Consider the following 55,013-nt stretch of genomic DNA (forward strand, 5'->3'; position numbering starts at 1 on the left):
GTGTGTCAGTCTGCGTAATTATTGACTGACACACCGCCTTCGCGAGCAAGCCCGCTCCCACAGGGGTCGTGTGCTGTTCAGACTATTTACGATTCAACATCACCGGCAACTGCGCCACCGGTTAGATGCGACCCTAGCAGATCTGCTAGTAGACAAATTAGCGTTGTTAACCAAAACTGAATTTCCTGGATCAAAAGCCTTCAGGAGTTCAGTTTATGTCTAACCCTGATAATGATGATGTCCAATGTCGGTATCACTACGATCCGTTAGACCGAATGATCGGCACGACACCTTCGAGGAGTGGCGGAGTTCAGCGGTTCTATAATAAGAGTCGGTTGACCACGGAATTTCAAGGCGCGATGCGACGGTCAATTGTCCAACACAATGACCAACTTTTAGCTCAGCAAACCAAACAGGACGATTCCGTCGAGATTTCGCTACTCGCGACAGATCAAATGCGCTCGTTATTGCAGTTGATCAAAGTCAGTCGTTCAGCCCCCATTAACTATTCGCCTTATGGATATCATCAGGCAGGAAGCCATTTATTAAGTTCACTGGGGTTTAACGGCGAATGGCGGGATCCAACGACAGAAAATTATTTGCTAGGTAACGGATATCGAGCGTTTAGTCCGTTGTTGATGCAGTTTAATAATTCGGATAATTTAAGTCCATTCGGGAAAGGTGGATTAAATTCGTATGCGTACTGTTTGGGAGATCCGGTTAATCGGGAGGATCCGACTGGCAAATTTTCTTGGTTGAGGGGGATTGACTCAATGTTGGGTATAATCGATAAGGGCACCAGGAATTTTCTTAATTCTGCAAAAAAAGTTAATTTAAAAAGTACGAAAGGGACGCTTTCAGGTAGCAGGGCTAGTGGAAGAGCGACTCAAGATATTCTGGAAAATAAGTTGTCAGCATTTATCAGAAGCGAATATAGAGAGTTTGATCAGTTTCAAAATGAAATGAATAAAAGCCTAGCTAAAACTATTTCCTCGCAAAAAGATTTAAATTCGCTTGTAAAAAATTATAATTACAAATTCGTGTTTACCGATGAGCGCCAGCTAGTTGTCGGAGGTTCTCCCGGCACGAAGCATTATCACTATCTGAGTCATCCGGTGTTGAGCCAGTATTCAAAAAGCCAAAGAATCGTTAGTGCAGGTTACGTGACCAACCGCGGCAATAATGTTTTTGAGCTTGATCACCGTACTGGTCATTATGGAGCCCCCTTTGAAACATTGCTTCCTGTGAGAGCCTATTTGCGGGGGCTGGGAGCGGAAATTACTTTGATACGTTTGTTTTAGTTGATTTTTATATAAGCTAGCTTTCTTTAAGCAAAAACAAGGTTTGCAAAATATATAGAGAGGACCGAACACAGATTAATTGTCATCTTGCCACCTATTTTCTTTAGGGCTCATCATTCCAAGTCTTCCGTTCTATTAAGCCCCAAAGGTTGAGACCTCAGTTACGGTTAAGCATCACCGGCAACTGCGCCACCAACTTCACGTTATTCAACGGCGCCCGAATAAACCCGCGTTGCGTCCCGTCCGGGCCGATCACCGCGAGGTTGCCGCTGTGATCGACCGTGTAGTTGGGCTTGCTGGTATCGGCCGGGATGAACGGGATGCTCACGGCGTTGGCGACTTTCTGCAGCTCTTCCACCGACGTCGGCGTCAGGCCGATGAACTGTGGGTCGAAGTAACCCAGGTACTGCTTGAGCTGCTTGGGCGTGTCGCGGTTAGGGTCGACGCTCACCAGGATGATCTGCAGTTTATCCACAGCCTCTTTGGGCAGTTCACTCTTGATCTGGCGCAGTTGCGCGAGGGTGGTCGGGCAGATGTCCGGGCAGAAGGTGTAGCCGAAGAACAGCAGGCTCCATTTGCCCTTGAGCTCGTTGACCTGCACCGGTTTGCCGTCCTGATCGGTCATGCTCACGTCCGGCAGATTGCGGCTTTGCGGCAGCAGGATGATGCCGGCATCGATCAGCGCTGTCGGGTCGCCCTGGCCTTTGCCGGAGAGCACTTTATTGATGGTCAGGCCCAGGACCAGCGCGATCAGGGCGACAAGGATGAAGACGGTTTTCTGGGTTCGAGTCATAGGTTCAACAATAAGTAGTGGTCTACGAGCAGGGCGATAAACAGCAGGAACAAGTAGTAGATAGAGTACTTGAACGTATTGATCGCCGCGTGCGGCCGAGTGCCACGGTACAGCACCACAGCCCATTGCAGGAACCGCGCGCCCAGGCCGATGGCGCAGATCAGGTAGAGCAGGCCGCTCATGTGGATCACGTAGGGCATCAGGCTCACGGCCAGCAGCGCCCCGGTATAAAGCAGGATATGCACCTTGGTGTAATGCTCGCCGTGGGTCACCGGCAGCATCGGGATGTCGGCCTTGGCGTATTCCTCTTTGCGATGGATCGCCAAGGCCCAGAAGTGCGGCGGGGTCCAGGCGAAGATGATCAGCACCAGCAACAGCGGTTCGGCGCTGACGTGGCCCGTGGCGGCGGTCCAGCCGAGCAGCGGCGGGGCAGCGCCGGCGAGGCCGCCGATGACGATGTTCTGCGGCGTCGCGCGCTTGAGAAACCCGGTGTAGACCACCGCATAGCCGAGCAGCGAAGCGAGGGTCAGCCACGCCGTCAGCGGGTTGGTGAATGCCAGCAGCAGGGCCTGGCCGAGCAGCGCCAGCACCAGGGCAAAGGTCAGCGCGGCGGCCGGTGAGACTCGCCCTTCGGCCAAGGGACGTTTATGGGTGCGGGCCATTACCGCGTCGATCCGCCGGTCCACCACATGATTGACCGCCGCCGCGCCGCCGGCACACAAGGCGATGCCCAGGTTGCCGAACACCAGCACCGTCCACGGCACCCCGGCGCGAGTCGCCAGGAACATCCCCACCAGCGAAGTGATGAGCATCAGCACCACCACCTTGGGCTTGGTCAGTTCCAGGTAGTCGCGCCAGATCGCCTGGCTGGGACGTTCGCCGATCAGAATCGCCATGGCATCTCTCCTTTTATTGTTATGGGCCCGGCTGAATGTTTACGCGGGCTGAAGCGCCAGCGCGTCGGCTGTTTGACCCGGACCAGGCTGGTTCGCGCGTGATAGTTGACCAGCACCATAGTCAGCAACAGTGCGGCGCCACCGGCGTTGTGCGCCACGGCCACCGGCAGCGGCAGGTGAAACAGCACGTTGCTGATGCCCAGGGTGATTTGCGCGGCGAGGGCCACCAGCACCAGGCCGGCGAGCCGGGTCATGCCGACCCCCTTCAGTTGCCAGGCCAGGCCGAGCAACACCAGCGTCACCAGCAGCGCGCCGATGCGATGGGTCAGGTGAATCGCGGTGCGCGCGTCACTGTCCAACTGCCCGCCGAGGTAGTTCGGGCCGATGTGTTGGGTCAGGTGAAAGCCGTTGGCGAAGTCGGCGGCGGGCAGCCATTGGCCGTGGCAGGTCGGGAAATCGATGCAGGCCACGGCGGCATAGTTGGAGCTGACCCAGCCGCCCAGGGCGATTTGCAGGATCACCAGCAGCAACCCGGCGGTCGCCCAATGCTGCAAGCGACGGGGCACGGTCAGTGCCGGCAGCACGCCGGACAGCCGCAATGTCAGCAGAAACAACAGGCTCAACGTAGCAAAGCCACCGAGCAAATGCCCGGTCACCACCTGCGGCCAGAGCTTGAGCGTGACCGTCCACATGCCAAAGGCCGCCTGGGCGAACACCACCCCCAGCAGGAACAGCGGCAGCTTGACCGGTTGCCCGGGATGACGCCGATGCAGCCAGGCCCGCGCGGCCAACAGCGAAATCAGCACCGCCAGGGTGCCGGCGAAATACCGATGGATCATCTCGTTCCAGCCCTTGTGGGCCTCGACCGGGGTGTCCGGAAAATGCAATTCGGCATGGGCCAGTTGGGCTTCGCTTTTCGGCACGCTGATAAAGCCATAGCAGCCGGGCCAGTCGGGGCAGCCGAGGCCGGCGTGGGTCAGACGGGTATAGGCACCGAGCAACACCACAATCAGTGCCAGCAGGGTGGCAAACAGCGCGAGGCGAAATCCAGGTTTGGCCATGACGATGCCCTTATCCGATGTTCGACAGTTTCAACAGGTGCTGCATGTCCTTGAGCAGGTCCTTGCCGTTGACCGACGGGTCGTAGCGCAGCACCAGATTGCCGTGGGGATCGATGATCCACAGTTGCGGCGCCGCAGGGTCTGCAGCGGTTTTGCTGAAACTGCCGAGGTCCAGCGGGTAGCGCTGCAACTGCGGATATTCGCGGGTCAGTTTGGCGTCGTAATCGGCGCTCAGCGGCTGCGCCGTGGCGATGGCGTGACTGGCCCGGCCGGCCTCGCGGCCCAGGCCGATCTGGATCTGTCGCGCCAGGTAGACCAGTTGCTGACAGTCTGCGGCGCACGCTTTGGGCGCGGTCACCAGCAACTGCCAGCGTTGCTCGTCGGCCTGCACGCCGAGATCGGCGCGGGTCTGTCCGTTGCCGATCAGCTCGCCGTGATAGCTGCGACCGTCCGGTACCCAGAACTGCAATTTGTACATGCCGGTGGCGAGGATCATCGGGCCGATCACCCCCAGCAGGATCAGCAGCAGTTGAATGCGTCCCTTGCGCCGCGTCGCGGGTGTTTTGGCCTCAGACATGCTGGGTGGATTCATGGCCGCTCCCATGGTGTTTCTCCTTTGCGTTGTGCCAGCCGAGGTAGAGATAGAGGCCGAGCAGGGCGAGCGACATGGCAAACCACTGCACGGCGTAGGCGATGTGTTTTTCCGGGCCCATGGCAACCACCGGCCAATAGGCCTGGTAGGTCGCGGTGCCCGGTTCTGCGCGTAATTCGTAGGCGAAGCCCTCGCGGTCCAGGGCGGTCCAGAGGGCGTTCGGGTCGATGGCCGTCAGCAGTTTTGGCCAGGTGCTGGTGCTGGGGTCGGCGTGCAACTGGAAGGCTGCGCCGGGGGACACATAGACCCAGGCGTCTATGTTCAGCACTTCGCTGGGCGTCGCGAATTGTGGCGGCGTGCGGCGATCCGGCCACGGCAACCAGCCGCGATTGACCAGCAGCCACAGCCCTGTCGCCTGATCCTCAAAGGGTTGCAGCAACTCGACGCCGACCTTGCCGCCGCGCTGACGGTTATCCAGCAACAGGCTGTGGGCGGCATCGAACCGACCTTTTAGATGGACCCGGCGAAAGGCTGGATCTGCCGTGTGCAGCAATTCGGTGCTGGCCATCGGCTCGGCGGCCCGGCGTTCGGCGTAGGTGTGCAGCAGCGCGTTTTTCTCCGCGCCTCGGCTCAACTGCCAGAACCCGAGGGACACCAGCAGCGGTAGCAAGAGTGCGACCACCAGCGTCGGTACAACGCCCGGCCGAAAGCGCTTCATGGCGCGGCCAGAAAGTCGGTCAGTGCGATAGCTATACTCAAGTGCATCGCTTGTCCCCCCGGAGTTCCACCATGCTCAAAGCAGCCATCGTCCTGATGCTGATTGCCACGGTTGTCAGCCTGTTCAGCGGCCTGTTTTTTCTGGTCAAGGACGACAGCCGTTCAAACCGCGTCGTCATTGCCTTGAGTGTCCGTGTCGCCTTGGCCGCCGTGACCGTGGGCTTGATTGCCTGGGGTTTCTTCAGCGGCCAGTTGGTGTCGCATGCGCCCTGGTAAGCGTTAGAGCACGTAGACGAAAACGAACAACCCGATCCACACCACGTCCACGAAGTGCCAATACCAACTCGCTGCCTCGAAGCCGAATTGATGGTCGTTGTCGAAGTGCCCGCGCATGATCCGCATCAGCATCACGAACAGGATGATGGTGCCGATGGTCACGTGGGCCCCGTGGAACCCGGTGAGCATGAAAAACGTCGCGCCGTAGATACCCGAGCCCAGGGTCAGGCCCAGTTCGTGGTAGGCGTGCATGTACTCTTCGGCCTGAAAGCCGAGGAACGCGCAGCCCAGCAGCACGGTGATCGCCAGCCACAGTTTCAAGGCGCCGCGATGGCCCTTCTTCAAGGCGTGGTGAGCGATGGTCACGGTGACGCTGGAGCTCACCAGCAGCACGGTGTTGAGCAGCGGCAGGCCCCAGGGGCTGATGACCTCCTTGGGCGGCGGGAACAGTTTCGAGTCCGGGTTGTTCAGCAACGGCCAGACGAATTCGAAGTTCGGCCAGAGCATGTGCGCGATGCCTTTCGGGCCTTCGCCACCGAGGGCCGGACCGGACACGTGGCGTACGTAAAACAGCGCGCCGAAGAAGGCGATGAAGAACATCACCTCCGAGAAAATGAACCAGCTCATGCCCCAGCGGAACGAGCGATCCATCTGCGCGCTGTAGAGCCCGGCGCGACCTTCCTTGATCACGGTGCCGAACCAGCCGAACAGCATGTAGGCCAGCAACAGGCCACCGACGAAAAAGATCAGCGGGCCGTGGGATTCGGGCCGCGCCGCCTTCAGGTCGTTGAACCAGGTGGCCAGGCCGAACACCGTGACGAACATCCCGATCGTGGCGATGATCGGCCATTTGCTCTGGGCCGGGACGTAATAATGTTCATGAGTTGCCATTTATTGTTCTCCTTATCGGGCACGCTCAACCGCCAGTGTTTACGGCTACCGGTGGATGTCGGGCGGTGATATCGAACAGCGTGTAGGACAGCGTCAGGTGCTTCACATCCTTGGGCATGTCCCGGTCGACAATGAAACGCACCGGCATTTCTATTCGTTCACCGGGCTGCAGCACTTGCTGGGTAAAGCAGAAACATTCGGTCTTGTGGAAATACGCCGCCGCGGTGCTGGGCGCGATGCTCGGCACGGCCTGGGCACTCATCGGCCGGTCCGTGGGGTTGTGCGCCACGAAAATCATTTCGTTCACTGCTCCCGGATTGGCCGTCAGCTCGGCGCCCTTGGGGTAGAAATCCCAAGGCATGTCAGCGGTGTTGGTCGACAGAAACTGCACGCGCACCTGGCGCGAGGTGTCGACCGTCTGCTCGCCTTCGTACTGCCCGGCGGTCTTGCCGTTGATGCCGAACGCCTTGCACATCACGTCGTAGATCGGCACCAGGGCAAACCCGAAGACAAACATCGCCACCACCACCAGCAGCAGGCGGGTGACGAGTTTCTTCATTGAAATCGAGTCAGCCATGATTACTGCCCTCCACCGATTCCCCTTGTGGGAGCGGGCTTGCTCGCGAATGCATCCGGTCAGTCAACTTTTCCGTTGAATGATGAAGCGCTTTCGCGAGCAAGCCCGCTCCCACAGGGAATGGCGTATTCATTTCACTTCCGGCGGCGTGGTGAAGGTGTGATACGGCGCCGGTGACGGGATGCTCCACTCCAGGCCTTCGGCCCCATCCCATGGCTTGGCTGGTGCTGGCGGGCCGCCGCGGATGGTCTTGATCACGATGAACAGGAAGAACAGCTGCGTGGTACCAAACATGAACGCGCCGATCGACGACACCATGTTGAAGTCGGCGAACTGCAGGTTGTAGTCCGGAATCCGCCGCGGCATGCCCGCCAGCCCCACGAAGTGCATCGGGAAGAAGGCCATGTTCATGCCGATGAACGACAGCCAGAAATGCAGCTTGCCGAGGGTTTCGTCGTACATGTGGCCGGTCCACTTCGGCATCCAGTAGTAGGCCGAGGCGAAGATCCCGAAGATCGCCCCCGGCACCAGCACGTAGTGGAAGTGCGCGACCACGAAGTAGGTGTCCTGGTACTGGAAGTCCGCCGGGGCGATGGCCAGCATCAACCCGGAGAAACCGCCGATGGAGAACAGGATCACGAACGCCACCGCGAACAGCATCGGCGTCTCGAAGGTCAGTGAGCCTTGCCACATGGTGCTGGCCCAGTTGAACACCTTCACACCGGTCGGAACGGCGATCAGCAGCGTGGCGTACATGAAGAACAGTTCGCCCACCAACGGAATGCCCACTACGAACATATGGTGCGCCCAGACGATGAACGACAGGAACGCGATGCTCGCCGTGGCGTAGACCATCGAGGTGTAGCCGAACAGTGGCTTGCGCGAGAAGGTCGGGATGATCGAGCTGACCGCGCCGAAGGCCGGCAGGATCATGATGTACACCTCGGGGTGGCCGAAGAACCAGAACACGTGCTGGAACAGGACCGGGTCCCCGCCACCGGCGGCACTGAAGAAACTGGTGCCGAAGTGGATGTCCATCAGCATCATCGTCACGCACCCGGCCAGCACCGGCATCACCGCGATCAGCAGGAACGCGGTGATCAGCCAGGTCCAGACGAACAGCGGCATTTTCATCAGGGTCATGCCGGGGGCGCGCAGGTTGAGGATGGTGGCGATCACGTTGATCGCACCCATGATCGAACTGATCCCCATCAAGTGAATGGCGAAGATGAAGAAGGTCACGCTTTGCGGCGCATAAGTGGTCGACAGCGGGGCGTAGAACGTCCAGCCAAAGTTCGGACCGCCACCGGGCATGAACAGCGTCGACACCAGCAGCAAAAACGCCGCCGGCAACAGCCAGAAGCTGAAGTTGTTCATGCGCGGCAGGGCCATGTCCGGCGCGCCGATCATCAGCGGCACCATCCAGTTGGCCAGGCCGACGAAGGCCGGCATCACTGCACCGAAGACCATCACCAGGCCGTGCATGGTGGTCATCTGGTTGAAGAATTCCGGCTGGACGATTTGCAGCCCCGGCTGGAACAGCTCGGCGCGAATCACCATCGCGAACGAGCCGCCGAGCAGGAACATGGAGAACGCGAACCACAGGTACAGCGTGCCGATGTCCTTGTGGTTGGTGGTCAGTACCCAGCGCATCAGGCCTTTGGCGGGGCCGTGGGCGTGGTCGGCATGACCGTGGTCATCGATGACGGCGCTCATGGCTTGTCTCCTGTCAACGGATGGGCTGGGCGGGTCGAGGCGCCTTGCCTCGACCGGTTGCTGGTGTACGCAATAGACCGGGTCATTTGCTTTCCGCCTGTTTCAGCTCCAGCACTTCTTTGGGAGTGACCATGTCGCCCTTGTTGTTGCCCCAGGCGTTGCGTTCGTAGGTCACGACCGCCGCGATATCGACTTCCGACAGCTGCTTGCCGAACGCCGCCATGGCGGTGCCGGGCTTGCCGTGGAAGACAATGCTCAGGTGGCCCTCTTTCGGTCCGGTGGCGATTTTCGAGCCCTTGAGGGCCGGGAACATCGGCGGCAGGCCCTGCCCTTCAGCCTGGTGACAGGCCACGCAGGTGGTGTGATAGATCTTGTCGCCGCGCTCCTTGAGCTCGTCCAGCGTCCATTCCTTGCTGGTCAGCTCTTTGAGTTGCGCTGCTTCAGCCTTGCGATCGGCCAGCCACTTGTCGTAATCGGCCTTTTCCTTGACGTCGACCACGATCGGCATGAACCCGTGATCCTTGCCGCACAGCTCGGCGCACTGGCCACGGTACAGGCCGGGTTTTTCGATGCGGGTCCAGGCTTCGTTGACGAACCCCGGGATCGCATCGCGCTTGACCGCAAAGGCCGGCACCCACCAGGAATGGATCACGTCCGCCGAGGTCACCAGGAAGCGAACCTTGGCGCCAACGGGCAGCACCAGCGGCTTGTCGACCTCGAGCAAGTAGTGCTCGCCCTTGGTTTCCTTGTTGTGGATCTGATCGGCGGGGGTGGCCAGGTTGCTGAAGAACTCGACGTCCTGGCCCAGGTATTTGTAGTGCCACTTCCACTGATAGCCGGTGACCTGGATATCGATGTCCGGCTCACTGGCGTCGTACATCTTGATCAGGGTCGCCGTCGCCGGAACCGCCATGGCCACCAGGATCAGGAAGGGCACGATGGTCCAGAGGATTTCGACGGTGGTGCTTTCATGAAATTTTGCGGCGACCTGCCCGGTCGAGCGGCGATGCAGAATCATCGACCAGAACATGGCGCCGAAGACGATGATGCCGATCACTACACAGATCCAGAAAATGGTCATGTGCAGGTCAAAAACAGCGTGACTGATTTCAGTCGCTCCAGGCGCCATATTCACAGTCCAGGCAGCGTGCGCCGGGCTGAAAATCGACCACAACAGGAGGCCCATCCAGACATGTGGATGTCGCATCATTGCGGGTTCCCCTTATCGTTCTTTTTATCCCGCCGGCTTTCACCTGCGGCAAGGGAGCGGCTGCATCAGACTACGAACTTGAATTGCCGGGCCTTGCTGCGTGTGCAGTCGGGCGTCATCAGCTAACTCCATTCATGAGCGAGTATAGACAGCGACTCTCACCTCGCAATGTGAAGGCGTAAATCATGTGAAACAGCATTAACTTGCGTTGCAGGTCACGAATGGAGAAGGATGCAGACGAGTGGTGGCAAACCGATATAACGCCGGCGTCTCAAGGATGAAACAATTATGACAAATGCGTCTTAGCATTTTTCGCAAGCCAGCTAAGTTATGTCTTCCCTATTTCATTGCCTTGTTTCCTGGAGTTTTCATGAACACCGCCGCATTGCGCGAGCAGATCCAAAAAGCCCAACAACACGAAGCCGAGACGGGCCTGTTGACCCGTCAGCTGGAAAGCAAACTGCCTCATCTACACCCGGCCATCCAATTGCCGGAAGCGGACGCCAACGGTGTGCTGACACGTTTTGTCGCCGCCTACATCGACGAAGTACCGGATCTGCTGGAAGCAGCCAATGAAGTCGCCAGGGAAGCGGGCATCGAGTCACAGATCAAACCGGTGCTGAAAATCGCCGAGCAGTATTTCCTTCAGCCGCCGGCGATCATGGCCGGGCACGTCGGGCTCGACAGCCTGCTGGACGAAGCGTATCTGGCGCACCGATTCGTCGAAGAGGTCAACGATTTGTACATCAAGCATTTCGGCCAGCCACTGATCCCTTTGGACATGACGGTCGCCAATCTGATTGCTCACCAGTTGATCGGTGAGGAATTTGCCAACCAATTGGACGAGGCGGTGCATCACGCCGTGGACGAAATGCTCAACGACGACAGCTTTGCGCTGGAGTCGGTGGAAGCCTACCGCGAGAAACTCAGCAGCCCGGACACCGGCGCCGCGTGGAAACGCTGGCCGTGCATGTCCCGGCGCTTGGGTGTGGGCCTGGAACTGGATCAGACCGTGGCCTGATCCAAAGGACAACCCCGTCCAAATGTGGGAGCGGGCTTGCTCGCGAAGGCGTCATGTCAGTCGACATCAACGTTGATGACACACCGCTTTCGCGAGCAAGCCCGCTCCCACAGGGGGGGCTCAGCCAGCCGCGCCTATGCCGGTATTGGTCCGCACCCGCCCCTCCAGCCTGCGCTTCAACCCCCGGGACTCGATCAACAGCTTCGAACCCTTGGCCGCGTTCGCCCGACCCCATTCCTCCAGCAACTCCAGACACGAGTGATCGATGTAGCTCAGGTGATTGAGCGGCACATGCACCGTCGTGCCCGGGGCAATGCTGCCCAGTACCCGGGTCAGCGCCGGGACTTTCAGAAACGTCGCCGCCCCCACCAGGCGCAACTCCATTTCACCGTCCCGGGGCAGGTCGATCAGGCTGATTTTCAAGCGTGAGGCCTTCAGCGCCAGCTTCACCAGGGTCAAGCCGAAACCAACCAATACACCGGTCAGCAAGTCAGTGAAGATGATCGCCAGGGCTGTTGCCGCGTAGGTGAACATCGGCATCCGGCCGTAGCGGCCCAAGCCGCGAAAGGCCTTGAGGTCTACCAGTTTGAAACCGGTGTAGACCAGCACGCCAGCCAGGCTCGCCACCGGAATGCGTTGCAGCACGCTCGACAGCAGCAACACGAATCCCAGCAGCCAGAGGCCGTGGAAAATCGTCGAATAGCGGGTAGTGGCGCCGGCCTGGACGTTCGCCGAACTGCGCACGATCACCCCGGTCATCGGCAGTGCACCGAGCACCCCGCAGAGCATGTTGCCGACCCCTTGCGCCGACAGCTCACGGTCGAAGTCCGAACGCTGGCCGCTGTGCATGCGGTCCACGGCGGCGGCGGATAGCAGTGTTTCAGCACTGGCGATGAACGCCACGGCGAACGCGGCGATCAGCAGCGTGGGGTCGGCGAGGTTGAGCAGGTCGGCCGGTTTCAGCCAGTCGATCGCCTCTGCCAGATTCGCCGGGACCTCCACGCGCTTGACCGGCAACGCCAGCAACAGACTGGCGACGGTCGCCAGACCCACCCCCAGCAAGGCGCCGGGAACGAAGCGCAGCGACTGGGGGCGAAATTTCTCCCACAGCCACATCACCGCGATGGTCGAAAGCCCCAGCAGGCCCGCCTGCCAGCCAAACGAAGGCAGCGCCTGGGCCACCGCACCAGGGAACGCCGTGAGGTTATCCAGGCCCGAAGGTTTGGGGGCGGCGTCGAGCATCACATGCACTTGTGAGAGCACGATCAGCACGCCAATCCCGGCGAGCATGCCGTACACCACCGCCGGGGCCGTGACCCGAAACCAGCAGCCGAGTTTGAAGCGCCCGGCCAGCAGTTGCAGAAACCCCGCCAGCAGCAGGATCGGCCCGAGCATGGCCACGCCGTGCTGGCGCACCAGTTCGAACACCAGCACGGCCAGGCCTGCAGCAGGGCCGCTGACTTGCAATGGCGAACCCGCCAGCCAGCCCACGATCAAGCCTCCGACGATCCCGGTAATCAAGCCTTTGGCAGGCGGCAGCCCCGAGGCGATGGCAATGCCCATGCACAAGGGCAGGGCGACCAGAAACACAACCACCGAAGCCAGCAGCTCCCGTGGCAATACAGCTTTGAGTCGAGCGGCACGCATGGTGATTCTCCCGAAGTTTTCTCCAGGCGTGGCGAGGCCGGACCGCTGAAACAGCGGCCGGCGTCAAACCAGGCAGATTTTTAGGAGGATTTAGAAGCGCGCTTTAGGCGTCGCCACCGGAATCGGCAGGCTGCCGTCGAGCGGCAGGAAACGACCCTGGTCCGCGTCGTAGGCTTTGATTGCGCTGGTTTCGATGTCGTAGACCCAGCCATGGATGAACAAATGACCGTTGGCCATGCGCGAGGCCACCGAAGGATGGGTGCGCAGGTGCTGCAATTGAGCGATGACATTTTCCTCGGTGAGGATATGCATGGTCTCGTTTTCGTCGGCGCAATGGCAGTTTTCATGCACCATGGTCTTGGCCACTTCGGCGTGGCGCAACCAGGCTTTGACCGTGGGCATTTTTTCCAGGCTGTCGGGGTTGAGCACCGCACGCATCGCGCCGCAATCGGAATGGCCGCAGATGATGATGTGCTGCACGCCCAGCGCCAGCACCGCGTACTCGATGGCGGTGGAAACACCGCCGTTCATTTGACCGTAGGGCGGTACGACGTTGCCGACGTTGCGGGTCACGAACAGGTCGCCAGGGGAGCTGTGGGTGATGAGTTCGGGCACGATGCGCGAGTCGGCGCAGGTAATGAACATCGCTCGCGGCTGTTGCGCCGTGGCGAGTTTCTTGAAGAGTTCTTCCTGCTGCGGAAAGACCTCATGATGAAAATGCAAAAAGCCGTCGACGATATGCTTCAACGCTGCATCGGCGGATTCCGCTACAGGTTGTGCGCAAGCCGACGCAGCCAACGGCTGTTTATCCTTGTCACTCATGATTCATCCTCTTTGGCGGGCTCAGGGTGTTGTCCCGTATTGTCCGGTGTGAAGCCAGTGGCTGGTTAAAAAACATCCAGGTCATGAGGCTCGACCCGTCAGTCACTCGATGAACAAGGTAGCGGCCGAATCTTAACTCAAACTGAATGGAAGGCTCTAGAACGTGTGTTCCAGGTCACAAAAAACGTGACCGGCCTACTGGTGACGCTGCTTTCCCAGTACTCAACCATAGGTCAATTGTCCTCAAATCAACGACATTTGGCGACCCGGCGGACAGAAGGCGTCGCAGTCCAGGTTGAAGCCCTCCCGGCGATTGAGCCCCAGGCGCTTGATGGTCTTGGCAAAGCGCTGCGCCAGCAGGTCGGCAAACGGGCCTTCGCCGCGCATCCGTGCGCCGAAGCGACTGTCGTATAGTTCACCGCCGCGGCTCTGGCGCATCAGGCTCAGCACATGGGCGGCCCGTTGCGGATAATGGGCGGCCAGCCATTCTTCGAACAGCGGTGCCACTTCCAACGGCAGGCGCAACATCATGTAGGCCGCGCTTTGCGCACCGGCGGCGTGGGCTTCGGTGAGCAGGCTTTCAAGCTCGCTGTCGTTGATCATCGGAATCATCGGAGAACACAGTACGCCCACCGGTATGCCGGCGTCGCGCATGACCCTGATCGCCCGCAAGCGAGCCTTGGGGGCTGCCGCGCGGGGTTCGAGAATACGTTTGAGTTCGTCGTCCAGGCTGGTCAGGCTGATCATCACCGCCACCAGCCGCTGTTGGGCCAGTTCGGTGAGCAGGTCCAGATCACGCAGGATCAGCGAACCCTTGGTAACGATGGTTACCGGGTGGCGATAACGCAGCAGCACTTCCAGGGTTTGCCGGGTGAGTTTGTATTCACGTTCGATGGGCTGATAGGGATCGGTATTGGAGCCCAGATTGATCGGCGCACATTGATAACCGCGCTTGGACAGCTGTTGTTCCAGCACGTCCACGGCGTTGGTCTTGGCGATCAGCCGGGTTTCGAAATCCAGCCCTGGCGACATGTCCCAGTAGGCGTGGCTGGGGCGCGCATAACAATAGATGCAGCCATGTTCGCAACCGCGGTATGGGTTGATCGAGCGATCGAAGGGCAGGTCCGGCGAGTTGTTGCGGGTGATGATGGTCTTGGCAGTCTCGATTTGCACCTCGGTGCCCTGAGTCATCGGCACTTCCTGGTACCAGCCGTCGTCCTCGGCCACCGAGCGATGGGGGGCGAAGCGGTTGTGCGGATTGGTCGCGGTGCCGCGACCGCGAGGGGGCAGTGGGGTTGACATCGGCGCAATCCTTAAGCTGTATATGCATACAGTATCCGAGGTTCGGCCGCTCGACCAGTGCCGTTCGGCTGAAGGATTCAACTGCTGGCAATGGCCGAACTTCGCGGGCTGTTCCGAAGTATGGATGTCATGGCGAGAAACATATGGTTCGTCGTGTTATCCCATCTCATCAGTAACATTGCTGGCACACGAAAGTGTCGTGTATTCATTATTAAAAGGATTTAAATAATGTCGACTTACAATCAACGTGGGGTGTTTCTTCAACTAATGCGCCCGACCATGGTTAATCCAAAAGAAGTCAGGGTTTGCATGCAGTTCGCACTCAAGGAAGAAGGTTACGATCCAGTAAACCGCGATGTCACCTGTTCCTTGCTCGACTCCACGGCCCTTGAGGCCGTATCCAATGACGGCGGCGCCACCTTCACGATCAGGGCGAGTGTGGATGCGGACGGTGATGGCGATATTGATCTGCAAGACAAGGCGATATTGATCGGACTGGCAAAAGCTTATTCAAAGATAATCAATCCCTGATGGGTAAACCTATCATCAGGTCTTGTTCCGGCTGATATGAAAAAACGGCGCGATCATTCGCGCCGTTTTGCATTTCCCCAATTCACGATTCTTTGACGGACACCTCACAGGCCTTTAACCATCGAGCGGCGAAACTGGGCTTCATTCATTCACGCTTCCAAATGGTTGTTCCAGCATGCGCGTGCCTCGTCTTTCATTTGCGACTTTACTGTTGTCACTGTTCGCCATGTTCAACCTGTCGCTGGTCCACGCCGACGATGGCTCACCGGCCCGACCGGCGGAGTGGGCGCAGCCGGTCAACGTTCACTACAACCTGTTCCAGATGACGCCGACGCTGTTCCGTAGCGCGCTGCCCGACACGACTGCCGTGCCGTTGCTGGAAAAGCTCAAGGTCGCCACGGTGATCAACTTTCTTCCCGAACCGGATTCGCGCTGGTTGACCACTCAGGACATCGCTCAGGTGCAATTGCCGTATCGCACCAACCATGTCGATGACGCGGATGTGCTCAAGGCGTTGCGCGCCATCAAGGAGGCTGAAGCCAAGGGCCCGGTGCTGATGCACTGTGAGCACGGTTCCGATCGCACCGGTCTGATGGCAGCCATGTACCGGGTGGTGGTGCAGGGCTGGTCCAAAGAAGAAGCCTTGGGCGAAATGACCCAGGGCGGCTTTGGTGACAGCAAGCACTTCAAGGACGGCGTGCGTTACATGATGCGGGCTGATGTGGACAAACTTCGCACTGCGTTGGCCAATGGTGACTGCAGTACCAGCCTGTTTGCAGCATGCTCGATGAAAAGCTGGTTCCAGTCGGCCCATGTGCAATAGCCGCTGCACCCTCCACCGCCTTGCACGGTAGAGGGTGATTGCTGTGACTCAGTGCTGCTCGTCGGGCTTTTTCTTCAACTTTGGATTCGGGAAAAACTGCACAGCCTGAACCTTGGTGTCCGCCGGCTTCACGGCAGGTGTATTGACCCGCGTACCCAGCTCCTTGGGAACGGACAGCCCCTGTTCGTTCAACGTGTCGGAGTAACCGCAGGCCACGCACTCGCGATGAGGCACGCTGTCTTCACTCCACATCATCAACTTGTCCGGCTCGCTGCAGGCCGGGCACACGGCGCCGGCGATAAAGCGTCGTTTGGTAATCACGGTTGCCTCACTCATGCTGCGGCGCCTTCAGTCAGGCCGCTGTGGCGCAGCAGTGCGTCAATCGACGGCTCGCGGCCACGGAAATCGACGAACAACACCATCGGTTCCTGGGAGCCGCCCCGCGCCAGGATCGCTTCGCGGAAAGCGCGACCGGTCTGGGCATTGAGCACACCTTCTTCCTCGAATTTGGAGAACGCATCCGCCGACAGTACTTCGGCCCATTTGTAGCTGTAGTAACCGGCAGCATAACCGCCGGCGAAAATGTGCGCGAAGCTGTTGGGGAAACGGTTGTAGACCGGCGGCCGCATCACCGATACCTCGTCACGCACGCCTTCGAGCACCTGCGAGACGCTGCGACCGTCGCCGTGGGTGGCGTGCAGTTCGAAGTCGAACAACGAGAACTCCAGCTGACGCACCATCATCAGACCGGACTGGAAGTTTTTCGCCGCGAGCATTTTTTCCAGCAGGTCCTGAGGCAGTGGCTCACCGGTTTCGTAGTGACCGGAAATCAGCGCCAGGCCCTCTGGCTCCCAGCACCAGTTTTCCATGAACTGGCTCGGCAACTCGACCGCATCCCAGGCCACGCCGTTGATGCCGGAGACGCCGGCGTGTTCCACGCGGGTCAGCAGGTGATGCAGGCCATGGCCGAACTCGTGGAACAGGGTGGTGACCTCATCGTGGGTCAGCAGCGCAGGCTTGCCGCTGTCGGCCGGGGTGAAGTTGCACACCAGGTTGGCCACGGGGCTTTGCAGCACGCCTTCGGCGGTGCGGCGACGGTCGCGGGCGCCGTCCATCCAGGCACCGCCACGCTTGTTGGCGCGGGCATACAGGTCGAAGAAGAAGCGCCCGACGTGCTGGCCGTTTTCCTTGATTTCGAACAGGCGAACGTCCGGGTGCCAGGTGTCGAAACCTTTTTGCTCGGTGATCTCGATGCCATACAGGCGTTGCACGATGGCGAACAGGCCGCCCAGTACCTTGTCGATCGGGAAGTAGGCACGCAGGGCTTCCTGGGCAACGCTGTAACGCTGCTCGCGGAGTTTTTCACCGTAGAACCCGCTGTCCCAGCTTTGCAGGTCCGGGCAGCCTTGTTCGGCGGCGTAGGCCTTGAGCTGTTGCAGGTCCTGGGCGGCGAACGGCTTGCTGCGCTTGGCCAGGTCGCGCAGGAAACTGAGCACTTGGTCGCTGGATTCGGCCATTTTGGTGGCCAGGCTCAACTCGGAGAAGCTGGCGAAGCCCAGCAGTTTGGCCAGTTCCTGACGCAGGTCCAGGATCTGTTCCATGACCGGGCCGTTGTCGTTCTGGCCGGCATTCGGGCCTTGGTCCGAGGCGCGGGTGCAGTAGGCGGCGTAGACTTCTTCGCGCAGGGCACGGTCCTGGGCGTAGGTCATCACCGCGTAATAGCTTGGGAACTCCAAGGTGATCAGCCAACCTTCGAGTCCTTTGGCCTGGGCAGCGGCAGCCATTTGCGCCTTGGCCGAATCGGTCAGGCCGGCAAGGGCGGCTTCGTCGGTAACGTGCTTGGTCCAGGCCTGGGTTGCGTCCAGCAACTGGTTGGAGAAACGGCTGCCCAGCTCCGAGAGCTTGCTCTGCACTTCGGCGTAACGTTTCTGTTCGGCTTCCGGCAGGTCGATACCCGACAGGCGGAAGTCGCGCAGTGCGTGTTCGAGAATGGTTTTTTGCGCCACGTCGAAACCGGCGGCTTGCGGGCTGTTGGCCAAGGCTTCATAAGCCTGGAACAGTTCGCGGTTCTGGCCCATTTCGGTGGAGTAGGCGCTCAAGGCCGGCAGGCACGACTCGTAGGCTTCACGCAGTTCGGCGCTGTTGCACACGGCATTCAAGTGACTGACCGGGCTCCAGGCGGCGCCCAGGCGGTCGTTGAGTTCGTCCATCGCCAGCACCAGGCCGGCCCAGGTCGGCTGTTTGCCTTGGGTCTTGAGGATCTCGATAATGGCGGCGCGGTTGTCAGCCAGGATCTGTTCAATGGCCGGTTGCACGTGTTCGGCACGGATCGCGGAGAACGGCGGCAGGTCGTAGGACTGCAAAAGAGGGTTGTTCACGCTCACGGTTGACACCTTGGCTGGAAGAAACATGCAGCCATCTTAATTACAATCGACGCTCACCGCAGCTATCGGCGACAGAGAGAAACCCTATCGTGAACCTTCGCAAGTATCAGAACCACACGCCGCTGCTTTGCAAGGGCGCTTTTGTCGACCGTTCGGCGGTGGTGATCGGCGACGTCGAAGTCGGCGAGGACAGCTCGGTCTGGCCATTGACGGTGATCCGCGGCGACATGCACCGCATCCGCATTGGCGCGCGCACCAGCGTGCAGGACGGCTGCGTACTGCACATCACCCACGCCGGACCGTTCAATCCCGAAGGTTTCCCACTGCTGATCGGTGACGACGTGACCATCGCCCATAAAGTCATGCTGCACGGCTGCACCGTGGGTAGCCGGGTGTTGATCGGCATGGGCAGCATCGTCATGGACGGTGCGGTGGTGGCCGACGATGTGATCATCGGCGCCGGCAGCCTGGTGCCCCCGGGCAAGCGCCTGGAAAGCGGGTTCTTGTATGTGGGCAGTCCGGTGAAACAGATCCGGCCGCTGACGGACAAGGAGCGCGCCTTTTTCACCTACAGCGCGGCCAACTACGTGAAGCTCAAGGACCTGCATCTGGCCGAAGGCTACGACCAGCTCTGACCTGTCTCACCTTTGCCCAGGAATTTCCATGCATTACCAAACGATTCTGTTCGACCTCGACGGCACCCTGACCGACCCACGTGAAGGCATCACCCGTTCGATTCAGTTCGCCCTGGGCAAGCTCGGCATTGACGAACCCGACCTGACCAGACTCGAACATTTCATCGGCCCGCCGTTGTTGCAGGCCTTCATGCAGTTCTATGACTTCGACGAAGCCAAGGCCTGGGAAGCGGTGAATTTCTACCGCGAACGCTTCAAAGTCACCGGTTTGTACGAAAACCGCGTCTTCGACGGCGTCATGCCGCTGCTGGAAACCCTGGGCGGTCAAGGTCGACAGCTCTATATCGCGACCTCCAAGCCATGGGTCTTCGCCCGGGAAATCGCCCGGCACTTCGACTTCGCCAAGCACTTCAAAGTGATCTACGGCAGCGAACTGGACGGCACCCGCACCAACAAGGTCGAGCTGATCGCCCACCTGATGACCGAAGAAAACCTGGACCCGGCCCACACCCTGATGATCGGTGACCGCAAGCACGACCTGATCGGTGCTCGCAGTAACGGCTTGGACGCAGCGGCGGTGGGGTACGGATTCGGCAGCCGAGAAGAGCTCAGCGCAGAAGCGCCGACCTACCATTTTGAGACGCTGGACGAGATGCACCGGGCGTTTTTGCGGCGCTAACCAGGTTGCCTCCGCGGGCAAGCCCGCTGCCACGGGAGCGGGGCGATGGCCAGTCTGTCTGCTGACCTTGAAGTCAATAAAACCGGGGCTTTGCGCCGCATGACAGTTGGTCGAAACAGGGGCTGTTTATCTGTCGTATTGCGGTATACTGCGCGGCCTTCGGCCGGTTCGCCCGGCCATAATTCCGTACAACAAGCCACGCATTTTGCGTGGCTTGTTGTTTTTTGACGCGCCTGCGGGCGCCCAGAGAGAAGAGGCACGACGATGAGTGCACTGGTTGGCGTGATCATGGGCTCCAAGTCCGATTGGTCCACCCTTAGCCACACCGCCGATATGCTGGAAAAGCTCGGCATTCCTTACGAGGTGAAAGTGGTTTCTGCCCACCGCACCCCGGACCTGCTGTTCCAGTACGCTGAAGAAGCCGAGTCGCGTGGCATCGAAGTGATCATCGCCGGTGCCGGGGGCGCGGCCCACCTGCCTGGCATGTGTGCAGCCAAGACTCACCTGCCGGTGCTGGGTGTACCGGTGCAGTCATCGATGCTCTCGGGTGTCGATTCGCTGCTGTCCATCGTGCAGATGCCTGCCGGCATTCCGGTTGCCACACTGGCCATCGGCAAGGCCGGTGCGATCAACGCCGCGCTGCTGTCGGCGAGTATCCTTGGCGCCAAGCACCCACAGTTCCATGATGTGCTCAAAACCTTCCGTGCTGAACAGACAGACAGCGTCCTGGACAATCCAGACCCACGCATCGCCTGAGGTTGTTGACGATGAAGATCGGTGTAATCGGTGGCGGCCAGTTGGGCCGCATGTTGGCGCTGGCGGGCACTCCGCTGGGCATGAACTTCGCTTTCCTGGACCCGGCGCCGGACGCGTGCGCGGCCGCTTTGGGCGAACACCTGCAGGCCGATTACGGCGATCAGGATCACCTGCGTCAGTTGGCCGATGAAGTCGATCTGGTGACTTTCGAGTTCGAAAGCGTCCCAGCGGAAACCGTGGCGTTCCTGTCGCAGTTCGTGCCGGTCTATCCGAGCGCCGAAGCCCTGCGCATTGCCCGTGACCGCTGGTTCGAAAAGAGCATGTTCAAGGAGCTGGGCATTCCGACCCCGGCGTTCGCCGACATCCAGTCCCAGGCTGACCTGGACGCTGCCGTAGCGTCCATCGGCCTGCCGGCGGTACTCAAGACTCGTACCCTGGGGTATGACGGCAAGGGCCAGAAAGTGCTGCGCACCCCTGAGGACGTCGTCGGCACCTTCGCCGAGCTGGGCAGCGTGGCGTGCCTGCTGGAAGGCTTCGTGCCGTTTACCGGTGAGGTCTCGCTGATCGCCGTACGTGCCCGCGATGGTGAAACCCGCTTCTATCCGCTGGTCCACAACACCCACGACAGCGGCATCCTCAAGCTGTCCGTGGCCAGCACTGATCATCCACTGCAAGCCCTGGCTGAAGACTATTCCAGCCGCGTGCTCAAGCAGTTGGATTACGTGGGTGTGATGGCGTTCGAGTTCTTCGAAGTCGACGGTGGCCTCAAGGCCAACGAAATTGCTCCGCGGGTGCACAACTCCGGGCACTGGACCACCGAAGGCGCCGAGTGCAGCCAGTTCGAAAACCACCTGCGGGCGGTGGCCGGTCTGCCGCTGGGTTCGACGGCCAAGGTCGGCGAAAGCGCGATGCTCAATTTCATTGGCAAAGTGCCCGAGACCGAGAAGGTCCTGGCCATCGCCGATTGCCATCTGCACCATTACGGCAAGGCGTTCAAGGTCGGCCGCAAGGTCGGCCACGCCAACCTGCGTTGCGCCGATCGCCAGACGCTGGCCGCGCAGATCCTCAAGGTCGAAGCGCTCATCGCTGAATAATCCGGGTTCCTGTGGCAGCGGCGGAACCATTCCGGGGTCGCCGTTCTCTCATGGCAGGATGCCAAAGTCTGACTAGGCTTTGGCCTATCTACCAAATCAGAGGGAAATGCCATGGGAATTATCGGAACCATCTTTATCGGCTTGATCGTCGGCCTGCTGGCGCGGTTCCTCAAACCGGGCGATGACAGCATGGGCTGGATCATGACCATCCTGCTCGGTATCGGCGGTTCGCTGGCAGCCACTTACGGCGGCCAGGCCTTGGGCATTTATCAGGCAGGCCAAGGCGCCGGCTTCATTGGTGCACTGGTCGGCGCGGTGGTATTGCTGGTGATCTACGGCCTGATCAAAAAGAACTGATTCAAGCGACAAAGTCCTCTCGGCTGCGCAGTCCGGGAGGACTAGAATGCTCGGCGATTGTTTGTCCTTCCTTCACCGAGCACCCTCATGCGCCGTCTTCTTTTAACACTTGTTTTGCTGGGCACGGGTTTGGCCCACGCCGGTGAACTGCCGGAAACCGACTGGCTGGAACTGATGCCCAAGTCGGACCAGAAAGCCCTCGAAGCCATGCCCGAGATCGACCACAACTCCCCCGAAGCCACTGGCACCTTTACTGAAAAGGGTGGCATGAAGCAGAGCAAAGGCCTGCCGGCGGTGATGTATTCGACCAAGACCGTGGCATCGATGAACGACAAGAACATCCGTCTGGGGGGCTATCCGGTACCCCTGGAAACCGACGCCAAGGGCCACAGCACGCTGTTCTTCCTCGTGCCCTATCCGGGCGCCTGCATCCATGTTCCGCCACCGCCACCCAATCAATTGGTGCTGGTGCGGTACCCGAAGGGGTTGAAGCTGAACGACATTTATACGCCGCTGTGGGTGACCGGCACGCTGAAGATCGAGAAAGTCAGCAATGATCTGGCGGATGCGGCGTATGCGCTGGATGCCGCGAAGGTGCGCGTGGTGAAGGAATCGGATTTGTAACGCGGCCATCCACAAAACCAATGTGGGAGCGGGCTTGCTCGCGAAGAGGACCTAACATTCAACATCACCGTTGACGGTTAAACCGCTTTCGCGAGCAAGCCCGCTCCCACAGTTGGTTTGTGTCGTTAAAGAGGGGTGCTGGTGATGCTCACGCCCAGCGTATGGCTCGCCCCAGGCGCCAGCGCCACCACATCGTCCATCACATTCGCCGTCTCGATGCACAGCATGCGCTGCCAGCCATCGTCAGCCATGTCGCTGAACGCCGCTGCGCGATCGATCCATGGATTCCAGATCACTGCCGCACGCGATCCGGTACTGGTCAGCTCGATGCGCCGCTCCCAGGCCGGGTCGACGATGCTCAGCTTGGTTGGAGGATTGAGGTAGATGCGGTCGGTCTCGCCGGTAAATCGCAAATCGCCGCTCTGGGATTTGGTTGCCCAATCTTCCAACGTCTCGATGTAGCTCAAGCCATCCACGCCTTCGACGCTCACCTCACGTACATCACTGACCGCGAAATAACTGTGCAGCGCCTGGCTGATGGTGACCGTCTCGGCGCTCTGGTTTTGGCTGGTGAGGCTGATATGCAGTTGCTCATCCAGACGGATGCTCAGCTTCAGATCGACCTGATGTGGCCAGCCTGGCAGGCCGCCTTCAGGGTAGGGCAGGAGGAATTCGACCTTCAAACTGTCGCCCTCGGCCTCGATGCCGCCCAACGCCCAATCCATTGCCCGCACCAGGCCGTGGGCAGGTGCCGGGTCCTGGCTGACGCGCATGGCTTTGACGCTTTGCGGGTTGCGCTCGAAGTTACCGAACCACGGCCAGCACACCGGCACGCCGGCGCGGATGCTCTTGCCGGTCTTGAACACCGCCTCGTCGTTCAGCCAGATCACCGGCGGTTGCCCGGCCACCTGATAACTGAGGATGTGCGCGCCTTGCTGAGCCACCAGCAATTCGGCCTGACCGTGGCGAATGCGCCAGCAATTCAGTTCATCCAGTTTCACGGCTTCAACGTTGGGCGTGCTCATGGGACAGCTCTCGATCAATAACAGGACTGCAATGGACCGCAAAACGGTCGCCGGGTTTTGCGAGCTCTTTACCAGCGAGCCCGATATCAACGAGCTCTGGGCGGAACCGAGCGGGTGCGACCGCTGCCATCGATGGCAACGAACACGAACACCGCTTCAGTCACCTTGCGCCATTCGCTGGACAGCGGATCGTCACTCCAGACTTCGACCATCATCTTGATCGAGCTGCGGCCGATTTCCAGGGCCTGGGTGTAGAAGGAGAGCTGAGCGCCCACCGCCACCGGCACCAGAAACGCCATGCGGTCGATGGCCACTGTTGCCACGCGGCCACCGGCGACCTTGCTGGCCATCGCGGTGCCGGCCAAATCCATCTGCGCCACCAGCCAGCCGCCGAAAATATCGCCAAAGCCGTTGGTTTCGCGAGGGAGCGCGGTGATTTGCAGGGCCAGGTCGCCTTGCGGGATCGGATCTTCTTGTTCGAGCTCTATCATGCCGGGGGTGCCTCTGACCCGTGACTCTTCATTAGTACTTCAAGGTGAATAGCCGTCTTCGGAAAAACGATTCAGCACCGAACATACTACGTTCGTCACGTTTTCCATAAAGGCGCCTAAAGGGAAACTCTGCGAAATCGCCTATGAACCTGACAGGCGTTTTCGCACAGCAACCCTTAGCGATTGCACAGCAGCGAGTATATCGGTCGATAGACTCCGATACGACCGTCCGGTTCTCATTTTGACCGCCAAATGCCTGCCTCTATGTGCTTTTTCGAACAATTTGCTATGGTGCCGGTCCTGCCCGAGCCCTTGCCAGCGTTGTTGGGGCGGCAGACCTGACCATGAGAGAAGCCTTTGCCATGAACCCAGCGCCCTCGAGTATCGCGCAGCCTTCCCAATCCGCACGTCCGCTGACCCGTAACGACTACAAGACGCTGTCGCTCTCGGCACTGGGTGGCGCGCTCGAGTTTTACGACTTCATCATCTTCGTGTTCTTCGCCACGGTAGTGGGCAAGCTGTTCTTCCCGGCCGACATGCCTGAATGGCTGCGCCTGATGCAGACCTTCGGCATTTTCGCCGCCGGCTATCTGGCTCGGCCGCTGGGCGGCATCGTCATGGCGCACTTTGGCGACCTGCTGGGGCGCAAGAAGATGTTCACCCTGAGCATTTTCATGATGGCGGTGCCGACCCTGATCATGGGCCTGTTGCCGACCTACGCGCAGATCGGCCTGTGGGCGCCGATCCTGCTGCTGTTGATGCGGGTGATCCAGGGCGCGGCGATTGGCGGTGAAGTGCCCGGCGCCTGGGTCTTCGTTTCCGAACACGTGCCGCAGCGCCATGTCGGTTATGCCTGCGGCACCCTGACCAGCGGCCTGACGGCGGGCATCCTGCTGGGCTCGCTGGTCGCCACGGCGATCAACAGTATCTACACCCCGGTGGAGGTTTCGGATTACGCCTGGCGCATTCCGTTCCTGCTGGGCGGCGTGTTTGGCCTGTTCTCGGTGTACCTGCGTCGCTGGCTGCACGAGACCCCGGTGTTTGCCGAGCTGCAACAGCGCAAGGCCCTGGCCGAAGAAGTACCGCTGCGTGCGGTGCTGCGGGATCATCGCGGGGCGATTGCCATTTCCATGCTGCTGACCTGGCTGCTGTCGGCCGGTATCGTGGTGCTGATCCTGATGACGCCGACCGTGCTGCAGACGGTCTACCACTTCTCGCCCACCACGGCCCTGCAGTCCAACAGCGTGGCGATCGTGTGCCTGAGCTTTGGCTGCATCATTTCCGGTGCCTTGGCCGATCGCTTCGGCGCAGGCCGAGTCTTTGTCTTCGGCTGTGCGGCATTGCTGGCCAGTTCCTGGACCTTCTATCACAGCCTGGCCGACCATCCAGACTGGCTGTTCCCGATGTATGCATTGACCGGGTTGCTGGTCGGCACCATCGGAGCGGTGCCGTACGTGATGGTCAAGGCGTTCCCGCCGGTGGTGCGGTTCAGCGGCCTGTCGTTCTCTTACAACGTTGCCTACGCGATCTTTGGCGGCCTGACGCCGATGATCGTCAGCCTGCTGCTCAAGGAAAGCCCGATGGGGCCTGCTTATTATGTGGCGGTGTTGTGCGGGGTTGGGATTGTGGTGGGTGCGTATCTCTGGAAGAAAGGGCGCTGATCCAAAACGTGCGTTGACTGACCTGACGCCTTCGCGAGCAAGCCCGCTCCCACATTTTGACCGAGATCTCTAAGAGGGCTGCGGTTGAAGGTGGGAGCGGGCTTGCTCGCGAAGAACGATAACGCGGTCTTACCTGGAATCACCGAATACTGGCCTTTCATCCAATTGTCATATTTCAGCCATAGAGTGTTCACACGGCCTGCTGATACTTGGCCCCGACTTAACACACCCTATCTGCTAGGAGTAAGGCATGAAACTGAAGCGTTTGATGGCGGCAATGACTTTTGTCGCTGCTGGCGTTGCGACTGCCAACGCGGTTGCCGCTGTTGACCCGTCGATCCCGAGCTACACCAAGACCACTGGTGTGTCGGGCAACCTGTCCAGCGTTGGTTCCGACACCCTGGCCAACCTCATGACCCTCTGGGCTGAGAACTACAAAAAAGAATACCCGAACGTAAACATCCAGATTCAGGCCGCTGGTTCCGCCACCGCGCCACCTGCGCTGACTGAAGGCACCTCCAACCTGGGCCCGATGAGCCGCAAGATGAAGGACACCGAACTGGCTGCCTTCGAGCAGAAGTACGGCTACAAGCCCACCGCTATCCCGGTGGCCGTGGACGCCCTGGCGGTATTCGTGCACAAGGACAACCCGATCCAGCACCTGACCATGGAACAGGTCGATGCGATCTTCTCGTCCACCCGTCTGTGCGGCGCCAAGACCGACGTCAAGACCTGGGGTGACCTGGGTGTGACCGGCGACCTGGCCAACAAGCCAGTTCAACTGTTCGGCCGTAACTCGGTATCCGGCACCTACGGCTACTTCAAGGAAGAAGCCCTGTGCAAAGGCGACTACAAGGCTAACGTGAACGAGCAGCCAGGTTCGGCGTCGGTCGTGCAGTCCATCAGCTCCTCGCTGAACGGCATCGGCTACTCGGGCATCGGTTACAAGACCGCCAGCGTGAAAACCGTTGCTCTGTCGAAGAAAGGCAGCACCGACTACATCGAAGACACCGAAGAAAACGCCCTGAACGGCAAGTACCCGCTGTCGCGCTTCCTGTACGTATACGTCAACAAAGCCCCGAACAAGCCTCTGGCCCCGCTGGAAGCCGAGTTCGTGAAGCTGGTTCTGTCCAAACAGGGCCAGGAAGTCGTAGTAAAAGACGGCTACATCCCACTGCCGGCCAAGGTTGCTGCAAAAGCACTGGCTGACCTGGGTCTGCAGGAAGGCGGCGCTGAAGTCGCAAAAAAGTAACAAATTGAGTCCGGGGTGAACCCCGCCGGACTCGCCTTGGGGGCGGCAGGAGCTGCCCCCATTCACTTCTGATTCTTTATCCACTGCTGGTTACGCCAGCGGCGGATTTGTTGCGTCACTGCACTGTCATCTTTCTGTCATACAGGATCGCTAGGGTGTGCGAATGAATGATCTGGCCAATTCCAACATGACTACTAATCCCCCCAAGCGAATTGATTTCAATACGCCTGAGCTGCAACGCAAGCGCCGCATTCGCGCGCTCAAGGATCGCCTGACCCGCTGGTACGTCCTCGTGGGCGGCCTCGCTGTTCTGGCGGCGATCACGCTGATCTTTTTCTTCCTCGCCTACGTCGTCGCGCCCCTGTTCCAGGGTGCCAGCCTGACCGCCAAGGACGCCATCACGCCCGCCTGGATGCAAGACGCCGGCAAGCCGTTGATGATCTCCCTGGAAGAGCAGAACCAAGTGGCGATGCGGGTTTCCGATAAAGGCCAGGCGCTGTTTTTCGACATCGACAGTGGCGCTGAACTCAAGCGCGTCGATTTGCCGATTCCGGCCGGTGCCACCGTGACCTCAATCGGCGAGGACCAGCCAGGTCACCCGCTGGTAGCCGTGGGCTTGTCCAACGGCCAGGCACTGGTGTTCCGTCATACCTATAAAGTCAGCTATCCGGACGGCAAGAAAACCATCTCGCCAGCCGTCGAATACCCCTACGGTGAAGCCCCGATCGCGCTGAACGAAGCGGGCGGCGCATTGGAGCACGTCAGCCTCAACGCCACCGATACCACCCTGATGCTGGTCGGTGCCACCGGTTCGCAACTCAATGTTCTGTCGCTGACCAGCGAAGAAAACATGATGACCGGCGAAGTCACCAACGAGCAGAAGCGCATCGATCTGCCGCAGATGAACGAGCCGGTGAAGAACATCTTCGTCGACCCTCGCCAGCAGTGGCTGTACGTGGTCAACGGTCGTGCCCAGGCCGACGTGTTCAGCCTGCGCGACAAGAGCCTCAATGGTCGCTACAAGCTGCTTGAAGACGGTGACGCACAAGTGACTGCCAGCACGCAGTTGGTGGGCGGCATTTCGCTGATCGTCGGTGACTCCAAAGGTGGCCTGGCCCAGTGGTTCATGGCCCGTGACCCCGATGGTGAGCAACGCCTGAAGCAGATCCGTACCTTCCAGATGGGCACCACGCCTATCGTTGAAATTACCGCTGAAGAACGTCGCAAGGGCTTCGTTGCCCTCGATGCCTCCGGCAAGCTGGGCGTGTTCCACAGTACTGCGCACCGCACCCTGCTGGTGGACCAGGTGGTCGAAGGCCAGGGCCTGTTCGGTCTGTCGCCTCGGGCCAACCGCGTGATCGTCGAAGCCGGCGGCAAGATCCAGCCGCTGCTGCTGGACAACCCGCACCCGGAAGTGTCCTGGAGCGCGTTGTGGAGCAAGGTCTGGTACGAGAACTACGACGAGCCTAAATACGTCTGGCAATCGACCGCCGCCAACACCGATTTCGAACCGAAACTGAGCCTGTCGCCGCTGACCTTCGGCACCCTGAAAGCTGCGTTCTACGCCATGCTGCTGGCCGCGCCTCTGGCCGTTGCCGCCGCGATCTACACCGCGTACTTCATGGCCCCAGGCATGCGCCGCAAGGTCAAGCCGGTGATCGAGCTGATGGAAGCGATGCCGACGGTGATCCTCGGTTTCTTCGCCGGTCTGTTCCTCGCACCTTATGTGGAAGGGCACCTGCCGGGCATCTTCAGCCTGCTGATGCTGCTGCCGATCGGCATCCTCGTCGCTGGCTTCACCTTCAGCCGCCTGCCTGAGTCCATTCGCCTGAAAGTCCCTGACGGTTGGGAAAGTGCCCTGCTGATTCCGGTGATCCTGTTCGTGGGTTGGCTCTCGCTGTACATGAGCCCGTTCATGGAGAACTGGTTCTTCGGCGGCGACATGCGCATGTGGATCTCTCACGACCTGGGCATCACCTACGACCAGCGCAACGCACTGGTGGTCGGTCTGGCCATGGGCTTCGCGGTGATCCCGAACATCTACTCCATCGCCGAAGACGCCGTGTTCAGCGTGCCCCGTGGCCTGACCCTCGGTTCCCTGGCCCTCGGTGCCACGCCTTGGCAGACCATGACCCGCGTAGTGATCCTCACCGCCAGCCCGGGCATCTTCTCGGCGCTGATGATCGGCATGGGCCGTGCGGTCGGTGAAACCATGATCGTGCTGATGGCCACCGGTAACACCCCGGTCATGGAAATGAACCTGTTCGAAGGCCTGCGTACCCTGGCAGCCAACGTCGCGGTGGAAATGCCGGAGTCGGAAGTCGGCGGCAGCCACTACCGCGTGCTGTTCCTCTCGGCGCTGGTGCTGCTGTTGTTCACCTTCGTCATGAACACCCTCGCGGAACTGATTCGTCAGCGTCTGCGCAAGAAATACTCGTCGCTTTAAGAAAGGTAGAAGTCTGTGAAACAGAACTCCCTGAAAGGATGGTTCAAGAGCGGCGCCCCGGGCGTCTGGATCAGCGGTGGCGCGGTGTCCATCGCGGTCATCATGACCATTGGCCTGCTGGCGGTGATTGCCGTGCGTGGCCTGGGTCACTTCTGGCCGGCGGACCTGGTGCATGCCAGCTACGATGTGCCGGGCCAGGCCAATCACCTGGTCATCGGTGAAGTGGTGCAGAAGGAAGAAGTACCGCGCGCACGCCTGAAAAGCGCTGGCCTGCCGGTGCCGGACCAAGGTCCCGAGTTCATGACCCGCGAGCTGATCAAGGTCGGCAACCGTGACTTGAACGGCAATGACTTCACCTGGATCGTCGGTGAGTGGCTGACCAACCAGAAGAACCCGGTTGAACTGATGGCGCTGGAGCGTCGCGAGTGGGGCAATTTCTACGGCTACCTGGTCAACGTCAAACAGGATGGCAAGGTCATTGCCGAAGGCGAGGCGGCTTGGCCAGAGCTGCAAGCGCGGATCAACCGTGTCAATCAGCTGGCTGCGCAACTCAAGACCCTGGAGAAATCCGACATCGGCGCGATCAACGCCGGTCTCGAGCGCATCCGTCTGCATGGCCGCAAACTGGAACTCGAAGGCAAGCTCGACGCCGCCGCGCAAGCGGACATGGAATCGGAGCGCGCCGAACTCAATGCCCGTTATCAGGACGTCGAGGCACGCCTGAGTGACCTGCACGCGCAGTTCAATCGCGACAGCCTGACTGCCCGTGATGCCAACGGCAAAGAAATTGAAATCAGCCTTGGCAAAGTGGTTCACGCCTACCAGCCGAACGCCATGGGCACCTTCACCAAGATCGGTTTCTACTTCAGCAAGGTCTGGGAATTCCTGAGCGATGACCCTCGTGAAGCGAACACCGAAGGCGGGATTTTCCCGGCGATCTTCGGCACCGTGATGATGACCCTGATCATGGCGATGATCGTGACCCCGTTCGGCGTGCTGGCGGCGGTGTACCTGCGTGAATACGCCAAGCAGAACGCCCTGACCCGGGTGATCCGCATCGCGGTGAACAACCTGGCGGGTGTTCCGGCCATCGTTTACGGCGTGTTCGGCCTGGGCTTCTTCGTCTATGTACTGGGTGGCTCGCTTGACCGTCTGTTCTTCCCCGAGGCCTTGCCGGCGCCGACCTTCGGTACGCCTGGCCTGCTCTGGGCTTCGTTGACCCTGGCGCTGCTGGCAGTACCGGTGGTGATCGTGGCCACCGAAGAAGGCCTGGCACGGATTCCTCGCACCGTGCGTGAGGGCTCGCTGGCCTTGGGCGCCACCAAGGCGGAGACCTTGTGGAAGATCGTGCTGCCGATGGCCAGCCCGGCGATGATGACCGGCATGATCCTCGCCGTGGCCCGTGCCGCCGGTGAAGTGGCGCCGTTGATGCTGGTGGGTGTGGTCAAGCTGGCGCCGTCGCTGCCGGTAGATGGCAACTACCCGTACCTGCACCTGGATCAGAAGATCATGCACCTGGGCTTCCACATTTATGACGTTGGCTTCCAGAGCCCGAACGTCGAAGCCGCGCGGCCGCTGGTGTACGCCACGGCGCTGCTGCTGGTGCTGGTGATCGCGACATTGAACCTGTCGGCCGTTTATATCCGTAACCACCTGCGCGAGAAGTACAAGGCGCTGGACAGCTGATCCCCTGTGGGAGCGGGCTTGCTCGCGAATGCGGTCTGACATTCACCGATGATGTCGACTCAGCCACCGCTTTCGCGAGCAAGCCCGCTCCCACATGGATCAGCGTCTACCTGAATATTGATGGGGCTGCCACACAGGCGTCCCGAACCGAATTTGTTAGCACAGGGAGCCTCCCATGCAGCACGAAGCACATACCCACGGCATCAACATGTCGGCCCTGGGTCGCGACAAACAGAGCCTGAACCTCGAGCAGGAAACCGTGGCCATCGAAGTGCCGGGCCTGAGCCTGTTCTACGGCGAGAAACAGGCGCTGTACGACGTCAGCCTGAACATTCCGAAACAGCGCGTGACCGCCTTCATCGGTCCGTCCGGTTGCGGCAAGTCCACCCTGCTGCGCACCTTCAACCGCATGAACGACCTGGTTGATGGCTGCCGTGTCGAAGGCGCGATCAACCTGTACGGCAACAACATCTATCGCAAGGGCGAAGACGTGGCCGAGCTGCGTCGTCGCGTCGGCATGGTGTTCCAGAAGCCCAACCCGTTCCCGAAAACCATCTACGAGAACGTGGTCTACGGCCTGCGCATCCAGGGCATCAACAAAAAGCGCGTGCTCGACGAAGCCGTCGAGTGGGCGTTGAAAGGCGCTGCGCTGTGGGATGAGGTCAAGGACCGCCTGCACGAATCGGCACTGGGCCTGTCCGGTGGTCAGCAGCAGCGTCTGGTGATCGCCCGCACCATCGCCGTGGAACCGGAAGTGCTGCTGCTCGACGAACCCTGCTCGGCACTCGACCCGATCTCGACGCTGAAAGTCGAAGAGCTGATCTACGAACTGAAATCAAAGTTCACCATCGTCATCGTGACCCACAACATGCAACAGGCCGCGCGGGTTTCCGACTACACGGCGTTCATGTACATGGGCAAACTGGTGGAGTTCGGCGACACCGACACCCTGTTCACCAATCCGGCGAAGAAGCAGACCGAAGACTACATTACCGGTCGCTACGGCTAGGAAGCTGTGGTTGTTCACTGAACTGACGCTGCGGCCCACCGCACCTTACCGGACGCTCCAAGGACGCCAACATGATTAGTAAAGAAGGCCTTACCCACCACATCTCCCAGCAGTTCAACGCCGAGCTCGAGGAAGTGCGCAGCCACCTCCTGGCCATGGGCGGGCTGGTCGAGAAGCAGGTCAACGACGCGGTGACCGCGCTGATCGAGGCCGACTCGGGCCTGGCTCAGCAGGTGCGCGAGATCGATGACCAGATCAACCAGATGGAACGCAACATCGACGAAGAATGCCTGCGCATTCTGGCCCGTCGTCAGCCAGCGGCGTCGGACCTGCGCCTGATCATCAGCATCTCCAAATCGGTGATCGATCTGGAGCGCATCGGTGACGAAGCGACCAAGATCGCCCGCCGCGCCATCCAGCTGTGCGAAGAAGGCGAAGCACCGCGCGGTTACGTCGAAGTGCGCCATATCGGCGATCAGGTCCGCAACATGGTGCGCGATGCCCTGGACGCCTTTGCCCGTTTCGATGCCGACCTGGCGCTGTCGGTGGCGCAATACGACAAGATCATCGACCGCGAATACAAGACCGCCCTGCGAGAGCTGGCGACCTACATGATGGAAGATCCGCGCTCTATTTCACGGGTCTTGAGCATCATCTGGGTGCTGCGTTCGCTCGAACGTATCGGTGACCATGCACGCAATATCTCGGAACTGGTGATTTACCTGGTGCGCGGCACCGACGTACGCCACCTGGGCCTGAAACGCATGAAGGAAGAAGTTGAAGGAACAAGCGGTGAAAACGCTAATGTTCCGGGCATAGCTGACGATAAGTAAGGTTGCCCAGAGAAAACGCCCGGCCCTTTGGCCGGGCGTTTTCGTTTGCGGTTCAAGAATTCGAAATGCAGCACCCGCGAACGAAAAGTCCCGGCGTGACTGAAGGTTTTTGGCAAAGTGCCATCAGTAAAGCGGTATGCTGGCCGGGATTTTTTAAAGGGGTTTTGGATGAGTAAGGTCAGTGTGTTGGTCGTGGACGATGCCTCGTTCATTCGTGACCTGGTGAAAAAATGCCTGCGCAATTATTTTCCGGGCATGCGCATCGAAGATGCGATCAATGGCAGAAAGGCTCAGGCGCTGCTGGCACGGGAAGCGTTCGACCTGGTGTTGTGCGATTGGGAAATGCCGGAGATGTCGGGCCTGGAACTGCTGACCTGGTGCCGTGAGCAGGACGCGCTCAAAGGCATGCCATTCGTCATGGTGACCAGCCGCGGCGACAAAGAGAACGTCGTCCAGGCGATCCAGGCCGGGGTCTCGGGTTATGTCAGCAAGCCCTTCACCAATGAGCAACTGATCACCAAGGTCAAACAGGCGCTGCACAAGGTCGGCAAGCTCGACCAGCTCATGAATACCACCAACACCAAAGTCGCCCCGGCGTTCGCCAACGATTCGCTCAATGCACTGACCGGCGGCAAGGCTGCGGTGGTCGCGCCCGCGGCACCTGCCGCGGCCGCCGCGCCATCCCGAGGCTTGCTCAACAGCCCGCCAGTCAAGGCACCGGTAGCGGCCGCGGCGGCCGGGGGAGGGCGTGGACAGGGCCAACTGCGCCTGCCCAACGGCATTCAACAGTGCGTCATCAAGGCCTTGAGCCTCAAGGAAGCGCTGTTGGTGGTCAAACGTGTCGACACCCTGCCGCAGGTTCTGGACAGCGCCGTGCTCGATCTTGAGCAAGGTGAAAGCGCCGAGACCGCCCGCTTGAACGGCTACCTGCACGCCATCGTTGCCCATGAGCAGAAGCCCGACAGCGAATGGCTGCAACTGACCTTCCGCTTCGTCGATCAGGATGCCCAGAAGCTCGACTACATCTCCCGGCTGATTGCCCGGGGGACGGCGCAGAAGCATTTTATTCCGGGGGCGTAAAACCCATCGTCTGAAGTCCGACCCCGCGAACAGGCTCGTTCCCACAGCAACAGTGAAAATCCTGTGGGAGGCTGCCCGCTCGCGAAGGGGCCATGTCGCGCGTGTCAAATATCACTTCTCTCACCTTGAAATATATCTGTTCTGATATAGTCTGATTGCAAGCACTCTTTCTGAGCCACGCCTTGAAATAACCTCGAGGCACCTTGGCCAGCACCATCGATTACGCTCTCTCTGTCAGTCACAGGAGGCGTCGATGCCAAGGCACAAGGATGTGGTGTTCATAGGCAGCTCACTCAAGGACCTGAAAGCTTTCCCGCTTGATGCGCGTAGAGCTGCAGGTTTTCAGTTGGACCTGCTCCAAAAGGGCGAAGAGCCCTTTGACTGGAGGCCGATGAAAACGGTTGGCCGGGGTGTCAACGAAATCAGGATTACCGAAGAGTCAGGGGCGTATCGGGTGTTTTATGTGGTCAATCGGCCAGAGGCCTTATAGGTGCTGCACGCCTTGCACAAGACCACTCGGAAGACCGAAATACGGGACATCGAACTGGCACGAACCAGATTGAAGGAAATAGGTTAACCAAATGACGGATCATCAAAATCAGACCCAGCGCTTCACCAGTGTCTGGGATGCACTGGAAGAGACTCCCGAGGAAGCTGCCAACATGCGGCTACGATCCAAGCTGATGCTCGAACTGGTCAAAACTGTTCAGGCTTGGGAGTTGTCGCAAAAGGAAGCGGCCAGGCGACTGGGTATCAGCCAGCCGCGATTGAACGATGTGCTAAGTGGCAAAATCGATAAATTTTCGTTGGATGCGTTGGTGAACTTGTCCTCTGCGGCCCATCTGGCTGTGGACATCTGCGTGTCGCCGCGCGGTCCACTACAACCCGCCTGATCACCTCGGGTGGTCGGTTCGAACATCTGCCGACGACCCGGGTCCATTGCAGCTGCTAGGCTCACTCCAAGGCCTTCCTCGACAGAACCCTGCCCATGCTCGCGCGCCTGCTGATGCTCTGTGGTCTTTTCATGGCCTCCACCCTGGCCATGGGGATGACTGTCTACAAGTCCACCGACGCCAATGGGGTGGTCTCCTACAGTGACCGCCCCACCAAAGGCTCCAAGGTGTTCACCTTTCAGGATCGCATGGTCGAGCACCTGGAGCGTCAGGTGTACTACGTGGTCATGAAGAAGGACGGTGTGGACAGCGTGTACGTGCGCAATGACTTGTATGCGCCGGTCGAGATCGAGTTGAGTTTCACCGGTTTGAAGAATGTCAGCGGCGCGCCGGCGCGGCCGATTCGCCGGGTGGTGCCGCTGCGCACCAGCGTTCGCCTGGCGCAACTCACGCCGACTCAGGCCGCAAGGCCGCTCGCTTACGTCCCCAAGCTGAAATACTCCCTGGGAGACCCCTCAGGGGCCACGATGGCCTATCAGTACCCGTACCCCTGGCGCGGCGGGCCGTTTCGGGTGAGTCAGGGCGCCAATGGCCAATACAGCCACTTCGGGCCGAAAAACCGCTACGCCATCGACATAGCGATGCCCGAAGGCACGCCGATCATCGCTGCCCGGGGCGGGGTCGTGGTGAAGACTGAAAACAGCCAGGCCGGACGCGGGACCGATGCTTCCGGCAATTTCGTGCGCGTGCTGCACGATGACGGGACCATGGGCGTGTACCTGCACCTGAAGAAGGGCTCGGTCAGTGTTCGCGAGGGGCAGCGGGTAGCAGTCGGCAGTGCCCTGGCGCTGTCGGGCAATACCGGCAACAGCAGCGGGCCGCACCTGCACTTTGTAGTGCAGCGCAATACCGGAATGGGGCTGGTGTCGATTCCGTACCGCTTCAAACAGCCGATGGGGGTGCTGCCCAACTTTGCGTTGGGGCAGCAGTGAGGCCCATCAATCGATCATCAATACTTTGGCCAGCACAATCTTCGGCCCTTTCATCTTCTTGATGATGATGCGCAGGCCTTCGACCTCCAGCACTTCTTCCTCTTCCGGCACGCGCTTGAGGCTGTCGTAGACCAACCCGGCGAGGGTTTCGGCCTCAACGTGGTCCAGATCGATACCCAGCAGGCGTTCGACCTTGAACAGCGGCGTATCGCCACGCACCAGCAGTTTGCCCGGCTGGTACGCGAGGATGCCGCGCTCGGCCTTGCGGTGTTCGTCCTGAATGTCGCCCACCAGCACTTCCAGCACGTCTTCCATGGTCAGGTAGCCGATGATGTTGCCGTCGGCCTCTTCAACCACGGCGAAGTGCGAGCCACCCTTGCGGAACTGCTCCAGCAATTGCGACAGCGGCATGTGCCGGGAAACGCGCTCCAGCGGGCGGGTCAGCTCGGCCAGGTTGAACGACTCGGGAATATGGTCCAGGGCCGCCAGTTCCAGCAGCAAATCCTTGATGTGCAGCAGGCCCACGAATTCCTGGCGCTCGCTGTCGTACACCGGGTAGCGGCTGAACTTGTGGCGACGGAACATCGCCAGGATTTCCTTGAGCGGTGCGTTGAACTCCAGCGTCACCAAGTCTTCACGGGAGTTGGCCCAGTCGACCACTTCCAGCTCGCCCATTTCCACTGCCGAGGCCAATACGCGCATGCCCTGGTCGCTCGGGTCCTGGCCACGGCTGGAGTGCAGGATCAGTTTCAGTTCTTCACGGCTGTAGTGGTGCTCGTGGTGCGGCCCGGGTTCGCCCTGGCCGGCGATGCGCAGGATCTGGTTGGCGCTGGCGTTGAGCAGGTAGATGGCCGGGTACATGGCCCAATAGAACAGGTACAGCGGCACCGCCGTCCACAGCGACAACAGCTCGGGTTTGCGGATGGCCCAGGATTTCGGAGCCAGTTCGCCCACCACGATGTGCAGGTACGAAATGATGAAGAACGCGGTGAAGAACGATACTGCCTTGACCACTTCCGCCGACTGCACGCCGACCGTTTCGAGCAACGGTTCGAGCAGGTGCGCGAACGCCGGTTCACCGACCCAGCCCAGGCCCAGGGAGGCGAGGGTAATACCCAGCTGGCACGCCGACAGGTAGGCATCGAGCTGACTGTGCACGGTGCGCAGTATATGCCCGCGCCAGCCGTGCTGTTCGGCGATGGCCTCGACGCGTGTGGAGCGCAGTTTGACCATGGCAAATTCCGCCGCAACGAAAAAGCCGTTGAGCAACACCAGGATCAGAGCAAAAAGGATCATGCCGAAGTCGGCGAATATTGTTGCGAGGGTCAAGCCAGGGGAAGGGTCCATGATGGAGTTTTGCGGGTTCCGTGTATTCGAATGGTAAGAAAAAAGTGCACCTGAAAGGCAGGCACAAGTCAGCCAATGTAGCGGCTGACTGGTCGATTGCCTAGTGGCGTGTGCTGGCCGGTATCAGTCGGCGGTGCTGATCACCCGGGTTTTGCTGACCTGGGCCGAGGCGAAGTGGCAGGTAAAGGTGCTGCCGTGGCCCGGTACGCTGCTGATTTCCATCCGTGCACGGTGACGTAGCAGGACGTGCTTGACGATCGCCAGGCCCAGCCCGGTGCCGCCGGTGTTGGAGTTGCGGCTGGAGTCGACGCGGTAGAAGCGCTCGGTCAGGCGCGGCAAATGTTTGCTGTCGATGCCGATCCCGGAATCCTGCACGCTCAGGTGCGCACCTTGCTCGTCGCCCCACCAGCGAATGCGGATATTGCCTTCGGCCTGGGTGTATTTCACGGCGTTGAACACCAGGTTGGAAAACGCACTGCGCAATTCCGCTTCGCTGCCCTTGAGCAGAATCGTTGGGTCGGCTTCAAGGGTGATGTGCTGGTTTTTCTGGCCCGAGAGCTGTTGCGCATCGCTCTTGATCGATTGCAGCAAGCCATCGATGGCCACCGGCTGGTTGTCCGACGGGTAATCCGTCGCTTCCAGCTTGGCCAGCAACAACAGGTCATTGAGCAGGGTCTGCATGCGCCCGCCCTGTTGCTGCATCTGCTGCAGGGCACGGGTCCAGCGCGGGTTCACTTCCTCAACGTTGTCGAGCAGGGTTTCCAGGTAACCGCAGATCACCGTCAGTGGCGTGCGCAACTCGTGGGACACGTTGGCGATGAAGTCCTTGCGCATCTGTTCCAGCTGATGAATGCGGGTTACATCGCGCACCAGCATCAGGTGCTCGTTGTTGCCGTAGCGGGTGATGTACAGCTGGATGCGCAGCCGGTCGTTGGTCGGCGAGGGGATCTCCAGCGGTTCGGCGTAGCTGTCCTGCTCGAAGTACTCCTTGAACCGTGGATGGCGCACCAGGTTGGTCACCGGTTGGCCGCTGTCCTGTGGGGTCTTGAGGCCCAGCAGGGTTTCGGCGGCGCGGTTCCACCATTCCAGGTTGCCGTCGGTGTCGAGCATGACCACCGCGTCCTTCAGGGCGGCGGTGGATTCCTGAACCCGGTCGATCACCGCTTGCAGGCGCCCGCGCACCCGTTGGTCACGGCGTTGCAAGTGATAGATGCTGTCGAACACCTCGCCCCACAGGCCATAGCCATCGGGCGGTGCTTCATCGGGTTTGTGCAGGCGCAGCCATTCGTGCAGGCGCAGCAGCTGTTTGAGGGTCCAGGCCAGGTACAGGCCCAGGCCCGCCACCAGGCTCCAGCCGTAGTAGCCGGTGATCAGGCCGATCACCAGGCAGGCGGTGACCAGCAGCAGCATGTGGCGAATCAGGGTGCCATGCCAGTTTTGGTTCACTTGAACGCGCGTCCTTGTCTACTGCTAAAGCGGGAAAAGTCCGGGTCAGGCTTTCGTGGAAAAGCGATAACCGGTGCCGCGCACGGTTTGTACCAGATTTTCGTAGGCATCGCCGAGGGCTTTGCGCAGGCGACGGATGTGCACGTCCACGGTGCGCTCCTCGACATAAACGTTGCCGCCCCAGACCTGATCCAGCAGCTGGCCACGGGTGTAGGCGCGTTCCTGGTGGGTCATGAAGAATTGCAGCAACCGGTATTCGGTCGGGCCCATTTCCGCCGGTTTGCCATCGATGGTCACACGGTGGCCGATCGGGTCCAGCAGCAGGCCGCCGACTTCAATCGGCGCCTCGCCATCGGACGGGCCGGCACGGCGCAGCACGGCCTTGAGGCGCGCCACCAGTTCACGGGGGGAAAAGGGTTTGGTGATGTAATCGTCGGCGCCGACTTCCAGGCCCTGGATCTTGTTGTCCTCTTCGCCCTTGGCGGTGAGCATGATGATCGGGATGTCCCCGGTCAGCTCATCGCGCTTGAGGCGGCGGGCCAGTTCGATACCGGACGTGCCGGGCAGCATCCAGTCGAGCAGGATCAGGTCCGGTTTGCGATCGACGATGATGGCGTGGGCCTGCTGGGAGTTCTCAGCCTCCAGGCAGTCATAGCCGGCCATTTCCAACGCAACGGCGATCATTTCGCGAATGGGCGCTTCGTCGTCGACGATCAGAATGCTCCTGCCAACCATGCCTTAATCCTCTTGTCATTTAACTGTCTTGCGCCGCATTAGATAACGGAATTATTGCAGTCGTGTGACAGTATTTTAGCCGCCCGGCGATTGTCATGAACCTGGACTAAGCTCTAAGTCCGAATCCTGACAACCACAAAAGGAAGGTTTCCATGAAGCACATTGCTCAATCCTGGAAGGCATTGCTGGTGACCGCTGCGCTGACACTGCCGACGATGGCCCTGGCTGCCGAGCCGGCGATGATGAAAGACGGCATGATGGTGGATCACCACGGCATGACGTTGTACACGTTCGACAAGGACTCGGGCGGCAAGTCGATGTGCAACGACGAGTGCGCCAAGAACTGGCCACCGATGATGGCCCCGGCGGGCGCCACGGCCGAAGGCAAGTGGAGCGTCATCAAGCGTGATGACGGCAAGATGCAGTACGCCTATGACGGCAAGCCACTGTATACCTTTATCAAAGACACCAAGCCTGGAGACATGACCGGCGACAAGATGAAGGACGTCTGGCACGTGGTTCACGAATCGCAGAAATAGGTTCAGAAACGGTTGGGCTTTTTGCAGGAGCGAGGCTTGCCCGCGAAGGCGCTATCACGAACGCCATCGCGGCAAGCCTCGTTGCTGCACAGTGCGCAATCGCGGACAGATTCAGTTCAGCGCAACGCGTAATCGAGCACGATACCGACAAAAATCGCCAACCCGGCCCAGTGGTTGTGCAAAAACGCCTTGAAGCAGCGCATCCGGTCCTTGCCACGGGTGTACCAGAATTCCCACGCAAAACAGCCCGCGGCCACCGCCAGCCCCACGTGGAACCAGCCCCCCAGCTCGAATTTCGAACCGGCCAGCAACAGGCAGCCCAGCGCCAGCGTCTGCAGGGTCAGGATGATCACCCGATCCGCCTCGCCAAACAGAATCGCCGTGGACTTCACGCCGATCTTCAAATCGTCATCGCGATCCGTCATGGCGTAGTAGGTGTCGTAGCCCACCGTCCACATCAGGTTGGCGATGTACAGCAGCCATGCTGCCGCCGGCAATTGCCCGGTTTCAGCAGTGAACGCCATGGGCATGCCCCAGGAAAACGCCGCGCCCAGCACCACTTGCGGGTAATAGGTGTAGCGCTTCATGAACGGGTAACTGAACGCCAGCGCCAGGCCGCCGAGTGAAAGCCAGATGGTGGTGGCGTTGGTGCACAGCACCAGCAGGAAGCTCACGCCCATCAGCAGGGCAAAAAACACCAGGGCCTCTTTGGAGCTGATCTTGCCACTCACCAGTGGGCGCTGCTCGGTGCGCTTCACATGGCCATCGACCTTGCGGTCCGCCCAATCGTTGATCACGCAACCGCCGGCGCGGGTCAGCACCACGCCCAGCACGAAAATCACGATATTGGCCAACGATGGCGAGCCCTTGCCGGCTATCCACAGCGCCCACAGCGTCGGCCACAGCAGCAGATAAATGCCGATGGGCTTGTCCATGCGCGTCAACTGGATAAAGTCCCAGGCCCGAGGGTTAACGCGGTTCAGGGACTTGAGCAGGCTCTGGTACATCAACGGTTCTCCGGATGGGCGCCGGTGGCGCTCCACAGGGTCGGCAGGAAGATTTCGGCCACCAGCACGCTCAAGGCGCCGCGATCGAAGCGTGAGCGGCGGCCCCACAGTTCAGCTGCCCTCACTTCGCTCGGCAGCCATGCTTGAGGGTAGTGACAAACCTCGATGGCACGGCGCTGGAAGGCACGGTCGCAAAACAGCAGTTCGCCCAGCGAGCGGCTGCCCAGTTCATCCATGTGCAAGCCGTCACCCTGCAAGGCGCTGCGAGCCGCGACGCTGCGGGCAAATACCAAGGCTTGGCCATGTCCGCGCAGATACACCTCGCGCACCCAGCCTTCACTGCCTTCGGCCAGGTCCAGCGCGGCGCATTCATCGGCCCGCAGGGTCTGCCAGCCTTCGAACAGCGGCGTGACGCTGAACGCGTCGTTGGTCAGGTGAATGAGGCGTCGGGTGAGCGAGCCTTCATCGAACAACCAGTCGAGGACAGACGTGTCGGGCAGAGGCGTCAGATGGCTTTGCGGCAGCCAGAGCGGGGCGGGGACGGGGGATTCTGTGTGTTGCACAATGAGTCATTATTGGCAGCAAGGGAGGCGGCGAGCTTACCATGTCAGCCAATAAATTTGAGTGATCTGGCCGCCCGTTGCGCCGAACAGGCTTGCATCTGCCCGGCCCCATCAGTACAAAACGCCCTGAGCCGAACGGCAACGTTGCAACATCGACCGTCCGGCCGGCAAAAGCCTGAACCCTGAGGAAATAACTGAATGAAAAAGTGGCAATGTGTGGTCTGCGGCCTGATCTACAACGAAGCCGACGGCTGGCCGGATGACGGCATTGCGCCGGGCACCCTGTGGCAGGACGTGCCGGAAGACTGGCTGTGCCCGGATTGCGGCGTCGGCAAGATGGATTTCGAAATGATCGAAATCAACTGAGACAACCCAAGGAGTAAGGAATGAACGCACCTGTCGTGATCGTTGGCACCGGCCTTGCGGGCTACAACCTGGCTCGGGAGTTTCGCAAGCTCGATGGCGAAACTCCGCTGCTGCTGATTACCGCCGATGACGGGCGCTCTTATTCCAAGCCGATGCTCTCCACCGGTTTCGGTAAAAACAAGGATGCCGACGGCCTGAGCATGGCCGAACCGGGTGCAATGGCTGAGCAATTGAAAGCCGAAGTGCGCACCCACACTCGCATCAGTGGCATCGATCCGGGTCACAAACGTCTGTGGATCGGCGAAGAATCGGTCATTTACCGCGACTTGATCCTGGCCTGGGGCGCCGAGACCGTACGCGTACCTGTCGAAGGTGACGCGGCAGATTGCGTGTTCCCGATCAACGATCTCGAAGACTACGCCCGGTTTCGTGCGGCTGCGGCCGGCAAGCGTCGGGTGTTGTTGCTCGGGGCCGGCCTGATTGGTTGTGAATTTGCCAATGACTTGAGCCTGGGCGGCTACCAAGTGCAACTGGTGGCGCCGTGCGAACAGGTCATGCCGACCCTGCTGCACCCCGCGGCGGCCGCTGCGGTGCAGGCCGGGCTGGAAAGCCTCGGCGCGCGCTTCCACCTGGGCCCGGTGCTCAACCGCCTGCAGCGCGTGACCGATGGCCTGCAAGCGCACCTGTCCGACGGCCAGGTCATTCCCTGTGATGTTGTGGTGTCAGCCATTGGCCTGCGCCCGCGCATCGACCTGGCCGCAGCGGCCGGTTTGCAGGTCAATCGCGGCGTGATGGTCGACCGTCACTTGAAAACGTCCCACGCCAACATCTATGCCCTGGGCGATTGCGCCGAAGTCGATGGCCTGAACTTGCTGTACGTGATGCCCCTGATGAGCTGTGCCAGAGCGCTGGCGCAAACCCTGGCCGGTAACCCGACGGCGGTTACCTACGGCCCGATGCCCATCACCGTGAAAACCCCGGTGTGCCCATTGGTGGTATCCCCGCCGCCACGGGGTTCGGAGGGCGTCTGGACCGTGGAAGGGCAAGGTGGCGACATCAAGGCGCTATGCCGCGATCCCGGCGGCAAATTGCTCGGTTATGCCCTGACAGGCGCGGCGGTGACGGAGAAACTGGCCCTTAACAAAGAGCTTCCGGCGCTGCTGGCGTAAATACCGGTCGTTCTGTCGGAATCACCCCCGTTTTGCCCCTATATTGGCCGTGTCGACACTGGCGCGGCCACTCGCTGCGTGCCATCCTCACTCCCGTCTTGCCGCAGAGTAGAGCATCTGCGGCGCTTTGGGCGCTGCTCCGCAGAGAGCAGCACGGACATAACAAAAACAAACCGTCAAAGGGGCTTCACATATGCGTAAACCAGAACTCGCCGCAGCCATTGCTGAAAAAGCAGACCTCACGAAAGAGCAGGCCAACCGCGTCCTCAACGCCGTTCTCGAAGAAATCACCGGCGCCCTGCACCGCAAAGACAGCGTCACGCTGGTCGGCTTCGGCACCTTCCTGCAACGCCACCGCGGCGCCCGCACCGGCAAAAACCCGCAAACCGGCGAGCCAGTGAAAATCAAGGCCAGCAACACCGTAGCGTTCAAGCCGGGTAAATCGTTGAAAGACAGCGTCAATCCGTAATCTGTTTCCCGATCCCGCAGTGCGGGGGAGCGGAATGAAGAATGGGCACGCCAACCAGGTTGGGTGCCCATTTTTTGTGGAGCCAAATAATGCACTGTTTTACAAGCGCAGCTTACAAGGTGCAGTTGTTCACTCTGGCCAATAACTTTCCCAATGCACCACACCCGCTACAGTGCCCCCAAAAGTAATACCAAGCGCCGTTGTAACGACACCAGCTTGCACTTCATTGGCGGTGGAAGGTTTTCTATGTCCTCAGAGGTTTGTTACTTCAATAGTGATTAGCCAAAGAAAAACCTCGATGGGTTAGATCACCCATCGGGTTTTTTTCCGTGTCGTACGTCAGCGCGCCCGTCGGTGTTGCTTGGCAATAATCGACGCCATTTCCGGTTCGTCCAGATGATTCAGTGCTTGCTCTACCAACAGATGCACACCGTCGGCCATACGGCTGAGCGCCAGGGCTATGGAGCGGCGTGAGCCGTCGACATCGTCGGCAAGATCGGCAGCGATGGCGCAGTGGCAGGAAAACGATAGAGACCCGCCCCAAGGCGCACAAGCCGGCGGATTCTGGCGTAACTGTAGGCAATGGCACAAGGCGATGTAGCTCTCATCAAGTAACTTCCGACAGCGGTTAAACAGAAGTTATCGAAAGTGTGTAGAGGGGCTAGCGTCTCGTTTACGAATGATTAAAACCTGAGGGAAATCGAGGAAGCATCCGACATCTTTTTAAGGTTGGCCGTCGGAAGCGTGACGGTTAGCGTGGTGGCTCCAAACATTCCAAGGAGGTTCACCATGCTCGATGACGCCGACTCGCTCGCTGGATCTGAAACTGAAGGCACTACCGCGTATATCTCCACCTCTTCCAGGAAACTGCATCCCGCAGTGGACCGCGCCCTGGATTTTTATCTGAAACCGACGGAGCCGCCGACAGCGGCGGCTCCCACGCCGAGCAGCATTTTTATCGTGGCGCCCGATATCGACAACGAAACGCTGTTGGTCCACGCCTGCGAGTCGCTGGCGTCGGCCAGCGTCATGGCGAGCGAGTTTGCCGGGGTATTGGAAGGGTCTCACCGCAATACGATGCTGGCGTTGCAACAGGTGCTCATGTTGGGTGAGCTGGCGGTGAATCGGGTGCTGGATAACACGTGCACCAAGGCGTTCAGTCAATGACTTGGTAGTCATCGGCATCAAAAACAACGCTATCTCCTTGCAACGTAACGCGATAGTAGCGTTCTTGGTTTAAGTCGCTACACTGCGCTGGCCGTTCATTTTTCTTTTGAGGCTTGCGCATGAAATTTCGTTTTCTGCTGTGGATGCTGGGTTTGTTGATGGCCAAGGCCAGTCGGACCAACCCGGCATTCCAGCAGCAGTTGGGTGATAAGGCGTTGGTGTTCCAGATTCAGACGCTGGACGGCAAAGTGGCGCGGCATTTTCGGGTGAAGGATCAGCGCATCACCAGCAAGGCGGGGGTGGTTGCCGAGCCTGCGTTTGCGATTGCCTTCAAGGACGCTGCCTATGGCTTTGCCACGATGCAGGCGAAGAACAAACAGCTGGCGTTCATGACGGGGATTCAGGACAAGTCGATCCAGATCAAGGGCAACCCGGCGCTGGTGATCTGGTTCCAGGGGCTGACCCGGTATTTGAAGCCGAAGAAGGCCAAGCCTAAGGTCTGATGCCCATCAGCGAGACCGAGCGGGTTTCATCGCGGGCAAGCCCCCTCCCACAGGTAACAAGTAATACCTGTGGGAGGGGGCTTGCCCGCAATGCGTTCAGGCCTGGGAAAACTGCGAGGCGAGTTCGCGCAGCAGCACTTCGGCTTCGAGCACTTTGCTGACCACATCGTTGGCTTTTTCGCGGCTCAGGCCCAGGCGTTCGAGCAGGGCGTCGGGGATGTCTTCATCCGGGCCCGAGCCGATGCCACGACTGCGCAGCAAGCGCACGGACAGGCACACCAGGTTCGGGTACTCGGCGTAGGCGCCATCGTAGCCCGGGTCGTTCTGGAAGCGCAGGGCGGTCGCCAGTTCTTCGGGCATGTCCCAATAGCGCATCAGCCACGAGCCGATCTGTTCACGGCTGATACCCAGCAAGTGTTGCTCGATGTAGCTGTGGCACAGGTGCGGGTTGACCTCCAGGTGGCGGCAGATCAGCGAAAAGTGCGGTGGGAACACATGGGCCAGCAGCAGGTAGCCGAAGTTGTGCAGCAGGCCTGCCAGGTAGGTCAGGCCGGCTTCCGGGCGCTGGGTGCGTGGGATGGCGCGGGTCAGGCCTTCGATGACGGCAGCGGTGTAGATCGATTGCTGCCAGTACGGCGTGCTGTGCTGCGGTTGGTCCTTGGGCAGGCTCAGGGTTTTGCCCAAGGCCAGGCCCAGCGCCAGATTGATCACCAGGTCGAAGCCAAGCACCCGAACGATGGCATCTTCCACCGAACGGATCTTGCCCGGCGAGGCGTAGTAAGGCGATGCCGCCCAGCTCACCACTTGTGCGGCCAGCGCCGGGTCGGTTTCGACCACGCCGGTGATATCGTCGATGGTGGCGTTGGGGTCGACGCGCAGCTTGATGATCTTCTGCGCGGTTTCGGCCAGCGGCGGAATCTCGATGGTCGATTCCAGGCGTTGCTGGATGCGCCGGGCGGTGAACGCCTGGACGGCCTGGGTGATTTCCTCGCGGTCATCATCGGGGCGGTCCAGGTTGGGGTGAATACTGGTCAGCGGCTCGCCGAAACTGGCGGCGCTTGCCTTGCTGAGCATGGATTTGAAAGCTTCGCTGGAGATTTCCAGCAATACCTCCGGTTCGCCCGAGTTGACCAGCACCTTCGGCTCTCGCAGCAGGCTTTCTTCGTACAGGCATGGCGAGGTGGTGAGGGCGGGCAAGCCTGGCAACAGGCTCAGGTTGTGCTTGCCGAGCATCTTGATCAGGCGGTCGGTCGACACCGCGGTCAGGCGGCGGCCGGTCAGTTCGGTCAGGCGGTTGAGATCGAGCAATTGGCTCTGGGGGAACAACACCATCAGCGAGCCGACGGCGTCATCGAGCAGCACGGCCTGGACCTTGCGCGCCGGGTTCAGCCCGTGGTGGTCGAGCACTTCTTCATAGGCAATGCCCAGCTTGTCCAACAGCATCCGGATAACCGACGGAGTGTGCGGGGTAGCGGGTGCGAGGGCAGCTTCGGTCATGGTATGTATCCGTACTAAAACAATTGCAGGAGTATAACCAGCTTGCGGGGGCCCATCCTCCAGAAACTGAGACGGTGCTCACACTTGGCCATATTGCTGCCCGTGTCGCAGCCACCGGTCCAGTAACGGGCTGACGTGATCCGGCCAGCGTTCGAGCAAGGCTTGAGCAGCGTCGCGAACCGCAGGCAGCAGGTCCGCGTCGCGCATCAGGTCGGCGACCTTGAATTGAAGCAGACCCGTCTGCCGCGTGCCGAGCATTTCACCAGGGCCGCGCAGTTCGAGGTCTTTTTCGGCGATGACGAAGCCGTCGTTGGTTTCACGCATGATGCCCAGCCGCTGACGGCCGATCTGCGACAGCGGCGGATGGTAGAGCAGCACGCAATGGCTGACCGCGCTGCCCCGGCCGACGCGACCGCGTAACTGGTGTAACTGCGCCAGCCCCAGGCGCTCGGGGTTTTCGATGATCATCAGGCTGGCGTTGGGCACGTCCACACCGACTTCGATCACGGTGGTCGCCACCAGCAATTGCAGGTTGCCGGCCTTGAACTGCGCCATCACCGCGGCCTTCTCGGCAGGCTTCATGCGGCCGTGGATCAGCCCGACCTTCAATTCGCCGAGGGCAGCGGTCAGGTCTTCGTAAGTGGTTTCGGCGGCCTGGCAGGTCAGCTCTTCGGATTCTTCGATCAGCGTGCACACCCAGTACGCCTGCCGCCCTTCGGCACAGGCACTGCGCACCCGTTCAATGACTTCGACACGGCGGGTGTCGGTGATCAGCACGGTGTTGACCGGGGTGCGACCGGGGGGCAATTCGTCGAGGATCGAAGTGTCGAGGTCGGCGTAGGCGCTCATGGCCAGCGTGCGCGGGATTGGTGTGGCGGTCATGATCAGTTGATGCGGGCACATGCGCCCGCCGACCCCTTTCTGCCGTAGCGCCAGTCGCTGTTGCACGCCGAACCGGTGCTGCTCATCGATGATCACCAGCGCCAGGTTCTTGAATTGCACCTCGTCCTGGAACAGCGCATGGGTACCGACCACCATGGGGGTGCCGCCGGCGATCTGCTCCAGCGCGGCTGCGCGGTTCTTGCCCTTGAGCTTGCCGGCCAGCCACGCGACGTCGATGCCCAGCGGTTCGAGCCAGCGCTTGAAGGTGATGAAGTGCTGCTCGGCGAGAATCTCGGTGGGCGCCATCAGCGCTACTTGATAACCCGCTTCCAGCGCCTGAAGTGCAGCGAGGGCGGCGACCACGGTCTTGCCCGCGCCGACGTCGCCTTGAATCAGCCGCAGCATGGGCTCGCGCTGGCTCAGGTCGTAGGCGATTTCGTTACCCACCCGCTGCTGCGCACCCGTTGGGCTGAACCCCAGGTTGGCCAGGTATTTGGCCGGCAGCCGCGTGGCCTTGGGCATGGCCGGTGCGCGCAGCGAGCGCATGCTCTCGCGCAGGCGTTGCTGGGACAGTTGATGGGTCAGCAGTTCTTCGAAGGCCAGACGATGCTGGGCCCAGTGATGGCCGAGGGCGAGCTCGTCGACATCGGCATCGGCCGGCGGATGGTGCAGGTAACGGATGGCGTCGGCCAGCGGCGCCAGTTGATAGTCGCGGGCCAGTTCGGTCGGCAGCCAGTCGGGCAGACTGGTGGGGCCGAGCATCGTCAGGGTCTGCATGCACAGTTGGCGCAGGCGTTGCTGGGTCAGGCCTTCGGTGAGCGGGTAGACCGGGGTCAGGGTTTCAGCCACCGGTGGCGGTTCGTCGCCGGTGATGGCGCGGTATTCCGGGTGGTAGATTTCCAGCCCGGAGGCCCCCGGCCGAGCCTCGCCGTAGCAGCGAACCCGCGTGCCGCGCTTGAGGCCCTCTTTTTGTGCGTTGCTGAAATGGTAGAAGCGCAAACTCAGACCGCCGGTGCCATCCTGCAGGCGCACCACCAGGCTGCGACGCCGGCCCATGACCACGTCAGCGCCGCTGACGGTGCCTTCGACCACCGCATCCTGCCCCGGGCGCAGCGCACCGATCGGCACCACGCGGGTACGATCCTGATAACGCAGGGGCAGGTGAAACAGCACATCCTGGAGGTTTTCCAGGCCCACTTTGGCCAGCTTTTCGGCCATGGCTTCGCCGACACCCTTGAGTGCCGTCACCGACACTTGCGACAACTCGGTCATGACGCTTGCTTAGCCCGCCACCACCTGCGCGGACGGCTTGGCCACCGAGCACAGGCGAATGGAGTCAGCGAGGATTTCAATGGCCTTGGGCCGCGGAAAGCTTGCGCGCCAGGCAATGGCTACGGTGCGATAGGGTTGCGGTGGGGACAGCGGGCGGACTTCGATCACGCCTGGTGCGTAGTGATGGCTGTCGACCGCCGACAACGGCAGGATCGAGACGCCGAGGCCGGACGCGACCATGTGCCGGATGGTCTCCAGCGAGCTGGATTCCACGGTGGTGTGCTTGGCGCCGTCGTTGCCCTTGGTCAGGGTCGGGCAGGCTTCCAGCACCTGATCGCGGAAGCAGTGGCCTTCGCCGAGCAGCAGCAGGCTCTTGTCGTTGAGCAGGCCGGCGTCGATGGTTTCCTTTTGAGTCCACGGGTGATTGGCCGGCATCAGGACATAGAACGGCTCGTCGTAGAGCTGCAGGGTCAACACATCGGCTTCGTTGAACGGCAGGGCGATGATGATCGCGTCGAGCTCGCCATTGCGCAGCTTGTCGCGCAGGACGTGGGTGAAATTCTCTTCGATGTACAACGGCATCTGCGGGGCGACTCGATGCAGTTGTGGAATCAGGTGGGGAAACAGGTACGGGCCGACGGTGTAGATCGCGCCGACTTTCAGTGGCGCCGTCAGCTGGTTCTTGCCGGCCTGGGCCAGTTCGCGGATGCCTTGGGCCTGTTCCAGCACCTTTTGTGCCTGGGCCACAATGCCTTCGCCGACCGGGGTCAGGCGCACGGCGCTCTTGCTGCGCTCGAAAATCAGCACACCGAGTTCGTCTTCAAGCTTTTTCACGCCCACCGACAGGGTCGGCTGGCTGACGTGGCAACGCTCGGCCGCGTGGCCGAAGTGCTGCTCTTGGGCGAGGGTAACGATGTAGCGTAATTCTGTGAGAGTCATAGCAAGCGTCCATGAAGATGCGGGCCAAGCATACCGGCTGCAATCGATAGACGCACGTTATCAGAAGGTATGTGTCGCGTGACACAGGCCAATGCCTGTTTACAGCCGGCAGATACGCAAAAGGCACCTTTCGGTGCCTTCGTTTTTATCGTTCATTCGCACCTGATCCTGTAGGAGCCGAGCTCGCTCGCGATGGCGGCATGTCAGTCAACACATATGTTGGTCGTGACGGCCTCATCTCGAGCAAGCTTTGCTCCTACAGCGCGGCAGGTCATCAACGTCGAGTTTTGTCTATCGAGTAAACAAAGGGTGCAACAATTTCTATGGAACCGTTGGTGAGCATGTGCGCCGGTGGCTTTGGCAGCGGCTGGGCGCGGCGGATCATTTCCAGGGTGGCCCGGTCCAGATCGGCAGTGCCGGATGCACCTACCAACTCATACGACAATACATTGCCCTCGGCATCCACGACGAAACGCAGACGGTTGGTGCCTGTCTTGCCCCGAGCCTGTGCGCTGGCAGGGTACTTTTTGTACTTCTGCAAGTGCGCAAGCAAGGTGCCTTCCCAGCTCGCCTTGGCGGCCACCTGGGCAGCCGACGGGCCCGGATCAGGTGCAGCGGATTTTTCAGTCGGTGCCGGCGTCGGTGGCGCTTCGCTTGGTTTGGCCTCGGAGGGTTTCTCCTTGGGCGGTTCCGGCTTTTTTTCCACAGGCTTGGGCGGTTGTGGCTTGGGCTTGGGCTTGACCGGTTTCGGTACCGCGATCTCAGCCTTCGGCGCTTCAGCAAGCTTGGGTATCGGCAGTTCTTCAACCGGTGCTGGCGGCTGCGGCGGTGTGACGACTTTCGGCGGTGCCGGCGGTGGCGGGGCTGGAACCGGTGCCAACTCGACCATCATCGCCTGGGGTGGCAATTCCACGGGCGGGCGGGCGGTCCAGTTAACGGCCAGCGCGATCGCCAGCGCGTGAACACCCAGCACAATGGCCAGGCTGGCGCTGTAACGCGTCAGTTTATGGCGCGTTGTGATCATTTCTTGACTGCCGACTCGAGCCCAACCAGCCCGACCTTCAGGTAACCGGCCGAGCGCAGATTGTCCATCACGCTCATCAGGTCGCCGTAATCCACGCCTTTATCGGCCTGGAAGAAGATCGTCGTGTCTTTCTTGCCCTGGGTCTTGGCGTCGAGCGTAGCGCCGAGTGCCTCGGCCTTCACTTCTTCGTCACCCAGGTACAGGCGCTGGTCGGCCTTGACGCTGAGGAACACCGGCTTCTCCGGGCGCGGCGCCGGTTTGGCGGTGGACGCCGGCAGATCGACCTTGATGTCCACGGTGGCCAGCGGCGCTGCCACCATGAAGATGATCAACAGCACCAGCATGACGTCAATGAACGGGGTAACGTTGATTTCGTGGTTTTCGGACAGATCGTCGTCTGCCCCTTCCTTCAAATGCAGGCCCATGGCCGATTACCCCACTTTCACCATGTGCGGTTGCGAGCTGCGCTCAGGCTGGTGATCGAGGTCGCGGCTGACCAGCAGCAGGACTTCTGCCGACGCGTCGGCCACTTGCGCCTTGTAGCCGGTGATGGAACGGGCGAACACGTTGTAGATCACGACCGCCGGGATTGCGGCGACCAGGCCCAATGCGGTGGCCAGCAGGGCTTCGGCAATGCCGGGGGCGACCACGGCAAGGTTGGTGGTCTGGGTTTTGGCGATGCCGATGAAGCTGTTCATGATGCCCCATACGGTACCGAACAGACCGACAAACGGCGCGGTAGAACCGATGGTGGCGAGCACGCCGGTGCCGCTGCTCATGTTGCGGCCGCAAGCGGCGACCAGGCGTTCGAGGCGGAAACTGACGCGCTCCTTGATGCCCTCTTTCTCGCGGGCGCTGGCCGACAGGTGCATTTCTTCGAGGGCGTCATGCACCAGCAGGTTGGCCAGGGTGCCCGGCTTGGCGGCACTGGCGCTGGCTTCCTTGAGGGTGGCAGCTTTCTTCAGGAGCACGATCTCATTGCGCAGACGACGCTTGGCGCCCATCAGCTCAAGACCTTTGGCGATCCAGATGGTCCAGGTGATGATCGATGCGATGGCCAGGCCGATCATCACGGTTTTCACCACGACGTCAGCGTTCTGGTACATGCCCCATGGCGACAGGTCGTGTGCCATGCCCAGGCTGTTGTCAGCCTCGAGCACTTCGGGAACGTTTTCACCGAGGGCTTCTTGAGCAGGTGCCGCCTGCGCCGGACCGTTCGCGGCAGGCGCTGCGTGTTCGGCAGCAGACCGTGTGTTGGCGGGTGCCTGGGCGTCAGCGAAAGCGGCAGCCGGGGCCAGCATCAGGCTGAGTAGCAGGGCGGCCACAGCGCTCCAGGCGCGAGGTCGTTTGGTTGGCGAAGCGAAGGTGTGATTGCGTGTCATGCTGGCCGGACCTGAGGTAGAAAACCGTTGATGCTCTTCCAGGCCTCGCGAGGCCGAGAGCAAAAGTGGCGTGTATTATTGCAAGTAATTCTTGTTAACAAAAGTAATAGAGTATCTTTTTTCCCGAATGGCTGGCCGCTCGTCCTCCGCCAGCGCTAGTCTGTGGGTTTTCGAGGGGAGTTTCTGATGTCCGCGCCATCTGTTCTGATCGCCGGTTGCGGTGATGTCGGTAGCCGCCTGGCCACGCAATTATTGGCCAATGGCTGGGAAGTGCATGGCCTGCGGCGTGACGTCTCGCGCCTGCCCAACGGTGTGATTGGCGTTGCTGGCGATCTGTTCAACAAGGAATGCCCGGCGACCTGGCCCATCGGCGCTGTGGACTATCTGGTGTATTGCGCCGCTGCAACCGATCACGACGAGGCCGGATATCGTGCTGCGTATGTTCAGGGCCTCAAGCACGTGCTGGAGTGGCTGGAGGACTACGGACAAGTGCCCAATCGCCTGTTGTTCGTTTCCAGCAGCAGTGTCTACGGCCAGCAGACGGGCGAGTGGGTTGACGAGACTTCGCCAACGGTGGCGTCTGGCTATTCCGCAAAGGTGATGCTCGAAGCCGAGCAAGTTGCACTCGATAGCGGCATCCCGGCCAGCATCGTGCGCCTGACCGGCATCTACGGTCCGGGGCGCGAATGGCTGCTGACCCAGGTGCGCCGGGGCTATCGCGTGGCGGTCGATCCACCGCTTTACGCCAATCGAATTCATGCCGATGACGCCGCCGGGTTGATGGCGTGCCTGCTTGAGGCGGATCGACGCGGCGTGGCGCTGGATGATGTCTATATCGGCGTCGATGACGAGCCGGCAGCGCTGGCGGATGTGGTGGGCTGGCTGCGTGAGTATCTGGGCGTGACTGATTGGGCAGACGACGCCAGTGTGCGGCGCACAGGCAGCAAGCGTTGCCGCAATGCGCGGGCGAAAGCGCTGGGATGGGAGCCGAAATATCCGAGCTTTCGTGAAGGCTATGCCGCGATCCTTGAAGGGCGCTGCTGACGCTCATTCACCGTAAGCCAAATGTGGGAGCGGGCTTGCTTGCGAATCCGGTGTGTCAGTCAACGGCAATGCTGAATGACACACCGCATTCGCGAGCAAGCCCGCTCCCACATGGGTCATGCGGTTACTGCTTTTCGAGCAACCACTTGCGGTCACCCGGCGTGAACTGCGGCATTTCATCCGCCAATGCCGTGTTCACGGTCTGGAAAATTTCCAGCTCTTTGCCTTTGCGATTGAAGATCCAGGCGTTTCCCTGACCGTTGAGTTGCAACCACATGTTGTCGTTGCCGCCGCTCATCGAGGCGCAGTCACCGGCCAGGCAGAGGGCGTAGCGGTCTGTGCCCGGCAGGCCGGTCACCTGGCCATCGGCCTGGAATTGCACGGTGTTGCCCTCGCCAGGGCCACTGATCACTTTCCAGCTGCCGCCCATGTAGGCCGAATACAGCGCGCGCTCGAAGCTGGCACCGATCGGCGCGCCATCAGGAACCGGAATCAGCGCACGATCGAAGACCTGAGCCGGTTCGTTTTCAGTCGCGGCCTGGCGCAATTGCTTGCCGTCGCGCTTGAGTTCACTGCCGGAACTGCCATAAAAGTCGATCTTCCAGGCGCCGGATTCTTCACCCAGCAGCTTGCCGTCGACGTTTTCGAAACCATTGGTGTAGCGGGCCTGACCGGCTTTGGTGTTGACATCCCATTCCAGGTTCGGGCCATAGGCCTGTAGCGCTTCGCGCAGGGGGACGCCCTTGGAGGCGGCATCGATCGCCACCTGGTTGATCCAGGTGCCGCTGATATCACGGTCGGCAGGGTCGCTGGCACAACCGCCCAAAAGCAGGGCGAGCAGCGAGAGAGCAAGCGCTTTGCGCATGGTGGAATCCTTTCAAGCTTTTCTTTACAGCAGAGCGGTTGGCGCAGCGTGAGGCTGCGCCGGACACGTTACTCGATGACCAGGATGGCATCCATTTCAACCTGCGAACCCTTAGGCAGGGCCGCTACGCCGATGGCGGCGCGGGCAGGGTAAGGCTGGTCGAAGTACTTGCCCATGATCTCGTTGACCTTGGCGAAGTGGCTCAGGTCAGTGAGGAAGATGTTCAGTTTGACGATGTCCTTGAACGAACCGCCGGCGGCTTCAGCCACGGCCTTGAGGTTCTCGAACACCTGGACGGTCTGGGCTTCGAAGCCTTCGACCAGTTCCATGGTTTTTGGGTCCAGAGGAATCTGGCCCGACATGTAGACGGTGTTGCCAGCCTTGATTGCCTGGGAGTAAGTACCGATGGCGGCCGGGGCCTTGTCGCTGGTGATAACGGTCTTGGTCATGAATGACTCCTTGTAATGGTTGGATGGCTACGCGCGCATGCGGGTGATGCGGATCACCCCGGTCAGGGCGCGCAGTTTCTTGATCACGCGGGCCAGGTGTACACGGTCGTGGACGCTGACCACCAGTTGGACGACGCTGATGCGACCATCGCGCTCGTCCATGCTGATTTTCTCGATATTGCCGTCGGCCGCGTTGACGCTGCTGGCCAGCAGGGCGATCAGGCCGCGCTGGTGTTCCAGCTCGACGCGCAGTTCGACGTTGAATTCGCCGGTGA

The 55,013-nt window shown here is 60.5% G+C and carries 58 protein-coding genes and 1 pseudogene (1 of these 59 running past the window's edge); 28 read left to right on the top strand and 31 right to left on the bottom strand.

The window, feature by feature from the left end:
- Positions 1-215 precede the first annotated feature (215 nt).
- Entirely contained in the window at positions 216-1,301 is a 1,086-nt protein-coding gene (locus B0W55_RS12190; protein WP_077046250.1) for an RHS repeat-associated core domain-containing protein, read from the top strand.
- Positions 1,302-1,458: 157 nt separating this feature from the next.
- On the opposite strand, the gene B0W55_RS12195 is transcribed toward B0W55_RS12190, so the two are convergent.
- The 5 genes from B0W55_RS12195 to B0W55_RS12215 are packed head-to-tail and all read right to left on the bottom strand — an operon-like array spanning position 1,459 to position 5,361.
- Positions 1,459-2,094, bottom strand: coding sequence for an SCO family protein (locus tag B0W55_RS12195; protein ID WP_077046251.1), 636 nt, complete (start codon positions 2,092-2,094; stop codon positions 1,459-1,461).
- Complete coding sequence (cyoE, locus tag B0W55_RS12200) at positions 2,091-2,990, bottom strand: heme o synthase (RefSeq protein WP_077046252.1); 900 nt, start codon at positions 2,988-2,990, stop codon at positions 2,091-2,093. Before cyoE ends, B0W55_RS12195 begins: the two co-directional genes overlap by 4 nt.
- A complete protein-coding gene (locus B0W55_RS12205; RefSeq protein WP_077046253.1) occupies positions 2,978-4,051 on the bottom strand; it encodes a heme A synthase in 1,074 nt (357 codons plus the stop codon). The genes cyoE and B0W55_RS12205 overlap by 13 nt, the downstream gene beginning before the upstream one ends.
- A 10-nt stretch (positions 4,052-4,061) precedes the next feature.
- Positions 4,062-4,655: a hypothetical protein gene (locus B0W55_RS12210; RefSeq protein ID WP_077046254.1), complete on the bottom strand. Its 594-nt coding sequence runs from the start codon at positions 4,653-4,655 to the stop codon at positions 4,062-4,064.
- Positions 4,621-5,361 carry an SURF1 family protein gene (locus B0W55_RS12215; RefSeq protein ID WP_077046255.1) on the bottom strand — a complete coding sequence of 247 codons (741 nt, stop codon included), beginning with the start codon at positions 5,359-5,361 and terminating at the stop codon, positions 4,621-4,623. The genes B0W55_RS12210 and B0W55_RS12215 overlap by 35 nt, the downstream gene beginning before the upstream one ends.
- Before the next feature lie 71 nt (positions 5,362-5,432).
- Between B0W55_RS12215 and B0W55_RS12220 the strand changes: the two genes are divergently transcribed.
- Complete coding sequence (locus B0W55_RS12220; protein WP_077046256.1) at positions 5,433-5,636, top strand: twin transmembrane helix small protein; 204 nt, start codon at positions 5,433-5,435, stop codon at positions 5,634-5,636.
- Between the two features lie 3 nt (positions 5,637-5,639).
- Here B0W55_RS12220 and B0W55_RS12225 read toward each other — a convergent pair whose 3' ends face one another.
- From B0W55_RS12225 to coxB, 4 genes are all read right to left on the bottom strand, one after another.
- Complete coding sequence (locus tag B0W55_RS12225; protein WP_077046257.1) at positions 5,640-6,527, bottom strand: cytochrome c oxidase subunit 3; 888 nt, start codon at positions 6,525-6,527, stop codon at positions 5,640-5,642.
- A gap of 25 nt (positions 6,528-6,552) precedes the next feature.
- Positions 6,553-7,104 carry a cytochrome c oxidase assembly protein gene (locus B0W55_RS12230; protein ID WP_077046258.1) on the bottom strand — a complete coding sequence of 184 codons (552 nt, stop codon included), beginning with the start codon at positions 7,102-7,104 and terminating at the stop codon, positions 6,553-6,555.
- A 129-nt stretch (positions 7,105-7,233) separates the two neighbouring features.
- Positions 7,234-8,820 carry a cytochrome c oxidase subunit I gene (ctaD, locus tag B0W55_RS12235; RefSeq protein ID WP_077046259.1) on the bottom strand — a complete coding sequence of 529 codons (1,587 nt, stop codon included), beginning with the start codon at positions 8,818-8,820 and terminating at the stop codon, positions 7,234-7,236.
- Between the two features lie 82 nt (positions 8,821-8,902).
- Entirely contained in the window at positions 8,903-10,030 is a 1,128-nt protein-coding gene (gene coxB, locus B0W55_RS12240; RefSeq protein ID WP_077046260.1) for a cytochrome c oxidase subunit II, read from the bottom strand.
- Positions 10,031-10,400: 370 nt separating this feature from the next.
- On the opposite strand from coxB, the gene B0W55_RS12245 reads away from it, so the two are divergent.
- The gene (locus tag B0W55_RS12245; RefSeq protein WP_077046261.1) at positions 10,401-11,051 is read left to right on the top strand and encodes a hypothetical protein; all 651 of its coding nucleotides are present in this window, start codon (positions 10,401-10,403) and stop codon (positions 11,049-11,051) included.
- 120 nt (positions 11,052-11,171) lie between these two features.
- On the opposite strand, the gene B0W55_RS12250 is transcribed toward B0W55_RS12245, so the two are convergent.
- From B0W55_RS12250 to B0W55_RS12260, 3 genes are all read right to left on the bottom strand, one after another.
- Positions 11,172-12,698 carry a SulP family inorganic anion transporter gene (locus B0W55_RS12250; RefSeq protein WP_077046262.1) on the bottom strand — a complete coding sequence of 509 codons (1,527 nt, stop codon included), beginning with the start codon at positions 12,696-12,698 and terminating at the stop codon, positions 11,172-11,174.
- Between the two features lie 90 nt (positions 12,699-12,788).
- Entirely contained in the window at positions 12,789-13,520 is a 732-nt protein-coding gene (locus tag B0W55_RS12255; RefSeq protein WP_077046263.1) for a carbonic anhydrase, read from the bottom strand.
- Between the two features lie 243 nt (positions 13,521-13,763).
- Positions 13,764-14,822, bottom strand: coding sequence for a PA0069 family radical SAM protein (locus tag B0W55_RS12260; RefSeq protein WP_077046264.1), 1,059 nt, complete (start codon positions 14,820-14,822; stop codon positions 13,764-13,766).
- A gap of 228 nt (positions 14,823-15,050) precedes the next feature.
- On the opposite strand from B0W55_RS12260, the gene B0W55_RS12265 reads away from it, so the two are divergent.
- Entirely contained in the window at positions 15,051-15,353 is a 303-nt protein-coding gene (locus B0W55_RS12265; RefSeq protein WP_077046265.1) for a hypothetical protein, read from the top strand.
- A gap of 175 nt (positions 15,354-15,528) precedes the next feature.
- Positions 15,529-16,176, top strand: coding sequence for a tyrosine-protein phosphatase (locus tag B0W55_RS12270; RefSeq protein WP_077046266.1), 648 nt, complete (start codon positions 15,529-15,531; stop codon positions 16,174-16,176).
- Positions 16,177-16,224: 48 nt separating this feature from the next.
- On the opposite strand, the gene B0W55_RS12275 is transcribed toward B0W55_RS12270, so the two are convergent.
- Positions 16,225-16,512, bottom strand: coding sequence for a YheV family putative zinc ribbon protein (locus B0W55_RS12275; protein ID WP_077046267.1), 288 nt, complete (start codon positions 16,510-16,512; stop codon positions 16,225-16,227).
- Positions 16,509-18,560 carry an oligopeptidase A gene (gene prlC, locus B0W55_RS12280; protein WP_077046268.1) on the bottom strand — a complete coding sequence of 684 codons (2,052 nt, stop codon included), beginning with the start codon at positions 18,558-18,560 and terminating at the stop codon, positions 16,509-16,511. Before prlC ends, B0W55_RS12275 begins: the two co-directional genes overlap by 4 nt.
- An 89-nt stretch (positions 18,561-18,649) precedes the next feature.
- Between prlC and B0W55_RS12285 the strand changes: the two genes are divergently transcribed.
- The 6 genes from B0W55_RS12285 to B0W55_RS12310 all read left to right on the top strand — a co-directional run bounded on the left by B0W55_RS12285 (position 18,650) and on the right by B0W55_RS12310 (position 22,705).
- The gene (locus tag B0W55_RS12285; RefSeq protein WP_077046269.1) at positions 18,650-19,195 is read left to right on the top strand and encodes a gamma carbonic anhydrase family protein; all 546 of its coding nucleotides are present in this window, start codon (positions 18,650-18,652) and stop codon (positions 19,193-19,195) included.
- 28 nt (positions 19,196-19,223) lie between these two features.
- Positions 19,224-19,874: an HAD family hydrolase gene (locus B0W55_RS12290; RefSeq protein WP_077046270.1), complete on the top strand. Its 651-nt coding sequence runs from the start codon at positions 19,224-19,226 to the stop codon at positions 19,872-19,874.
- Between the two features lie 264 nt (positions 19,875-20,138).
- Positions 20,139-20,630: a 5-(carboxyamino)imidazole ribonucleotide mutase gene (gene purE, locus B0W55_RS12295; protein ID WP_077046271.1), complete on the top strand. Its 492-nt coding sequence runs from the start codon at positions 20,139-20,141 to the stop codon at positions 20,628-20,630.
- Positions 20,631-20,641: 11 nt separating this feature from the next.
- Complete coding sequence (locus B0W55_RS12300; RefSeq protein WP_077046272.1) at positions 20,642-21,724, top strand: 5-(carboxyamino)imidazole ribonucleotide synthase; 1,083 nt, start codon at positions 20,642-20,644, stop codon at positions 21,722-21,724.
- Between the two features lie 111 nt (positions 21,725-21,835).
- Positions 21,836-22,081, top strand: coding sequence for a GlsB/YeaQ/YmgE family stress response membrane protein (locus B0W55_RS12305; protein WP_008030708.1), 246 nt, complete (start codon positions 21,836-21,838; stop codon positions 22,079-22,081).
- 87 nt (positions 22,082-22,168) lie between these two features.
- Positions 22,169-22,705, top strand: coding sequence for a DUF3299 domain-containing protein (locus tag B0W55_RS12310; RefSeq protein WP_077046273.1), 537 nt, complete (start codon positions 22,169-22,171; stop codon positions 22,703-22,705).
- A 125-nt stretch (positions 22,706-22,830) separates the two neighbouring features.
- Here the strand turns inward: B0W55_RS12310 and B0W55_RS12315 are convergent, their stop codons facing one another.
- Positions 22,831-23,730, bottom strand: coding sequence for a D-hexose-6-phosphate mutarotase (locus B0W55_RS12315; RefSeq protein ID WP_077046274.1), 900 nt, complete (start codon positions 23,728-23,730; stop codon positions 22,831-22,833).
- Positions 23,731-23,816: 86 nt separating this feature from the next.
- Positions 23,817-24,221 carry an acyl-CoA thioesterase gene (locus tag B0W55_RS12320; protein WP_007942704.1) on the bottom strand — a complete coding sequence of 135 codons (405 nt, stop codon included), beginning with the start codon at positions 24,219-24,221 and terminating at the stop codon, positions 23,817-23,819.
- Between the two features lie 362 nt (positions 24,222-24,583).
- Here B0W55_RS12320 and B0W55_RS12325 point away from each other — a divergent pair, with 362 nt between their 5' ends.
- From B0W55_RS12325 to B0W55_RS12370, 10 genes and pseudogenes are all read left to right on the top strand, one after another.
- Positions 24,584-25,882, top strand: a complete 1,299-nt coding sequence (locus B0W55_RS12325) for an MFS transporter (protein ID WP_077046275.1) — start codon at positions 24,584-24,586, stop codon at positions 25,880-25,882.
- 250 nt (positions 25,883-26,132) lie between these two features.
- Entirely contained in the window at positions 26,133-27,134 is a 1,002-nt protein-coding gene (locus B0W55_RS12330; protein WP_077046276.1) for a phosphate ABC transporter substrate-binding protein PstS family protein, read from the top strand.
- A gap of 163 nt (positions 27,135-27,297) precedes the next feature.
- Entirely contained in the window at positions 27,298-29,580 is a 2,283-nt protein-coding gene (locus tag B0W55_RS12335; RefSeq protein WP_077046277.1) for an ABC transporter permease subunit, read from the top strand.
- 15 nt (positions 29,581-29,595) lie between these two features.
- Positions 29,596-31,266, top strand: a complete 1,671-nt coding sequence (gene pstA, locus B0W55_RS12340) for a phosphate ABC transporter permease PstA (RefSeq protein WP_077046278.1) — start codon at positions 29,596-29,598, stop codon at positions 31,264-31,266.
- 175 nt (positions 31,267-31,441) lie between these two features.
- Complete coding sequence (gene pstB / locus B0W55_RS12345; RefSeq protein WP_077046279.1) at positions 31,442-32,275, top strand: phosphate ABC transporter ATP-binding protein PstB; 834 nt, start codon at positions 31,442-31,444, stop codon at positions 32,273-32,275.
- A gap of 71 nt (positions 32,276-32,346) precedes the next feature.
- Complete coding sequence (phoU, locus tag B0W55_RS12350; RefSeq protein ID WP_077046280.1) at positions 32,347-33,108, top strand: phosphate signaling complex protein PhoU; 762 nt, start codon at positions 32,347-32,349, stop codon at positions 33,106-33,108.
- A 168-nt stretch (positions 33,109-33,276) separates the two neighbouring features.
- On the top strand, positions 33,277-34,188 hold the full coding sequence (locus B0W55_RS12355) for a response regulator (RefSeq protein WP_077046281.1): 912 nt from the start codon (positions 33,277-33,279) through the stop codon (positions 34,186-34,188).
- Positions 34,189-34,441: 253 nt separating this feature from the next.
- A pseudogene (locus tag B0W55_RS12360) lies at positions 34,442-34,765 on the top strand (type II toxin-antitoxin system RelE/ParE family toxin).
- A 4-nt stretch (positions 34,766-34,769) separates the two neighbouring features.
- Positions 34,770-35,081, top strand: a complete 312-nt coding sequence (locus B0W55_RS12365; protein ID WP_077046282.1) for a helix-turn-helix domain-containing protein — start codon at positions 34,770-34,772, stop codon at positions 35,079-35,081.
- Positions 35,082-35,176: 95 nt separating this feature from the next.
- Positions 35,177-36,073, top strand: coding sequence for a peptidoglycan DD-metalloendopeptidase family protein (locus tag B0W55_RS12370; RefSeq protein ID WP_077046283.1), 897 nt, complete (start codon positions 35,177-35,179; stop codon positions 36,071-36,073).
- Between the two features lie 6 nt (positions 36,074-36,079).
- Here B0W55_RS12370 and B0W55_RS12375 read toward each other — a convergent pair whose 3' ends face one another.
- From B0W55_RS12375 to phoB, 3 genes are all read right to left on the bottom strand, one after another.
- The gene (locus B0W55_RS12375; protein ID WP_077046284.1) at positions 36,080-37,420 is read right to left on the bottom strand and encodes a hemolysin family protein; all 1,341 of its coding nucleotides are present in this window, start codon (positions 37,418-37,420) and stop codon (positions 36,080-36,082) included.
- A gap of 123 nt (positions 37,421-37,543) precedes the next feature.
- A complete protein-coding gene (gene phoR / locus B0W55_RS12380; RefSeq protein ID WP_256576280.1) occupies positions 37,544-38,830 on the bottom strand; it encodes a phosphate regulon sensor histidine kinase PhoR in 1,287 nt (428 codons plus the stop codon).
- Between the two features lie 81 nt (positions 38,831-38,911).
- Positions 38,912-39,601: a phosphate regulon transcriptional regulator PhoB gene (gene phoB, locus B0W55_RS12385; RefSeq protein ID WP_008064504.1), complete on the bottom strand. Its 690-nt coding sequence runs from the start codon at positions 39,599-39,601 to the stop codon at positions 38,912-38,914.
- 152 nt (positions 39,602-39,753) lie between these two features.
- On the opposite strand from phoB, the gene B0W55_RS12390 reads away from it, so the two are divergent.
- Positions 39,754-40,140: a hypothetical protein gene (locus B0W55_RS12390; protein ID WP_077046286.1), complete on the top strand. Its 387-nt coding sequence runs from the start codon at positions 39,754-39,756 to the stop codon at positions 40,138-40,140.
- Positions 40,141-40,256: 116 nt separating this feature from the next.
- Here B0W55_RS12390 and ubiA read toward each other — a convergent pair whose 3' ends face one another.
- A complete protein-coding gene (gene ubiA, locus B0W55_RS12395) occupies positions 40,257-41,147 on the bottom strand; it encodes a 4-hydroxybenzoate octaprenyltransferase (protein ID WP_077046287.1) in 891 nt (296 codons plus the stop codon).
- On the bottom strand, positions 41,147-41,710 hold the full coding sequence (locus B0W55_RS12400; RefSeq protein WP_077046288.1) for a chorismate lyase: 564 nt from the start codon (positions 41,708-41,710) through the stop codon (positions 41,147-41,149). Before B0W55_RS12400 ends, ubiA begins: the two co-directional genes overlap by 1 nt.
- Before the next feature lie 198 nt (positions 41,711-41,908).
- Between B0W55_RS12400 and B0W55_RS12405 the strand changes: the two genes are divergently transcribed.
- From B0W55_RS12405 to B0W55_RS12415, 3 genes are all read left to right on the top strand, one after another.
- On the top strand, positions 41,909-42,076 hold the full coding sequence (locus tag B0W55_RS12405) for a rubredoxin (protein ID WP_007954349.1): 168 nt from the start codon (positions 41,909-41,911) through the stop codon (positions 42,074-42,076).
- Between the two features lie 20 nt (positions 42,077-42,096).
- A complete protein-coding gene (locus tag B0W55_RS12410) occupies positions 42,097-43,245 on the top strand; it encodes an NAD(P)/FAD-dependent oxidoreductase (protein ID WP_077046289.1) in 1,149 nt (382 codons plus the stop codon).
- 193 nt (positions 43,246-43,438) lie between these two features.
- Positions 43,439-43,714, top strand: a complete 276-nt coding sequence (locus B0W55_RS12415) for an HU family DNA-binding protein (RefSeq protein WP_003213368.1) — start codon at positions 43,439-43,441, stop codon at positions 43,712-43,714.
- Between the two features lie 339 nt (positions 43,715-44,053).
- On the opposite strand, the gene B0W55_RS31540 is transcribed toward B0W55_RS12415, so the two are convergent.
- Positions 44,054-44,305: a DUF6124 family protein gene (locus B0W55_RS31540; protein ID WP_077046290.1), complete on the bottom strand. Its 252-nt coding sequence runs from the start codon at positions 44,303-44,305 to the stop codon at positions 44,054-44,056.
- 198 nt (positions 44,306-44,503) lie between these two features.
- Here B0W55_RS31540 and B0W55_RS12425 point away from each other — a divergent pair, with 198 nt between their 5' ends.
- Together B0W55_RS12425 and B0W55_RS12430 are read left to right on the top strand one after the other, a co-directional pair.
- Positions 44,504-44,881: a DUF6124 family protein gene (locus B0W55_RS12425; protein ID WP_077046291.1), complete on the top strand. Its 378-nt coding sequence runs from the start codon at positions 44,504-44,506 to the stop codon at positions 44,879-44,881.
- Positions 44,882-45,000: 119 nt separating this feature from the next.
- Positions 45,001-45,384, top strand: a complete 384-nt coding sequence (locus tag B0W55_RS12430) for a helicase (RefSeq protein ID WP_077046292.1) — start codon at positions 45,001-45,003, stop codon at positions 45,382-45,384.
- Between the two features lie 96 nt (positions 45,385-45,480).
- Here B0W55_RS12430 and B0W55_RS12435 read toward each other — a convergent pair whose 3' ends face one another.
- From B0W55_RS12435 to exbB, 6 genes are all read right to left on the bottom strand, one after another.
- Complete coding sequence (locus tag B0W55_RS12435) at positions 45,481-46,881, bottom strand: aminoacyl-tRNA deacylase and HDOD domain-containing protein (protein WP_077046293.1); 1,401 nt, start codon at positions 46,879-46,881, stop codon at positions 45,481-45,483.
- A 78-nt stretch (positions 46,882-46,959) separates the two neighbouring features.
- Complete coding sequence (gene recG, locus B0W55_RS12440) at positions 46,960-49,035, bottom strand: ATP-dependent DNA helicase RecG (RefSeq protein WP_077046294.1); 2,076 nt, start codon at positions 49,033-49,035, stop codon at positions 46,960-46,962.
- A 9-nt stretch (positions 49,036-49,044) separates the two neighbouring features.
- On the bottom strand, positions 49,045-49,974 hold the full coding sequence (locus tag B0W55_RS12445; protein WP_077046295.1) for a hydrogen peroxide-inducible genes activator: 930 nt from the start codon (positions 49,972-49,974) through the stop codon (positions 49,045-49,047).
- 274 nt (positions 49,975-50,248) lie between these two features.
- Complete coding sequence (locus B0W55_RS12450) at positions 50,249-50,998, bottom strand: energy transducer TonB (RefSeq protein WP_077046296.1); 750 nt, start codon at positions 50,996-50,998, stop codon at positions 50,249-50,251.
- A complete protein-coding gene (gene exbD, locus B0W55_RS12455; protein WP_077046297.1) occupies positions 50,995-51,423 on the bottom strand; it encodes a TonB system transport protein ExbD in 429 nt (142 codons plus the stop codon). The genes B0W55_RS12450 and exbD overlap by 4 nt, the downstream gene beginning before the upstream one ends.
- Before the next feature lie 6 nt (positions 51,424-51,429).
- Entirely contained in the window at positions 51,430-52,380 is a 951-nt protein-coding gene (exbB, locus tag B0W55_RS12460) for a tonB-system energizer ExbB (protein ID WP_077046298.1), read from the bottom strand.
- A 186-nt stretch (positions 52,381-52,566) separates the two neighbouring features.
- Here exbB and B0W55_RS12465 point away from each other — a divergent pair, with 186 nt between their 5' ends.
- Entirely contained in the window at positions 52,567-53,424 is an 858-nt protein-coding gene (locus B0W55_RS12465; protein ID WP_077046299.1) for an SDR family oxidoreductase, read from the top strand.
- A gap of 124 nt (positions 53,425-53,548) precedes the next feature.
- On the opposite strand, the gene B0W55_RS12470 is transcribed toward B0W55_RS12465, so the two are convergent.
- The 3 genes from B0W55_RS12470 to spoT all read right to left on the bottom strand — a co-directional run.
- Entirely contained in the window at positions 53,549-54,289 is a 741-nt protein-coding gene (locus B0W55_RS12470; protein WP_077046300.1) for a hypothetical protein, read from the bottom strand.
- A gap of 68 nt (positions 54,290-54,357) precedes the next feature.
- Positions 54,358-54,738: a RidA family protein gene (locus tag B0W55_RS12475; RefSeq protein ID WP_003229509.1), complete on the bottom strand. Its 381-nt coding sequence runs from the start codon at positions 54,736-54,738 to the stop codon at positions 54,358-54,360.
- Between the two features lie 27 nt (positions 54,739-54,765).
- Positions 54,766-55,013 carry the end of a bifunctional GTP diphosphokinase/guanosine-3',5'-bis pyrophosphate 3'-pyrophosphohydrolase gene (spoT, locus tag B0W55_RS12480; RefSeq protein WP_077046301.1) on the bottom strand. It continues 1,858 nt past the right edge of the window, so only the last 248 of its 2,106 coding nucleotides appear in the window; its start codon lies beyond the right edge, outside the window — the gene reads right to left on this strand; it ends in the stop codon at positions 54,766-54,768.

The organism is Pseudomonas sp. KK4 (assembly GCF_001984065.1).
Classification (GTDB): domain Bacteria; phylum Pseudomonadota; class Gammaproteobacteria; order Pseudomonadales; family Pseudomonadaceae; genus Aquipseudomonas.

Excerpts from the sequence above, each read along its gene's own strand:
- B0W55_RS12445 (WP_077046295.1), bottom strand. The coding sequence starts at position 49,974 with ATGACTCTCACAGAATTACGCTACATCGTTACCCTCGCCCAAGAGCAG.
- phoB (WP_008064504.1), bottom strand. The coding sequence starts at position 39,601 with ATGGTTGGCAGGAGCATTCTGATCGTCGACGACGAAGCGCCCATTCGC.
- B0W55_RS12320 (WP_007942704.1), bottom strand. The coding sequence starts at position 24,221 with ATGATAGAGCTCGAACAAGAAGATCCGATCCCGCAAGGCGACCTGGCC.
- exbD (WP_077046297.1), bottom strand. The coding sequence starts at position 51,423 with ATGGGCCTGCATTTGAAGGAAGGGGCAGACGACGATCTGTCCGAAAAC.
- B0W55_RS12210 (WP_077046254.1), bottom strand. The coding sequence starts at position 4,655 with ATGGGAGCGGCCATGAATCCACCCAGCATGTCTGAGGCCAAAACACCC.
- B0W55_RS12450 (WP_077046296.1), bottom strand. The coding sequence starts at position 50,998 with ATGATCACAACGCGCCATAAACTGACGCGTTACAGCGCCAGCCTGGCC.
- B0W55_RS12255 (WP_077046263.1), bottom strand. The coding sequence starts at position 13,520 with ATGAGTGACAAGGATAAACAGCCGTTGGCTGCGTCGGCTTGCGCACAA.
- B0W55_RS12215 (WP_077046255.1), bottom strand. The coding sequence starts at position 5,361 with ATGAAGCGCTTTCGGCCGGGCGTTGTACCGACGCTGGTGGTCGCACTC.
- B0W55_RS12260 (WP_077046264.1), bottom strand. The coding sequence starts at position 14,822 with ATGTCAACCCCACTGCCCCCTCGCGGTCGCGGCACCGCGACCAATCCG.
- purE (WP_077046271.1), top strand. The coding sequence starts at position 20,139 with ATGAGTGCACTGGTTGGCGTGATCATGGGCTCCAAGTCCGATTGGTCC.
- phoU (WP_077046280.1), top strand. The coding sequence starts at position 32,347 with ATGATTAGTAAAGAAGGCCTTACCCACCACATCTCCCAGCAGTTCAAC.
- B0W55_RS12435 (WP_077046293.1), bottom strand. The coding sequence starts at position 46,881 with ATGACCGAAGCTGCCCTCGCACCCGCTACCCCGCACACTCCGTCGGTT.
- B0W55_RS12330 (WP_077046276.1), top strand. The coding sequence starts at position 26,133 with ATGAAACTGAAGCGTTTGATGGCGGCAATGACTTTTGTCGCTGCTGGC.
- B0W55_RS12245 (WP_077046261.1), top strand. The coding sequence starts at position 10,401 with ATGAACACCGCCGCATTGCGCGAGCAGATCCAAAAAGCCCAACAACAC.
- ctaD (WP_077046259.1), bottom strand. The coding sequence starts at position 8,820 with ATGAGCGCCGTCATCGATGACCACGGTCATGCCGACCACGCCCACGGC.
- B0W55_RS12310 (WP_077046273.1), top strand. The coding sequence starts at position 22,169 with ATGCGCCGTCTTCTTTTAACACTTGTTTTGCTGGGCACGGGTTTGGCC.
- phoR (WP_256576280.1), bottom strand. The coding sequence starts at position 38,830 with ATGCTGCTGCTGGTCACCGCCTGCCTGGTGATCGGCCTGATCACCGGC.
- B0W55_RS12205 (WP_077046253.1), bottom strand. The coding sequence starts at position 4,051 with ATGGCCAAACCTGGATTTCGCCTCGCGCTGTTTGCCACCCTGCTGGCA.
- B0W55_RS12335 (WP_077046277.1), top strand. The coding sequence starts at position 27,298 with ATGAATGATCTGGCCAATTCCAACATGACTACTAATCCCCCCAAGCGA.
- B0W55_RS12220 (WP_077046256.1), top strand. The coding sequence starts at position 5,433 with ATGCTCAAAGCAGCCATCGTCCTGATGCTGATTGCCACGGTTGTCAGC.
- B0W55_RS12190 (WP_077046250.1), top strand. The coding sequence starts at position 216 with ATGTCTAACCCTGATAATGATGATGTCCAATGTCGGTATCACTACGAT.
- ubiA (WP_077046287.1), bottom strand. The coding sequence starts at position 41,147 with ATGTACCAGAGCCTGCTCAAGTCCCTGAACCGCGTTAACCCTCGGGCC.
- B0W55_RS12325 (WP_077046275.1), top strand. The coding sequence starts at position 24,584 with ATGAACCCAGCGCCCTCGAGTATCGCGCAGCCTTCCCAATCCGCACGT.
- B0W55_RS12465 (WP_077046299.1), top strand. The coding sequence starts at position 52,567 with ATGTCCGCGCCATCTGTTCTGATCGCCGGTTGCGGTGATGTCGGTAGC.
- B0W55_RS12410 (WP_077046289.1), top strand. The coding sequence starts at position 42,097 with ATGAACGCACCTGTCGTGATCGTTGGCACCGGCCTTGCGGGCTACAAC.
- B0W55_RS12230 (WP_077046258.1), bottom strand. The coding sequence starts at position 7,104 with ATGGCTGACTCGATTTCAATGAAGAAACTCGTCACCCGCCTGCTGCTG.
- B0W55_RS12470 (WP_077046300.1), bottom strand. The coding sequence starts at position 54,289 with ATGCGCAAAGCGCTTGCTCTCTCGCTGCTCGCCCTGCTTTTGGGCGGT.
- B0W55_RS12365 (WP_077046282.1), top strand. The coding sequence starts at position 34,770 with ATGACGGATCATCAAAATCAGACCCAGCGCTTCACCAGTGTCTGGGAT.
- B0W55_RS12415 (WP_003213368.1), top strand. The coding sequence starts at position 43,439 with ATGCGTAAACCAGAACTCGCCGCAGCCATTGCTGAAAAAGCAGACCTC.
- B0W55_RS12300 (WP_077046272.1), top strand. The coding sequence starts at position 20,642 with ATGAAGATCGGTGTAATCGGTGGCGGCCAGTTGGGCCGCATGTTGGCG.
- B0W55_RS12375 (WP_077046284.1), bottom strand. The coding sequence starts at position 37,420 with ATGGACCCTTCCCCTGGCTTGACCCTCGCAACAATATTCGCCGACTTC.
- B0W55_RS12250 (WP_077046262.1), bottom strand. The coding sequence starts at position 12,698 with ATGCGTGCCGCTCGACTCAAAGCTGTATTGCCACGGGAGCTGCTGGCT.
- B0W55_RS12305 (WP_008030708.1), top strand. The coding sequence starts at position 21,836 with ATGGGAATTATCGGAACCATCTTTATCGGCTTGATCGTCGGCCTGCTG.
- pstB (WP_077046279.1), top strand. The coding sequence starts at position 31,442 with ATGCAGCACGAAGCACATACCCACGGCATCAACATGTCGGCCCTGGGT.
- recG (WP_077046294.1), bottom strand. The coding sequence starts at position 49,035 with ATGACCGAGTTGTCGCAAGTGTCGGTGACGGCACTCAAGGGTGTCGGC.
- B0W55_RS12225 (WP_077046257.1), bottom strand. The coding sequence starts at position 6,527 with ATGGCAACTCATGAACATTATTACGTCCCGGCCCAGAGCAAATGGCCG.
- cyoE (WP_077046252.1), bottom strand. The coding sequence starts at position 2,990 with ATGGCGATTCTGATCGGCGAACGTCCCAGCCAGGCGATCTGGCGCGAC.
- B0W55_RS12405 (WP_007954349.1), top strand. The coding sequence starts at position 41,909 with ATGAAAAAGTGGCAATGTGTGGTCTGCGGCCTGATCTACAACGAAGCC.
- B0W55_RS12355 (WP_077046281.1), top strand. The coding sequence starts at position 33,277 with ATGAGTAAGGTCAGTGTGTTGGTCGTGGACGATGCCTCGTTCATTCGT.
- B0W55_RS12275 (WP_077046267.1), bottom strand. The coding sequence starts at position 16,512 with ATGAGTGAGGCAACCGTGATTACCAAACGACGCTTTATCGCCGGCGCC.
- coxB (WP_077046260.1), bottom strand. The coding sequence starts at position 10,030 with ATGATGCGACATCCACATGTCTGGATGGGCCTCCTGTTGTGGTCGATT.
- B0W55_RS12370 (WP_077046283.1), top strand. The coding sequence starts at position 35,177 with ATGCTCGCGCGCCTGCTGATGCTCTGTGGTCTTTTCATGGCCTCCACC.
- B0W55_RS12475 (WP_003229509.1), bottom strand. The coding sequence starts at position 54,738 with ATGACCAAGACCGTTATCACCAGCGACAAGGCCCCGGCCGCCATCGGT.
- B0W55_RS12315 (WP_077046274.1), bottom strand. The coding sequence starts at position 23,730 with ATGAGCACGCCCAACGTTGAAGCCGTGAAACTGGATGAACTGAATTGC.
- B0W55_RS12195 (WP_077046251.1), bottom strand. The coding sequence starts at position 2,094 with ATGACTCGAACCCAGAAAACCGTCTTCATCCTTGTCGCCCTGATCGCG.
- B0W55_RS12290 (WP_077046270.1), top strand. The coding sequence starts at position 19,224 with ATGCATTACCAAACGATTCTGTTCGACCTCGACGGCACCCTGACCGAC.
- exbB (WP_077046298.1), bottom strand. The coding sequence starts at position 52,380 with ATGACACGCAATCACACCTTCGCTTCGCCAACCAAACGACCTCGCGCC.
- B0W55_RS12430 (WP_077046292.1), top strand. The coding sequence starts at position 45,001 with ATGAAATTTCGTTTTCTGCTGTGGATGCTGGGTTTGTTGATGGCCAAG.
- B0W55_RS12265 (WP_077046265.1), top strand. The coding sequence starts at position 15,051 with ATGTCGACTTACAATCAACGTGGGGTGTTTCTTCAACTAATGCGCCCG.
- B0W55_RS12425 (WP_077046291.1), top strand. The coding sequence starts at position 44,504 with ATGCTCGATGACGCCGACTCGCTCGCTGGATCTGAAACTGAAGGCACT.
- B0W55_RS12270 (WP_077046266.1), top strand. The coding sequence starts at position 15,529 with ATGCGCGTGCCTCGTCTTTCATTTGCGACTTTACTGTTGTCACTGTTC.
- B0W55_RS12390 (WP_077046286.1), top strand. The coding sequence starts at position 39,754 with ATGAAGCACATTGCTCAATCCTGGAAGGCATTGCTGGTGACCGCTGCG.